General features: G+C 68.3%; 52 protein-coding genes and 1 riboswitch (2 of these 53 running past the window's edge). Of the genes, 33 read left to right on the top strand and 19 right to left on the bottom strand.

The annotated features are described in order from the left end of the window. Positions 1-721, top strand: partial view of an IclR family transcriptional regulator gene (locus KVT39_RS16635; protein ID WP_034184170.1) — the 3' portion only. The gene continues 23 nt to the left of window position 1, outside the view; 721 of the gene's 744 nt are visible here — the last part of the coding sequence; its start codon lies off the left edge, out of view; the stop codon is at positions 719-721. Positions 722-971: 250 nt separating this feature from the next. Here the strand turns inward: KVT39_RS16635 and KVT39_RS16630 are convergent, their stop codons facing one another. The 5 genes from KVT39_RS16630 to cobG form a co-directional block, all read right to left on the bottom strand. Next, on the bottom strand, positions 972-2,327 hold the full coding sequence (locus KVT39_RS16630; protein ID WP_217589648.1) for a chitinase: 1,356 nt from the start codon (positions 2,325-2,327) through the stop codon (positions 972-974). A 458-nt stretch (positions 2,328-2,785) separates the two neighbouring features. Continuing rightward, entirely contained in the window at positions 2,786-4,495 is a 1,710-nt protein-coding gene (gene cobJ / locus KVT39_RS16625) for a precorrin-3B C(17)-methyltransferase (RefSeq protein ID WP_217589646.1), read from the bottom strand. After that, positions 4,492-5,226 (bottom strand): precorrin-2 C(20)-methyltransferase, encoded by a 735-nt coding sequence (locus tag KVT39_RS16620; RefSeq protein ID WP_034184173.1) that lies wholly within the window; start codon positions 5,224-5,226, stop codon positions 4,492-4,494. Before KVT39_RS16620 ends, cobJ begins: the two co-directional genes overlap by 4 nt. After that, entirely contained in the window at positions 5,223-5,849 is a 627-nt protein-coding gene (locus KVT39_RS16615) for a precorrin-8X methylmutase (protein WP_105390176.1), read from the bottom strand. The genes KVT39_RS16620 and KVT39_RS16615 overlap by 4 nt, the downstream gene beginning before the upstream one ends. After that, positions 5,842-7,224: a precorrin-3B synthase gene (cobG, locus tag KVT39_RS16610; RefSeq protein WP_368858929.1), complete on the bottom strand. Its 1,383-nt coding sequence runs from the start codon at positions 7,222-7,224 to the stop codon at positions 5,842-5,844. The genes KVT39_RS16615 and cobG overlap by 8 nt, the downstream gene beginning before the upstream one ends. 105 nt (positions 7,225-7,329) lie before the next feature. After that, a riboswitch (cobalamin riboswitch) is annotated at positions 7,330-7,523 on the bottom strand. 202 nt (positions 7,524-7,725) lie between these two features. On the opposite strand from cobG, the gene cbiE reads away from it, so the two are divergent. The 4 genes from cbiE to cobM are packed head-to-tail and all read left to right on the top strand — an operon-like array spanning position 7,726 to position 11,558. Beyond that, complete coding sequence (gene cbiE / locus KVT39_RS16605) at positions 7,726-8,970, top strand: precorrin-6y C5,15-methyltransferase (decarboxylating) subunit CbiE (protein ID WP_217589847.1); 1,245 nt, start codon at positions 7,726-7,728, stop codon at positions 8,968-8,970. Further along, positions 8,970-10,058: a cobalt-precorrin-5B (C(1))-methyltransferase gene (locus tag KVT39_RS16600; protein ID WP_217589642.1), complete on the top strand. Its 1,089-nt coding sequence runs from the start codon at positions 8,970-8,972 to the stop codon at positions 10,056-10,058. The genes cbiE and KVT39_RS16600 overlap by 1 nt, the downstream gene beginning before the upstream one ends. Then, positions 10,055-10,786, top strand: coding sequence for a cobalt-precorrin-6A reductase (locus KVT39_RS16595; RefSeq protein WP_217589640.1), 732 nt, complete (start codon positions 10,055-10,057; stop codon positions 10,784-10,786). Before KVT39_RS16600 ends, KVT39_RS16595 begins: the two co-directional genes overlap by 4 nt. Positions 10,787-10,829: 43 nt before the next feature. Then, entirely contained in the window at positions 10,830-11,558 is a 729-nt protein-coding gene (cobM, locus tag KVT39_RS16590) for a precorrin-4 C(11)-methyltransferase (protein WP_131947052.1), read from the top strand. Positions 11,559-11,843: 285 nt separating this feature from the next. Here the strand turns inward: cobM and KVT39_RS16585 are convergent, their stop codons facing one another. Then, on the bottom strand, positions 11,844-13,022 hold the full coding sequence (locus tag KVT39_RS16585) for an MFS transporter (protein ID WP_034184180.1): 1,179 nt from the start codon (positions 13,020-13,022) through the stop codon (positions 11,844-11,846). Between the two features lie 130 nt (positions 13,023-13,152). Here KVT39_RS16585 and KVT39_RS16580 point away from each other — a divergent pair, with 130 nt between their 5' ends. Next, entirely contained in the window at positions 13,153-13,668 is a 516-nt protein-coding gene (locus tag KVT39_RS16580) for a MarR family winged helix-turn-helix transcriptional regulator (RefSeq protein WP_217589638.1), read from the top strand. 212 nt (positions 13,669-13,880) lie between these two features. Here the strand turns inward: KVT39_RS16580 and KVT39_RS16575 are convergent, their stop codons facing one another. After that, positions 13,881-14,282 carry a heme-binding protein gene (locus KVT39_RS16575; protein ID WP_034184182.1) on the bottom strand — a complete coding sequence of 134 codons (402 nt, stop codon included), beginning with the start codon at positions 14,280-14,282 and terminating at the stop codon, positions 13,881-13,883. Continuing rightward, a complete protein-coding gene (locus KVT39_RS16570) occupies positions 14,275-15,051 on the bottom strand; it encodes an SDR family oxidoreductase (protein WP_105390168.1) in 777 nt (258 codons plus the stop codon). Before KVT39_RS16570 ends, KVT39_RS16575 begins: the two co-directional genes overlap by 8 nt. A 79-nt stretch (positions 15,052-15,130) precedes the next feature. Between KVT39_RS16570 and KVT39_RS16565 the strand changes: the two genes are divergently transcribed. Beyond that, positions 15,131-16,048 (top strand): LysR family transcriptional regulator, encoded by a 918-nt coding sequence (locus KVT39_RS16565; RefSeq protein WP_217589636.1) that lies wholly within the window; start codon positions 15,131-15,133, stop codon positions 16,046-16,048. 187 nt (positions 16,049-16,235) lie between these two features. Here the strand turns inward: KVT39_RS16565 and KVT39_RS16560 are convergent, their stop codons facing one another. From KVT39_RS16560 to KVT39_RS16550, 3 genes are all read right to left on the bottom strand, one after another. Continuing rightward, positions 16,236-16,940: a glutathione S-transferase N-terminal domain-containing protein gene (locus KVT39_RS16560; RefSeq protein WP_217589634.1), complete on the bottom strand. Its 705-nt coding sequence runs from the start codon at positions 16,938-16,940 to the stop codon at positions 16,236-16,238. 206 nt (positions 16,941-17,146) lie between these two features. After that, the gene (locus KVT39_RS16555; RefSeq protein WP_217589632.1) at positions 17,147-18,271 is read right to left on the bottom strand and encodes a porin; all 1,125 of its coding nucleotides are present in this window, start codon (positions 18,269-18,271) and stop codon (positions 17,147-17,149) included. 353 nt (positions 18,272-18,624) lie between these two features. Further along, the gene (locus KVT39_RS16550; RefSeq protein WP_217589630.1) at positions 18,625-21,318 is read right to left on the bottom strand and encodes a LuxR C-terminal-related transcriptional regulator; all 2,694 of its coding nucleotides are present in this window, start codon (positions 21,316-21,318) and stop codon (positions 18,625-18,627) included. Between the two features lie 250 nt (positions 21,319-21,568). Between KVT39_RS16550 and KVT39_RS16545 the strand changes: the two genes are divergently transcribed. From KVT39_RS16545 to KVT39_RS16470, 16 genes are all read left to right on the top strand, one after another. Next, positions 21,569-22,501, top strand: a complete 933-nt coding sequence (locus KVT39_RS16545; RefSeq protein ID WP_217589628.1) for a universal stress protein — start codon at positions 21,569-21,571, stop codon at positions 22,499-22,501. 18 nt (positions 22,502-22,519) lie between these two features. After that, positions 22,520-23,500 (top strand): quinone oxidoreductase, encoded by a 981-nt coding sequence (locus KVT39_RS16540; RefSeq protein ID WP_217589626.1) that lies wholly within the window; start codon positions 22,520-22,522, stop codon positions 23,498-23,500. 10 nt (positions 23,501-23,510) lie between these two features. Next, on the top strand, positions 23,511-24,359 hold the full coding sequence (locus tag KVT39_RS16535) for a TauD/TfdA family dioxygenase (RefSeq protein WP_175749416.1): 849 nt from the start codon (positions 23,511-23,513) through the stop codon (positions 24,357-24,359). A 117-nt stretch (positions 24,360-24,476) separates the two neighbouring features. After that, positions 24,477-25,532, top strand: a complete 1,056-nt coding sequence (locus tag KVT39_RS16530; RefSeq protein ID WP_217589624.1) for a 3-keto-5-aminohexanoate cleavage protein — start codon at positions 24,477-24,479, stop codon at positions 25,530-25,532. Positions 25,533-25,688: 156 nt separating this feature from the next. After that, positions 25,689-27,014 (top strand): MFS transporter, encoded by a 1,326-nt coding sequence (locus tag KVT39_RS16525; RefSeq protein ID WP_217589622.1) that lies wholly within the window; start codon positions 25,689-25,691, stop codon positions 27,012-27,014. Between the two features lie 17 nt (positions 27,015-27,031). After that, the gene (locus tag KVT39_RS16520) at positions 27,032-27,607 is read left to right on the top strand and encodes an alpha/beta hydrolase (protein ID WP_217589620.1); all 576 of its coding nucleotides are present in this window, start codon (positions 27,032-27,034) and stop codon (positions 27,605-27,607) included. Between the two features lie 307 nt (positions 27,608-27,914). Further along, positions 27,915-29,090 carry an ABC transporter substrate-binding protein gene (locus KVT39_RS16515; protein WP_217589617.1) on the top strand — a complete coding sequence of 392 codons (1,176 nt, stop codon included), beginning with the start codon at positions 27,915-27,917 and terminating at the stop codon, positions 29,088-29,090. Between the two features lie 49 nt (positions 29,091-29,139). Further along, positions 29,140-30,219, top strand: a complete 1,080-nt coding sequence (locus tag KVT39_RS16510; protein WP_217589615.1) for an ABC transporter ATP-binding protein — start codon at positions 29,140-29,142, stop codon at positions 30,217-30,219. Positions 30,220-30,256: 37 nt separating this feature from the next. Continuing rightward, entirely contained in the window at positions 30,257-31,126 is an 870-nt protein-coding gene (locus KVT39_RS16505) for an ABC transporter permease (RefSeq protein WP_034184195.1), read from the top strand. After that, a complete protein-coding gene (locus KVT39_RS16500; protein WP_034184196.1) occupies positions 31,126-32,049 on the top strand; it encodes an ABC transporter permease in 924 nt (307 codons plus the stop codon). Before KVT39_RS16505 ends, KVT39_RS16500 begins: the two co-directional genes overlap by 1 nt. 149 nt (positions 32,050-32,198) lie before the next feature. Continuing rightward, the gene (locus KVT39_RS16495; protein ID WP_217589613.1) at positions 32,199-32,636 is read left to right on the top strand and encodes a hypothetical protein; all 438 of its coding nucleotides are present in this window, start codon (positions 32,199-32,201) and stop codon (positions 32,634-32,636) included. Further along, a complete protein-coding gene (locus tag KVT39_RS16490; protein ID WP_131948856.1) occupies positions 32,599-32,907 on the top strand; it encodes a hypothetical protein in 309 nt (102 codons plus the stop codon). The genes KVT39_RS16495 and KVT39_RS16490 overlap by 38 nt, the downstream gene beginning before the upstream one ends. A gap of 394 nt (positions 32,908-33,301) precedes the next feature. Continuing rightward, entirely contained in the window at positions 33,302-34,435 is a 1,134-nt protein-coding gene (locus tag KVT39_RS16485; RefSeq protein ID WP_063835078.1) for an ABC transporter substrate-binding protein, read from the top strand. A gap of 45 nt (positions 34,436-34,480) precedes the next feature. Continuing rightward, positions 34,481-38,173: a response regulator gene (locus KVT39_RS16480; protein ID WP_217589611.1), complete on the top strand. Its 3,693-nt coding sequence runs from the start codon at positions 34,481-34,483 to the stop codon at positions 38,171-38,173. A gap of 58 nt (positions 38,174-38,231) precedes the next feature. Next, positions 38,232-40,814, top strand: a complete 2,583-nt coding sequence (locus KVT39_RS16475; RefSeq protein WP_217589609.1) for an EAL domain-containing protein — start codon at positions 38,232-38,234, stop codon at positions 40,812-40,814. A 166-nt stretch (positions 40,815-40,980) separates the two neighbouring features. Continuing rightward, positions 40,981-41,193 carry a hypothetical protein gene (locus tag KVT39_RS16470; protein WP_006497261.1) on the top strand — a complete coding sequence of 71 codons (213 nt, stop codon included), beginning with the start codon at positions 40,981-40,983 and terminating at the stop codon, positions 41,191-41,193. Positions 41,194-41,485: 292 nt separating this feature from the next. Here KVT39_RS16470 and KVT39_RS16465 read toward each other — a convergent pair whose 3' ends face one another. Beyond that, positions 41,486-42,451 (bottom strand): D-2-hydroxyacid dehydrogenase, encoded by a 966-nt coding sequence (locus KVT39_RS16465; protein WP_217589607.1) that lies wholly within the window; start codon positions 42,449-42,451, stop codon positions 41,486-41,488. 277 nt (positions 42,452-42,728) lie between these two features. Between KVT39_RS16465 and KVT39_RS16460 the strand changes: the two genes are divergently transcribed. The 5 genes from KVT39_RS16460 to KVT39_RS16440 all read left to right on the top strand — a co-directional run bounded on the left by KVT39_RS16460 (position 42,729) and on the right by KVT39_RS16440 (position 47,378). Next, complete coding sequence (locus tag KVT39_RS16460) at positions 42,729-43,919, top strand: CaiB/BaiF CoA-transferase family protein (RefSeq protein ID WP_034184284.1); 1,191 nt, start codon at positions 42,729-42,731, stop codon at positions 43,917-43,919. A 19-nt stretch (positions 43,920-43,938) separates the two neighbouring features. Next, positions 43,939-44,901 carry a hydroxymethylglutaryl-CoA lyase gene (locus tag KVT39_RS16455; protein ID WP_217589605.1) on the top strand — a complete coding sequence of 321 codons (963 nt, stop codon included), beginning with the start codon at positions 43,939-43,941 and terminating at the stop codon, positions 44,899-44,901. A gap of 23 nt (positions 44,902-44,924) precedes the next feature. Continuing rightward, positions 44,925-45,308 carry a VOC family protein gene (locus KVT39_RS16450; RefSeq protein WP_034184203.1) on the top strand — a complete coding sequence of 128 codons (384 nt, stop codon included), beginning with the start codon at positions 44,925-44,927 and terminating at the stop codon, positions 45,306-45,308. Positions 45,309-45,561: 253 nt separating this feature from the next. Next, complete coding sequence (locus KVT39_RS16445) at positions 45,562-46,389, top strand: alpha/beta hydrolase (protein ID WP_131948850.1); 828 nt, start codon at positions 45,562-45,564, stop codon at positions 46,387-46,389. Between the two features lie 95 nt (positions 46,390-46,484). Next, positions 46,485-47,378, top strand: coding sequence for a LysR family transcriptional regulator (locus KVT39_RS16440; RefSeq protein ID WP_111017053.1), 894 nt, complete (start codon positions 46,485-46,487; stop codon positions 47,376-47,378). Between the two features lie 72 nt (positions 47,379-47,450). Here KVT39_RS16440 and KVT39_RS16435 read toward each other — a convergent pair whose 3' ends face one another. Both KVT39_RS16435 and KVT39_RS16430 read right to left on the bottom strand, forming a co-directional pair. Beyond that, on the bottom strand, positions 47,451-48,914 hold the full coding sequence (locus KVT39_RS16435; protein ID WP_217589603.1) for an MFS transporter: 1,464 nt from the start codon (positions 48,912-48,914) through the stop codon (positions 47,451-47,453). Positions 48,915-49,331: 417 nt separating this feature from the next. Beyond that, positions 49,332-50,513, bottom strand: coding sequence for an alpha/beta fold hydrolase (locus KVT39_RS16430; RefSeq protein WP_217589602.1), 1,182 nt, complete (start codon positions 50,511-50,513; stop codon positions 49,332-49,334). Here KVT39_RS16430 and KVT39_RS16425 point away from each other — a divergent pair. From KVT39_RS16425 to KVT39_RS16410, 5 genes are all read left to right on the top strand, one after another. Then, positions 50,499-51,380, top strand: coding sequence for a LysR substrate-binding domain-containing protein (locus KVT39_RS16425; protein ID WP_217589600.1), 882 nt, complete (start codon positions 50,499-50,501; stop codon positions 51,378-51,380). The two genes, KVT39_RS16430 and KVT39_RS16425, sit on opposite strands and share 15 nt — an antisense overlap. Positions 51,381-51,458: 78 nt before the next feature. Then, a complete protein-coding gene (locus KVT39_RS16420) occupies positions 51,459-52,559 on the top strand; it encodes a nitronate monooxygenase family protein (RefSeq protein WP_217589846.1) in 1,101 nt (366 codons plus the stop codon). A gap of 184 nt (positions 52,560-52,743) precedes the next feature. Next, positions 52,744-53,115, top strand: coding sequence for a GFA family protein (locus tag KVT39_RS16415; protein ID WP_175749428.1), 372 nt, complete (start codon positions 52,744-52,746; stop codon positions 53,113-53,115). Beyond that, positions 53,112-53,240: a hypothetical protein gene (locus KVT39_RS38495; RefSeq protein WP_256260697.1), complete on the top strand. Its 129-nt coding sequence runs from the start codon at positions 53,112-53,114 to the stop codon at positions 53,238-53,240. The genes KVT39_RS16415 and KVT39_RS38495 overlap by 4 nt, the downstream gene beginning before the upstream one ends. 128 nt (positions 53,241-53,368) lie before the next feature. After that, entirely contained in the window at positions 53,369-53,824 is a 456-nt protein-coding gene (locus tag KVT39_RS16410; protein WP_034184210.1) for a MarR family winged helix-turn-helix transcriptional regulator, read from the top strand. 48 nt (positions 53,825-53,872) lie between these two features. On the opposite strand, the gene KVT39_RS16405 is transcribed toward KVT39_RS16410, so the two are convergent. The 5 genes from KVT39_RS16405 to KVT39_RS16385 all read right to left on the bottom strand — a co-directional run. Continuing rightward, on the bottom strand, positions 53,873-54,589 hold the full coding sequence (locus KVT39_RS16405; protein WP_217589845.1) for a GNAT family N-acetyltransferase: 717 nt from the start codon (positions 54,587-54,589) through the stop codon (positions 53,873-53,875). 247 nt (positions 54,590-54,836) lie between these two features. Then, a complete protein-coding gene (locus tag KVT39_RS16400; RefSeq protein ID WP_034184212.1) occupies positions 54,837-55,166 on the bottom strand; it encodes a DUF4148 domain-containing protein in 330 nt (109 codons plus the stop codon). A 74-nt stretch (positions 55,167-55,240) separates the two neighbouring features. After that, entirely contained in the window at positions 55,241-55,567 is a 327-nt protein-coding gene (locus KVT39_RS16395) for a DUF4148 domain-containing protein (protein ID WP_034184285.1), read from the bottom strand. A gap of 58 nt (positions 55,568-55,625) precedes the next feature. Further along, positions 55,626-55,952: a DUF4148 domain-containing protein gene (locus tag KVT39_RS16390; RefSeq protein WP_081938600.1), complete on the bottom strand. Its 327-nt coding sequence runs from the start codon at positions 55,950-55,952 to the stop codon at positions 55,626-55,628. A 66-nt stretch (positions 55,953-56,018) separates the two neighbouring features. After that, a protein-coding gene (locus KVT39_RS16385) for an organic hydroperoxide resistance protein (RefSeq protein ID WP_034184286.1) crosses the window boundary here: on the bottom strand, positions 56,019-56,284 show its 3' portion. It continues 154 nt past the right edge of the window; the window shows 266 of its 420 coding nt (coding positions 155-420); its start codon lies beyond the right edge, outside the window; the stop codon is at positions 56,019-56,021.

Below are 56,284 nucleotides of genomic sequence, written 5' to 3'. Positions count from 1 at the left end.
CACGCTCGACCTGTTCGAGCTGTTCGCCGCCGAACGGCGGCCGCTGCCGCTGACCGAACTCGCGCGCCTGCTCAATGTGCCGGCGTCGAGCTGCCTCGCGATGGCGCGCACGCTCGTGAGCCGCGGCTACCTGTACGAAGTGCGCAAGCGCGGCGGCTACTACCCGACGCGGCGCTTGCAGACGATCGCCGCCGCGATCGACGCGACCGATCCCGTCGTCGACATCGTGCATCCGCATCTCGTCGCGCTGCGCGACGCGAGCCGCGAGACCGCCGTGCTCGGCAAGATCCAGGGCCTGTCGGTCACGTACCTCGACGTCGTCGAATCGGAGCAGGCGATCCGCTATACGCGCCAGCCGGGCGAGCTGCGCCCGCTGCACGCGAACTCAATCGGCAAGGCGATCTTCGCGGAACTCGCCGGCGATGCGCAGCAGGCGCTCGGCGCGCAGTTGCCGTTCGAGCGTTTCACCGACGCGACGATCGCGGACCTGCCGGCGCTCGTCGCGCAAACCGCGCGGTTTCGCGAACTCGGCTGGGCCGAGAACTTCGGCGAAAGCGCGCCCGAGCTGTCGGCGATCGCGGTCGCGCTGACGCTCGACGGCGACTGGTACGGGCTGTCGGTCGTCGGGCCGACCGAGCGGATCCGCCAGCATCGCGACACGCATGCGGCGCTGCTCGTCGACGCGAAGGCGCGGCTGCTGGCCGAACACGCGCGCGGGTAGGGTAGCGGCACGCGAGAGCCAGTAGCGGGCCGGCGTCTGGACTACACCGCAAAAGTCGGGCACCGATCCAAGCGTTTGGGGGGTTTTCATGAACCGCCTGGATTTCTTGGACAGTGCCGAGTGTTGGTGCTCGGTCTTTCACGAACCTTCGGCCTTAGGCCGAAGGCGAAGCATGACGAGCCGTTCCGGCATTCGATCCTGCCGCGCCGGAAACGGCTCGCCGCGCATCATGCGCCGGCGCGTTGCGCCATCACGACTTTACCCATACGCCGCCGGCACTCGGGTTGTCGCCCTGGGTCCACCATTTCGCGCAGTACTTCGCGCCCTGGTACGTCACGCACGTGCCGCCCTGGTAGGCGGTCGTGGCCGACCATACCGGCGAGCCGCCGCCGACCGGCTTCCACACGGCCGCCTGGCCGGGCACGTCACCCTGCGTCCACCATTGCGCCTGATAGGTCGTGCCCTGGTAGGTGACCGTCGCGCCGGCCGTATAGACCTGGCCGGCCGCCCAGGGCGCGCCCGGCTGCGGCGTGCCGCCGTCCGAGCCGCCGCCGTAGTTCGGGTCCTGCGTGACGCCGGCGCCCCACTTGCCGTCGAGCTTGCGGAAAATCGCCGCGAACGCGTACGGCTGCTGCGCGACGCCCGAGCAGGTCGGCGACGCATACGCGCCGTTGTTCGGGCACGGCTGGTCGCGGCCGACCGACCAGTTGCCGAAGAACCCGTAGCCGTTGTTGACCGCCGCGTTCAGCACGCTTTGCGCGTTCGCGAGCGTGAAGGTCTCGCCCTGCACGTCGTTCACGCCGATCATCGGCGTGACACCCACCATCTGCCACAGTTGCGCGCCGGTCTTCGGCTGGCCGGCGGACTTGAACGCGGTGTCGAGCTGCGAATACAGCGCCTGCGCGGCGCTGATCGCGGCCGCGCCCATGTCGATGTTCGCGGGGCCGTAGTCCATCGTCATCAGGTTCACGGCATCGAACGTCGTCTTGTTCGCGATCGCGGCGTTGACGACGTTCACGCCGTCCTGCGTGAGCCCGGTCGGCATCGTCGGCAGCGTCAGCGTGACGTGCAGCGGCTTGCCCTTCGCCGCATAGTCGGCTTGCAGTTGCGCGACGGCTTGGAAGTTGCGCGCGACCGCAGCCGTGTCCTGCTGCGATGCGCCTTCGATATCGAAGTCGATATGCGTGAGGCCGTATGTGTCGATCACCGTCTGGTAGGCGGTTTTCAGCGCGGGAACCGTCGAGCAGGCCTGCATCAGCGGCGTGCCGTTCGCGCCGCCGAACGACACGGCGACTTCGCCGCCTTTCGCGCGATAGCTCGCGATCGACGTCGACAGCGCGGTGAGCAGGCCGCCGCTCGCGCCGTTGCCGATCGGCTGCACGCCGCCCCACGACGGCGCGCAGCCGCTGCCCGCGACCACGAACGCGAGCGTGAATTGCTGGATGCCTTGCCGGACGCCGATCTGGTCGACGAGCGGCGTCGGATAGAGCGTCACGTCGACGAACGGCGCGTAGACGCCGGCGCCGTGGGACACGCTCGCGGCGGCGAGCAGACAACCCGCGGCAATCGCACGCGGGATGAAACGCTGCAACACGTTGTTGTTCATTCTGTTCTCCAAGTGGAAGAGGGATACGCTGGCCCGCGTATCGCCGCCGGACGGACGACCGGGCATGCCCGGCCGGCGGCGTGCCCATCTTGGAGGATTCGCGCCGAATAGTGAATGGTCAGGAGTTCTTTTTGTTATTTGATTTCCGATACGTAACGATCTTGCCGATTCGACACCGTTCCGTAATGCATCGGGCGGGCGATTTTCCCGATCGTTCGTGCTGATTGCATGAAGCCCGATGCGCGTCGCTAACGTCGCTTATATCGCTCACGTTGCGTTACGCCGATACAGGCTGCACCAGTGAGCGGGCCTGCGCGACGAAGCGTTCGACGCACGCCGACGCAAACAGCTCGCTCCGCGACACGATCTGCTCGGCCGAACGCGCACCGGCGAGCGGTACATTGACGACGCCTGCGCATGCCGACGTGCGCGGCGCCCGGTTCACACGCTGACCGCGTTCAGCGATACCAGCGCGGCGTATACACCCACTCGCGTCCGCCGTCGATCGCGAAACGCCGTGTGGTCGACGAGCCGACGATCACCATCGTGCGCATGTCGACCTGGTCGCTGCGCAGCGCGCCGAGCGTCGTCGTCGCGAGCGTCGCGCCCGGCCGGCCGATGTCGCGCCCGAGCACGACCACCGTATCGGCCGCACGATGCGCGCGCACGACATCGAGCGCGCGGTCGAGCTGCCACGGCCGCGCACGCGAGATCGGGTTGTAGAACGCCATCACGAGATCGGCTTGCGCTGCGTGCCGCAGGCGCGTCTCGATCACGTCCCACGGTTTCAGGTTGTCCGACAGCGAGATCGCGCAGAAGTCGTGGCCGAGCGGCGCGCCGGCCTGTGCGGCGGTCGCGAGCGATGCCGATATGCCGGGTTCCACGCGCAGGTCGACCGCGGCCCATTGCGGGTCGCGAGATTCGTCGAGCGCTTCGAGCACGGCCGCGGCCATCGCGAACACGCCGGGGTCGCCCGACGACACGACCGCGACGCGCCGGCCTTCGGCCGCGAGTTCGAACGCGTGGCGCGCGCGCTGCATTTCCTCGCGATTGTCGGTGCCGTGCACGCGCTGGTCCGCGCGGAACGGGCCGGCCATGTTCACGTAGGTCGTGTAGCCGAGGATATCGGTCGCGTCCGCGAGCGCGGCGCGCGCGGCCGGCGTGAGCCACGCGGCGCCGCCCGGGCCGAGGCCGAGCACCGTCAGGCGGCCGCGCGCACGGCCGAGCGTGGCGGGATCGACCGGATGCGACGCGACCGCGCACGCGAGGCCGTTCGACGTTGCGCGCGACGTGTGCACGACGCGCAATGCGCGGCCGAGCAGCGTGGCCGCGTCGGTTTGCGCTTCGTTGTCGACATCGACGAAGCGCAGCGGCACGCCGAGCGTTTGCGCTGCGTCCTCCAGCACTGCTTCGCCGATCGCCGACGCCGGTGCGACGATGGCCGCGAGCGCCAGCCGCGCGAGGCCTTGTGCGTCGAGCGCGGCTTCGATGCGCGCGGCGAGCGCTTCGTCCGCGTGCATGGTTTGCGCATCGACGCCGACCACCACGCTGCGCGGATGGATCACGAGTTCGTCTTGCGTGCCGCGCCATGCATCGGGCGTCACGCGGATCGCATGCGCGGCCGCGTCGTCGCGTGGCAGCGCGACATCGTCGAGCCACGGCGCCGCGCCGTCGATGCGCGTCGACGCGCCCGCGAGCAGGTCGGACACGAAGCGCTTGCCCTGCGCGAGATCGGCGAGCGCATAGCCTTCAGGCGGATTGAGCACGCATGCGCCGAAGCGCAGTTCGCCGCTCGTCGTGATCGCCGGCGCGACGCCGAGCCATTCGGCCAGTTCGCGCGCGATCACGTTGACGCCCGTCAGCCCGCCGAGCAGCGGCACGACGGCCGAGCCGTCCTCCGCTACCGTGAGCACCGGCGGCTCGACGCCCTTGTCGGCCAATGCGGGCGCGAGACAGCGAATCACGATGCCGGCCGCGCACAGCGCGACGATCGGCAGGCCGCGTGCATAGAGCTCGCGCAGGTGCGCGCCGAGTTCGTCGAATGGCTCGTCGGCATCGACGCGCGATGCGAGCCCATGCACGCGGGCGCCCGGGTAGCGTGCCTGGATGCGTCGCGCAGTGTCGAGCGCGCCGGCGCCGAGTATCACGATCGCGGGCGGAGTCGTCATCCTTGCCATTTTTCCCCCGGCACGACGAGCAGCGAGAAATACGGCGACGCCATCGGATCGACTTCGTCGAGCGGCACGATGCGCTGGCTCGCCATCGTCGCGCGTTCGACATATAGCGCGCGCTTCGCGAGACCGAGTTCGTCGAGCACGCGCCGCACCTTGTCGAAATTGCGGCCGAGCTTCATCACGACGGCCGCGTCGGCCTGCGCGAGCCGCGCGCGCAGTTCGTGCTCGGGCAGCACGCCCGACAGCACCGACAGGCTCTGGTTGCGATAGACGAGCGGCTGGCCGAGCACGGCCGTGCCGCCGAGCATCGCGCATACGCCCGGGATGACCTCGGTGTCGTAACGCGGTGCGAGGCGGTCGTGCAGGTACATGTACGAGCCGTAGAAGAACGGATCGCCTTCGCAGATCACCGCGACGTCGCGGCCCGCGTCGAGGTGCGCCGCGACGATTTCGGCGGCCGTATCGTAGAAGTCGGCGATCACCGTCTCGTAGCAGAGCGGCGGCGGCAGCGCTTCGGTCGTCACCGGATAGACGAGCGGCAGCTGCGTCTGCGTGTCGAGCAAGTGCGCTTCGACGATGCCGTAGGCATTGCCTTTCTTGCCCTTCGCGACGAAATACGCGACCACGGGCGCGGCCTGCAGCACGCGCAGCGCCTTGATCGTCATCAGTTCGGGGTCGCCGGGGCCGACGCCGACCCCGAACAGGCGTCCGCGCGCGGTCGTCATTCGACCTCCGTCGCGAGCGCGTTGACCGCGGCGGCCGCCATCGCGCTGCCGCCGCGCCGGCCGAGCAGCGCGACGTACGGCACGCCGCGGCTGTCGGCGTCGAGCATCGCCTTCGATTCGGCCGCACCGATGAAGCCGACCGGGAACCCGAGGATCAGCGCGGGGCGCGGCGCGCCGGCGTCGATCATGTCGAGCAGGTGGAACAGCGCGGTCGGTGCATTGCCGATCACGACGACGCTGCCCGCCAGATGCGGGCGCCACAGTTCGAGCGCGGCGGCCGAGCGTGTGTTGCCGAGATGGCGCGCGAGATCGGGCACCTCCGGCTCGCCGAGCGTGCAGATCACGGGATTGCCGGCCGGCAGCCGTGCGCGCGTGATGCCTTCGGCAACCATTTTCGCGTCGCACAGGATCGGCGCGCCGGCCGCGAGCGCCGTGCGGCCCGCGGTGCCGGCGCCGGCCGAGAAGCGCAGGTCGTAGACGACGTCGACCATCCCGCACGCGTGAATCACGCGCACCGCGAGTTTCTCGAGGTCGGGCGGAACGTGCGACAGGTCGGCCTCGGCGCGGATCGTCGCGAACGACTGGCGGTAGATTTCCTGCCCGTCGCGAATGTAGTCAAGCATCGGTGGTGGTGTCCTGGCTATGCCGTGCGCCCGTCAGTCGGGCCGCGGCCTGGTCAATCGTCAGATGGCGCGCGAGCGGGGCGCCGAGGCCCGCGGCGGCGTCGCGCCGGTAAAGGTCGTAGTGCGCGGGCGCGACCGCGACCAGCGTGTGCGCAGCGGGATGCGGCAGCGCGCAGTGGCGCTCGCAGCCGGTCAGGTGCACGTCGACTGGACGGCCGATGCGTGCGGCGAGCGCGAGCCCATCGCGTTTCGTGTCGGCGTGCGCTTTCGCGCAGCCCGCGCTGCCGGTGCACGCGACGAGCGTCGCGAGCGGGTCGGTCGACGCGCAGACGAGGCCGAGCGACGCGAGCGCATCGAGCGTGGCCGGTGCGCGTGCGTGCGGCACGCCGTGGATGAACACGCCTTGCCACGGCGTCATCGACAGCGTGCCGTCGCCTTCGGCTTCGGCCCATGCGGCGAGCCGTTCCAGCTGCGTCGCGTCGAGCCGCCCGAGCACGAATTGCGCGCCGACGCTGCAGCGCGCTGCATCGAGCGACGGACGCGCGCCGAAACGCAGTGCGGGATCGGAACGCGTGCGTCGCCAGCCGGCGAGCGCGGGATCGGCCGTGAGCGGGAAGGGCAGGTAGTGCTGCGCGCGGTCGAGCAACGTGCGTTCGCCGCACGTCGCGAGCAGTGCACGCATCCGCGTGACGTCGGCCGACGCGAGATCGAGGAACGCGAGCAGCAGTGCGCGGACGAGCGCGACGCTCTGGTCGGGCGACACATCGACCGAAGCACGCATGTCATCGAGTGCAACCGGAGGGCAGCCGGCCAGCCCGGCCGCGATGCGCACCGCGCCGTCGGCGCGGCGCCATGCGGCGAGCCAGATGTCGTGCGGATGATCGAGCGCCGCGACCGATTCGCCGCCGTCGAGCTGGATCGAGAATTTCGGCGACAGCTCGCCGCGGCGCGGCTCGCTCGCCAGCATATCGAGCAGCGGAATGGCGAGCGCGCGGCTGTCGACGAGCGCGGCGGGGTCATGCCCGGCGAGCGGGCTGAGCATCACGTTGCGGACGTCGTCGCTCGCGGCGAGCGCGGCCGCATCGGCGGTTGAATCCGCAGTCGATTTTGCGGCGGCATCGGCGCGCGGGCCGAGCCCCGCGTCGAGCAATGCGCGCGTCAGCGCGTCGGCGGCCGCGCCGTCGCGAATGCCGCGTAGCTGGAGATTCGCACGATTGGTCGCGTCGATCGCGCCGGAGCCGTATGCGCGCGCGGCGGCGGCGATCGCACGCATCTGGCGCGCATCGAGTCGGCCGCCCGGCAGCTTGATCCGGCACAGCCCGCCGTCGGCGGCCGCGACGACGCGCACGAGCCCCGGGCAAGCCGACGGGCGCACGACGGGCGACGCAGGAATCGAATCGGGGGCGGAACTCACGGGGTATCGGGACAGTGTCGCGCCGCGGCCAACGCATCGGTACACCCCGCCCGACGCCGACTGGCACGCACGCACTTTCTGGCCGGCAGGTCTCCTGGCTGACAGGTCGGCACCGGCTCCCGGCCTTCCCGGTCGAACCAGTGGCGTGAGGGGGAGATCGGCTCGCTGTCTACAGTTGCGGGGGCAGCCACAGCGGCGCGCACGGCGCGCCCTGTGTTCCCTCTTCGGCCCCGAAGGGCACCGGCGAACGAACGGCCGTAGGATACCCGATTTCGACCGCGGTTCGCGACTGGAAAGCCGTTCGCGCCGGGCGAAGCGGGGGACGACCCGGCGCCGGCGAGCAGGCAGATGAAACGCGGGATGGAACACGGTACCATGCCGTCTTTCGCAATGCGGACGGCTGCGCCGGCCCTTTTACGGCCGTGCGGCGACACGATGGAATCGAACGATGGGGAAGGGTGCATGACGGCGTGGCTGACGGTAGTGGGCATCGGCGACGACGGTTACGCGGGGCTCGGACGCAGCGCGCGGCGCGCGCTGCTCGACGCGACGCTCGTCGTCGGCGCGCAGCGGCATCTCGACATGCTGCCCGCGCGGCTGCCGGCCGCGCGCGAAACGTGGCCGTCGCCGTTCGACGTCGCCGGCGTGCTCGCGCGTCGCCCGTCGCCCGTCTGCGTGCTCGCGAGCGGCGACCCGATGCTGTTCGGCGTCGGCGCCACGCTCGCGCACCGGCTTTCCCCCGACGAATGGCGCGTGCTGCCCGCGCCGTCGTCGCTGTCGCTCGCGGCCGCGCGCCTCGGCTGGGCGCTGCAGGATATCGGCGCGGTATCGCTCGTCGGGCGTCCGCTCGCGACGCTCGCGCGCCATCTGCTGCCGGGCCGGCGCTTGTTCGTGCTGAGCGCCGACGGCCGCACGCCGGCCGCCGTCGCGGCCGAACTCACCGCACGCGGCTTCGGGCCGACGCGCATCAGCGTGTTCGAACATCTGGGCGGCCCGCTCGAGCGGCGTGTCGACGGCCTCGCGCAGGACTGGAACGTCGACGAAACGGCCGCGCTCAATCTCGTCGCGCTCGACTGCCAGGCCGGCCCCGACGCGCCGCGCCGCGCGCTCACGCCCGGCCTGCCCGACGATGCGTACCGCCACGACGGCCAGCTCACCAAGCGCGACCTGCGCGCGATGACGCTCGGGCGCCTTGCGCCCGCTCCCGGCGAGCTGCTGTGGGACGTCGGCGCCGGCAGCGGCTCGATCGGCATCGAATGGATGCGCGCGCATCCGTCGTGCCAGGCGATCGCGATCGAAGCGCATGCGGAGCGGCAGCGCTTCATCGAACACAACCGCGACGCGCTCGGCGTGCCGGGCCTGCAGCTCGTCGCGGGGCGCGCGCCCGACGCGCTCGCCGGGCTCGCCGCGCCCGACGCGATCTTCATCGGTGGCGGTGCGACGGCGCCCGGCGTGCTCGACGCGTGCTGGTCGTCGCTGAAGCCCGGCGGCCGGCTGGTCGCGAACGCGGTCACGCTGCAGGGCGAGATGGCGCTCGCCGCATGGCGCGATGCGCACGGCGGCACGCTCACGCGCGTGTCGCTCGCGCATGCGGAGCCGCTCGGCCGCTTCGACACATGGCGGCAGCCGTTGCCGGTCACGCTGTACGACGTGCGCAAGCCCGACGCGGCCACCACGGCCGGACCGACGAACCCGGTGGACGCGTGATGCGCGACGAAACCCCCGAACAGCACGCGCCGCTGCGCTTCGGTTATACGACCGGCAGCTGCGCGACCGCGACGTCGCTCGCCGCCGCGCGCCTGCTGCTCGCGGGCCAGGTGGACGATGCGGTCGCGATCGTGCTGCCGAAGGGGCAGCGCGTGATGATGCGGCTCGAGTTCTGCCGGATCACGGCCGACGGCGCCGAAGCCGGCACGATCAAGGATGCCGGCGACGATCCGGACGTCACGCACGGCGCGCTGATCTTCGCGCGCGTCGCACTCGCGACGGCGCCCGGCGTACGGTTTCACGCGGGGCCGGGCGTCGGCACGGTCACGCGTGCGGGGCTGACGCTGGCGGTCGGCGAACCGGCGATCAACCCGGTGCCGCGCCAGATGATGACGACGCACCTCGACGCGCTGGCAGCCGAATATGGCTACGCGGGCGGCTTCGACGTGACGATCGGCGTGGAAGGCGGCGAAGCGCTCGCGCTGAAGACGATGAACCCGCGCCTCGGTATCGTCGGCGGGCTGTCGATCCTCGGCACGACCGGCATCGTGCGGCCGTTCTCGTGCTCGGCCTATATCGCGTCGATCCACCAGGGCATCGACGTCGCGCGCGCAAACGGCATCCAGCATATCGCCGCGTGCACGGGCAATACGAGCGAGGACGCGATGCGCGCGCACTACCACCTGCCCGACATGGCGCTGGTCGAGATGGGCGATTTCGCGGGCGCGGTGCTCAAGCACTTGCGCCGCGCACCGATAGCGCGACTGTCGATGTGCGGCGGCTTCGGCAAGCTCAGCAAGCTCGCGGCCGGCCACCTCGACCTGCACAGCCGCCATTCGAGCATCGACCTGCCGTTGCTCGCGCAGTGGGCGGCCGAGGCCGGCGCGAGCGATGCGCTGCAGGCCGCGATGCGCGCCGCGAACACGAGCCAGGAAGCGTTGAAGCTGGCGCTGGCCGCGGGCGTGCCGCTCGGCGATCTCGTCTGCGCGCAGGCGCTGCGCGTCGCGCGCGATATCGTGCCGCCATCGGTCGCCGTCGAGATGTTCGCGATCGACCGGCAGGGCCGCTTCGTCGGGCAGGCGCGATGAGCGCGCGCATCCTGCTGCTCGGCGGCACCGGCGACGCGCTGAAAATCGCGCGCGCACTCGGCCCGCACCACGTGTATAGCCTGGCCGGTCTCGGCAAGGTACCCGACGACCTGCGCTGCGACGTGCGCGTCGGCGGTTTCGGCGGCGCCGCCGGATTGGCCGCGTATCTGCGCAGTGCCGGTATCCGCCTCGTGATCGACGCGACGCATCCGTATGCCGCGCAAATCAGCGCGAATGCCGCTGCCGCGACGCGCGACGCGGGCGTGCCGCTGTGGGCGCTGCGCCGCGCGCCATGGACGCCGCAACCGGGCGACGACTGGCGGATGGTCGACGACTGGGCCGGCATCGAGGCCGCGCTCGCGCCGTTCAAGCGGCCGCTGTTCACGCTCGGCCGCGAGCCTCTCGCGCATCTCGACGCGATCCCGCCGCACCAGTTCTGGCTCGTGCGTTGCCTCGACGCACATCCCGGCAACGCGCACGCGCAGATCGTCGCCGCGCGCGGGCCGTTCACGCTCGACGGCGAGCGCGCGCTGTTCGCGCTGATGGGGATCGACGTCGTCGTCAGCAAGAACAGCGGTGGTGCGGCCACCGAGGCCAAGCTCGACGTCGCGCGCGAACGCAGGCTGCCGGTCGTGATGCTGCGCCGGCCGCCGCTGCCCGACGCCGACCGCACGTTCGACTCGGCCGCCGCGCTGCTCGACGCACTCGATCCGGCCGCGCGCGCGTGACGCCGCGCGGCCGATCATCCAACGAATTGACGGAGATTTTTCGATGACGGTGTATTTCATCGGCGCGGGCCCCGGCGACCCGGAGCTGATCACGGTGAAGGGCCAGCGCCTCGTGCGCACCTGCCCGGTGATCCTGTATGCAGGCTCGCTGGTGCCGCCGGCCGTGCTCGACGGCCATCGCGCGGAGCAGGTCGTCAATACGGCCGAGCTCGACCTCGACGCGATCGTCGCGCTGCTCGCCGCCGCGCATGCGAAGGGGCAGGACGTCGCGCGCGTGCATTCGGGCGATCCGTCGCTGTACGGCGCGATCGGCGAGCAGATCCGCCGGCTGAAGACGCTCGGGATTCCGTACGAAATCGTGCCGGGCGTGACGGCCACGGCCGCGTGCGCGGCGACGCTCGGCGTCGAGCTGACGCTGCCCGGCGTTGCGCAGACGGTGATCCTCACGCGCTTCGCGGGCAAGACGACGATGCCGGAAGGCGAGGCGCTCGGCGCGCTCGCCGCGCATCGCGCGACGCTCGCGATCCATCTCGGCGTGCGCCATCTCGCGCGCATCGTCGACGAAGTGCTGCCGCATTACGGCGCCGATTGCCCGGTCGCGGTGGTCTATCGCGCGAGCTGGCCCGACGAGGAACGCGTGACCGGCACGCTCGCCGACATCGTCGGCAAGGTGCAGGGCACGCAGATCGAGCGCACCGCGCTGATCCTGATCGGGCGCGTGCTCGATGCCGAAGGGTTCGCGGATTCGACGTTGTACGCGAGCGCGGGCTGATCACGCGTGCGCCGGCCGGCGTTCGGCACGACGTTCGCGCAGGTGCGCGTCGCACGCGGATCGGCGATCGCGGACATCACGGGCATGGTGATGGCCGAACCGTGTTCGCAACCCATGCCTCATGCCGATCTGCGAGCAATTGATCGGCGCACTGGCCGACGACGTGCAGCCCGCGATCCGGGTGTGCCGGCTGTGCGACGAAGACGCGTGCGATTTGCGGCGATGCGTGCCTATCGACAGTTGCCGTCGGAGCGGGAAACGAGCGGCTGACGCGCGGCCGACCGCCTAGGCACTCGCAACACGCCGCGCGAGCCGCGGCGCAAAACCCGCCGCCAGCGCGAACAGCACGACGCACAGGCACGCCATCGCCACCCACGCGGGCGTCAGGTCCGCGAGATGCTGGCGCACGACGCCGGCCGCGAACGGGAACAACCCGGCGATCAGGTAGCCGACACCCTGCACGAACCCCGTCAGCGATGCGGCGTCCGCCGGCGTCGCCGCATGGTCGACCGTGACGATCAGCGACAGCGGAAACAGCGCACCGATTCCCGCGCCGAGCAGCAGCGCGGCCGGCAAGGCGAGCGCTTCGGGCGCGGCCAGCATCGCCAGCAACCCGACGAACAGCGACGCGATCGCCGCATGCAGCGCGGGACGGCGATCGGGCAGGCGGTCGATCGTCGCCGAGATCGTCAGCCCCGCGACGACTTCCGCGAGCGTCACGCCGCCGAGCAGGCTGCCGGCCGCCGTCGGCGACCAGCCGAGCCGCATGTAGTACGGAGGCAGCCACGCGAGCACCAGCGTGTACGCGCCCGTCGCGATCCCGAAGAACAGCGCGAGCCGCCATGCGCGCGGCGAGCGCGACGGCTGCGCAGCCGATGCCGCAGCCGGCCCGGCCGCGAGCGCATCGCCGCCGCGACCGGCCAGCGGCCACGCGAGCGCGGCCACCGCGGCCGGCAGCGCCCAGCCCGCGAGCGCGGCGAGCCAGCCCCAGCGCGCCGCGGCGAACGGCGCGACGACGCTCGCGAGCACCGCACCGCCCATGATCGACGTCGAATAGACGCCCATCGCGCCGCCGACGCGTGTCGCGAAATGCGCCTTCACGAAACCGGGCAGCAGCGCCTGCACCATCGCGATCCCGACGCCCGCGCAGCAGGCGCTCGCGAGCAGCAGCCACGCGTGCTGCGCGCCGATGCGCGACACGCAGGCCAGCCCGATCAGCGCGACGCCGAGCCATACGCCGCCCGCGATGCCCGTCACGCGCTGCAGGCGCCGCGCACTCAGCGCGCCGAGCCCCATCAGCAGGATCGGGATCGTCGTCAGCAGGCTGGCCGCGCCGTCGCCGATGCCGGTCGCGCGCTGGATCATGTCGAGCAGCGGGCCGACCGCGGCGAGCGCCGGCCGCAGGTTCAGCCCGACGAGCACGATGGCGGCGAGCCGCCATCCGGGGGAAGTGAAGCGATTCATCGACAGGCCCTCGGTATCGGTGCACGACGTCCGTCCGGGCGCTGTGCGTTTTTCATGTAAAGTATCTCGACATCAAGATAAACGCCGATTTATCTCGACGTCAAGATAACTGGTGAGCCGAGGAGGGTTAATGGATCGAGCCGCGCATGCGCTCGCGCAATGGCGCGTCGAGCGTCCGGATCTCGACGCGTCGTCGATGGTCGTGATGGGGCGGTTGCAGGAAGCCGCGCTGGTGATCGCGCGCGACCGTCTCAATCCGCTGTTTGCGCGCTACGGGATGCAGCCGGGCGAATTCGACGTGCTCGCGACGCTGCGGCGCGGCGGCGCGCCGTTCGCGCTGACGCCGACGGCGCTGTACGACGCGCTGATGATGTCGTCGGGCGGGATGACCGCACGCATCGATCGGCTGCAGAAGGCCGGCTGGGTCGAGCGCCGGCCGAACCCGGCCGACGGGCGCGGCACGCTCGTCGCGCTGACGGAAACCGGCCGCGCGCTGATCGATGAAGCGGTCGTCGCGCACATCGACAATCAGCGTGCGCTGCTGGCCGTGCTGTCGGACGCGGAACAGGCACAGTTGTCGCAATTGCTGGAGAAGCTGCTGGCGGGGCTGGGAGACGGGGCGCCGATAGGGGCAGATGGCAACTAGCGGTGCCGAATGCGTCACGCAAATGCACGCCGCGGGCAAAAACATAGTTCTTCGTGAATTTTCGTCGACGTCGCTTGCCGACCCGGATCAGTCATTCGAGTTGGCGCGATCTCAACGGCCGAACGTGCCAGCGATTGGAGAAAGCGCAATAGAAAAGAGAAGCAATACGCTCCTCTTTACACCTCAGCTCCACATCGGGACCAAGACTGCGGTTACTTCGCGGCCGCGGCCCGGGCGAGTGCCGCGTCCTGTTCCGGGGTCCCTCCAGATACGCCGACTGCCCCGATCAACGCGCCGCCGTCGTTAAAGAGCGGGAGCCCTCCGCCCATCAGCAACAGCCCACCCGTATGGATATGATCGAAATGCGGTAGCGGTTGACCAACCTGCAATGGGGCATTGAGTGCCTCGCTTGGTGCCTGGAACATGACGGAGGTGCGTGCCTTGGCGATTGCCAGCTCGTTCGATGCCAGCCATGCGCCATCCATTCTTGAGAAGGTCACCATCTGCGCGCCAGCGTCCAGGATCGCGAAGACTGCGTTCAGGCCAGCCTGCTTTGCAGCTGCTTGGCCTCGGGCCACGATTCCATGTGCGACGTCTAGCGTCAGATCAGGCATTTTGCGTCCACTCCGTCTCTTGCCATTGCTTTGCTGCATCGACTGTCGCAAACGGACGCATGGTGCGATACAGATGCTGATCGGCGGGAATGATCTCTACCATGGCATCGATCATCTCTTGCGGGTCTGCCTGGTTTACCAGGCTCTCGCTGAAATCGGGCATCGGCACCACAGCAGTGTCCGCGTTGTACCACTGCACGTAACTCTCAGCGCCGGTGTCGTTGAACCCTGTGCCGAACACGCCTGGGTTGACGGTCGCGACCTTGACGCCATAGGGCGCAAGCTCCGCCTTCATTGACCCGGCAATGCCTTCAATTGCGTGCTTCGTCGCGCAGTAGATGCCGACGAACGGGACGACCAGGATGCCGCCCATCGACGACGTCCATACAACTTTTCCCGATCGACGAGCCACCATCTTCGGCACGATGGCTTGGACCAGCTGCAAGTGCCCGAACACATTGATCTCGAAAGATTCGCGCACGCGCTGCATGGGGATGTCCACGATAGCCCCCCCTTCCATGACGCCGGCATTGAGTACCAGCACGTCAGGGTCGAATGAGCCTGCATGTGCGATATCGATGGGATCGAGCAGATTCAGCTTGATGACTTCAAGGGCAACACCTGCCTCGGCGGCATCTGCGCGCAGGCTACGAACCTGCGGCCAGGTTTCGGCGGCTGCCACTACTTTGTGGCCGAGGCGCGCAAGTTCGATGGCGGCGCCGCGACCGAAGCCGGAACTGGCGCCGGTAATGAGGATTTTCTGTGACATCGACGACTCCTTCAGGACATTGCGTTCAGTGTAGGGAGGCCGTAGCATCAAAGCAATGTCATCAATTCTTTACAGTTAGATGAACACTTCTCATCAATCGAAGGGCGGTGATCTCTTCGCTTTTGCCGTGTTTCTAGCGGTTGCAACACGACGCAGTTTTCGTGGTGCAGCGACTGAACTCAACATCACGCCGTCAGCAGTCAGCCATTCCGTCAAGGCGCTTGAACAGCGTGTGGGGGTGCGTCTGATCAATCGGACGACGCGCAGTGTTTCGCTGACAGAAGCCGGTGAACGTCTGGCCGCCAAGCTGCGCCCGGCGATTTCCGCCATTGACGAGGCGATGCGGGAGTTGAATGACCTACGCGAAACACCCAGAGGAACTGTGCGGATCAACGCCAGCGAAGGCGCAATCCGCCTGATCCTGCGGCCCATCATGGCGCGATTCTTAAAGTCGTACCCCGAGGTTCATCTGGACATTGTCACCGACGGACGGCTAAGCGATATCGTCGGAGAAGGCTTCGATGCCGGCATTCGACTGGCTGAGGCTGTGCCGCAGGATATGGTGGCCGTGCCGCTCATGGGAAGCGTGCGTTTCGCAGCCGTCGCGTCACCCAGTTATCTCGCGTTACGGGGAAGGCCCACCACACCGCAGGATCTTTACCATCACGACTGTATCCGCTTTCGTTTCGACAGCGGCAATATCTACCAGTGGGAATTTGAGCGACACGGCACCAGCGAGACCATCAACGTCAATGGCCGATTAACGCTGACGGACCAGCCACTGATGGTGGAGGCAGCGATCGACGGCATTGGCATTGCCTTCGTACCGGACCATCTAGCCGTTGATGCGTTGGCCGACGGTCGCCTTGAACGTGTCCTCGATGACTGGTGCCCACCACTTCCCGGGCTGTGCCTTTGTTACCCAGGCCATCGCCATGTCTCACTTGGCTTGCGCGCGTTGATTGACATGATAAAAATCGAAAGACTTTTGGCCTGAGACTGTTATCGATTAGATGGGGGATATGAACGGATGGTACCGGAGCGTCCGCTTATGGCCGAACACCAACGGTCTTCCCAGCGTTCCCTGGAAATTCGCAATGCCCCCACAAAGCCCGCCGCACAATGCGGCGGGCGGTTCAAGTCCGCAGACTGCGGGCCGCACGACGCGCGCCCCGCGTGGCAGCTCAGCCTCGTGCCGGGATATTGAGCCCGCGCGCGACGGCCGGACGCGCGACGAACGCGTCGAGCGCCCGCGCGACGTGCCGGAATTCGCTGAAGCCGACCAGATCGCCCGCTTCATAGAAGCCGACGAGGTTGCGCACCCACGGGAAGATCGCGATGTCGGCGATCGTGTACGTGTCGCCCATTATCCATTTGCGGTTCGCGAGATGCGCGTCGAGCACGGCGAGCAGGCGCTTCGACTCGTCGACGTAGCGGTCGCGCGGGCGCTTGTCCTCGTAGTCGCGGCCGGCGAACTTGTGGAAGAAGCCGACCTGGCCGAACATCGGCCCGATGCCGCCCATCTGGAACATCACCCACTGGATCGTCTCGTAGCGGCCGGCGAGATCCTTCGGGATCAACTGGCCGGTCTTGTCCGCGAGATAGATCAGGATCGCGCCCGATTCGAACAGCGGCAGCGGCTTGCCGTCGGGGCCGTTCGGATCGATGATCGCCGGGATCTTGTTGTTCGGGTTCAGCGACAGGAACGCGGGCGACAACTGGTCGTTCGTGTCGAAGCGCACGAGGTGCGGCTCGTACGGCAGGCCGGTTTCCTCGAGCATGATCGACACCTTGACGCCGTTCGGCGTCGGCAGCGAGTACAGCTGGAGACGGTCGGGATGCTGGGCCGGCCACTTTTGCGTGATCGGGAAGGCGGACAGGTCGGGCATGGAAGTTCGCTCGTCGACGAGGTGGGTGATCCGCGCTCCGCCTTGCCGCCGCGCTCGCGCACGATCCGCGGCGCGGCGACGGCGCCGGAGCGCGCCGAAAAACGCCCACTGTAGCCGATCCCCGGAATCGATGCAGGCGGTGGCCGGGATTCGCACCCGGGCGCCGCCTGGCCCATTCCGCGCCAGGTCGTCAGGTCGTCACGTCGTCAGAAGTTGTGCCGCAGCCCGATCATCGCGGCCGTCGTGCCGACACCCGACGCGACCGGCTGCCCGTACACGAGCATCTGGCCCATCGTGCCGCGGTTGTTCACGCGGCCGACCTGCGCATACACCATCGACCGCTTCGACAGGCTGTAGTCGGCCGCGAGCACGACCGTCGTCGAGCGGTTCTCGGAACGGTTGCGGTCCTTCAGGTAGTACACGGCGGAAGTCACCTGCAGCGCCGGCGTGAAGCGATAGCCGACGCCCGCCGACAGCATGTCGAGGTTCACCTTGTCGGCATGCGCAGGATTCCTGCCGTTGCCGTACGACGCCGACACCGAGAAATCGCGGATCGTGTATTTCGCGCCGAAGTACATGAAGCGGTTGTTGTCGACGCCGGTCGGCGCGATGCCCGGCGACGGGTTCGTGTCGTGGCCGTTGTAGTAGAGCGCGGACGCGTTCAGCCCGTAGTTCGAGTACTTGAGCACGACGGATTCGCGCGTGCCGCCCTGGAACTGCCCGGCGACGCCGCCCGGCGCGTATTCGAGCGCGATCGACGCGCCCGCGAACGTCGGCGACTGGTAGACGAGCGCATTGCTGTCGTACAGCGCGCCGATCGCGCCGTTGGTGCTGGTCCCCGGCCAGCCGGCCGCGGTGTTCAGGCCGAGCCACGCGGTCAGCACGCTGCCGAAGAACTGCGCGTTGCGCACGTCGGTGTCGGCCATCGCGTAGATCATCGGCACGATCTGGCGGCCGGCCGTGAACGTGCCGAACGGGCCCGACACGCCGAGCGACGCGACCTGGTTGAAGATCGCGACAGCCCCCGGCGTGTCGCTCAGTTGCAGCTTGCCGGTGCCGCTGTCGAACGAACCCTGCAGCTTGAAGTTGATCTTGTAGCCGCCGCCGATGTCCTCGCTGCCCTTGATGCCCCAGAAGCTCGAATAGATGCCGCCGTCCTTCATCCGGAACACCTTGCCGGTATTCGGCGCGGTCGGGCTGAACGACGCGGCCGACGTGCTCTGGTACAGCAGGCCCGTGTCGACCACGCCGTACAGCGTGACGGAGGATTGCGCGTGAGCGAGCGCCGAACAGCCGGCAAGCGCCGCGAGCGCGGCCAGTTTCGTCTTCATGAAGTCTCCAGGGTCGTATTGGACCGGACGGGATCGAGCCCGGCCGGGTGAAGCGGGGAAGCATCGGGGCAGGCGGGAGGGCGACACATGCGACGCCGGCGCGAACCGTGCGGAAAGACTACGCAACGGCGGGCGGCCGCTCCCCCCCATGCACGGGGGGCAGGGTTGCGGAGAATCGAACGGGGTTAGGGCCCGTTCACGCCAATAACGGGCTTGCGAACGTGCGTTTCAGCCCGTCCCCGAAGGGGACTTCCTTTGGGCGCGAGCAAGGAGAGAGGAAGCGCAATGGCCGCAGCTATTGCAGCGACGAACGACGCCGCAATGCGGGCGGAGCAGGTCGTTTCAGGCCCGCGTCATGGCGCGTTTTCGAGCAGCCCGAGCACCAGTGCGCGGCGCACCGCATGCTTGCGCGAGCTGGCGTCGAGCTTGCCGAACAGGTTCTTCAGGTGCCACTTCACGGTTTCCTCGCCGACGGCGAGCGCGACCGCGATTTCCTTGTTCGACAGGTTGCGCGCGAGCAGTTCGAGAATCGCGCGCTCCTTCGGCGTCAGCACGACGCTCGGCACCGCGCGCGGGCTGGCCGCGCCGCGCGGTGCGGGCGGCACGATGCGCGGCTGCGGCAGCGCGTGCCGCGCGGGGCCGTCGCCGGCGGCCGCCTCGTCGCCGACGCGGCGCGCCCAGTCGGCAACGGCCGGATGCGCGTCGGCGAGCGTGCGCGTGAGCCCGAACATGTCCGCGAGGTTCATCGCCTCGTCGAGCAGCGCGCGGCCGCCGTGCCCCGACTGTTCGAGCGCGAACGCGCTGAGCGCCATGATCTCGATGCGCTCGCGCCCCATGCTCATTTCGCGGGCCAGCACGGCCGCTTCGTCGAGCGCCGCGCACGCGTCGTCCCAGCGGCGCGCGGCGAGCGCCGCGCCCGCATGCGCGGTCGCCTGCAGCAGCACGACGGGGCGTCGCCACAGCGGCCCGTGCGACGGAAACTCGGCGGCGGCGATCGCGTCGATGCGCTCGACGAGCGCATGGCAGGTCGCCTCGCGATAGCGCGCCGCGTGAATCCGCACCTGCTCGGCGAGACTCGCGACCGACAGGCGCGGCAGCCGGCGCGCGACGCCCATCGCGTCGAGTGCTTCGAGCAGGTCGATCGCGCGGTGCTCGACGCCGCGCAGCAGCGCGATGCGCGCGGCGGTGCGATAGCCGAGCAGCACGGTGTCGGGCGTGCCCGCGTGTTCGAGCACGTCGAGCCGGTTCGCGAGCAGCGCGGCGGCCTGGTCGACGCGGTCGGCCTCGTAGGCGATCGCCGCGCACATCGCCGCGAGCATGCAGGTCAGCGGATGGCGGCGGCCGAGATCGGCTTCCGCGCGTGCCAGCGCCGGCGACAGCGCGTCGTCGGCGAGCCGGATCTGGCCTTCTCGCAGGTAGCTCAGGCCCGTGATCAGCTCGCCCCAGCGCGCGACGTAGCCGAACCCGGCCGCCGTCTCGCCGCGCGGCGCGGCCTGCTGGAAGCGGCGCGCCTGCGCCGGTTCGCCGACGATGATCGCGCGTGCCGCCAGCCGGTTCGCGTGCATCTGCGCGAGCCACGTCGCCGCCGGCGGCGTGAAGTCGGCCCACGGTTCGAACAGTTCGACGAAGCGATCGATTTCGTCGGCGTAGTACGCGGCCGCGCTGAGGATCAGCGCGCATTCGTAGCGCATCGCGGCCGGCGTGCCGGAGTCGGCCAGGATGCCCGCGATCTGCCGCTGCGCCTCGACATGGCGCTCGCCGAGCGCCAGCGCCCAAGCGACCGCAATCCGCAGCGTCGGGCGCTTGTCGAGCTCCGCGTCGGGCAGCAGCGCGAGCCAGTCGAGCACGTCGTTGATGCGGCCCTGCTTGATCGCATCCTCGAGGCAGCGCTGCGCGAGCGCATACGCGGTCTCGACCTGGCCGGCCGCATACGCGTGGCGCGCGGCTTCCTCGGTCATCCCGTGCGCGTCGAGCCACGCGGCCGCGCGCGCATGCAGCACGCTGCGCTCTGCTTCCGGGCCCGCGGCCAGGCGGTCGCGCAGCGTGTCGCGCACGAGCGGATGCAGCCGGCACCAGTCCGAATCGTCCGATGCAATGAACAGCGGCGTGTCGCGCGTGAGCCGCGCGAGCCGGTCGGGCGCGCCCGCGTCGTCGAGCAGCGCGGCGCACAGCGACGGATGCAGCCGATCGGCGACGCTCGTGCGCGTCAGGAACGCGGTGTCGTCGGCCGACAGGTTCGCGAGCAGCAGCTCGACGAGCCGGTCGCGCGTGCCGTCCACGCGCGCGGCGAGCGCGTCGACGGCCTGGCGCGGATCGGCCGAGCGCGCCATCGCGGCCATCGCGAGCTGCAGCCCGAGCGGCCAGCCGTCGACGCGTTCGAACAGCCGCGCGCACGCATCGGCGTCGACGCGCTGCGCAAAGCGCGCGCCGACCAGCTCGATCGTCTCGTCGAGCGTGAAGCGCAGCCAGTCGGCGCCCGCGAGCGTGCATTGGCCGCCGGCGAGCAGGTCGCCGGCCGCGTGATCGAGCCCGCGCCGCGCCGCGACGACCACATGCAGGTTTTGCGGCGCGTTGTGCAGCACGTAGGTCAGCGCGTCGAGGCCGGCGGCCGGCAGCCGCTCCGCGTCGTCGACGATCAGCAGCGCGTCGATCGACAGTTGCGCGACTTCGGCCAGCCACGCGGTCAGGCCGTCCAGCGCGCGCGCCGCGCCGCCCGGGATCAGGCGTCCGAAGCCGGGCCGCGCGCAGCCGGTGCGCACCGCCTGCACGAGCCCCTGCAGCAGCCGCGGCGCGTCGTCGCGCTCGTCGGCCGACAGCCACACGACCGCCCGGCCGAGCGCGAGGGTTTCGCGGCGCCATTGCGCGAGCAGCGACGTCTTGCCGTAGCCGGCCGGCGCCTGCACGAGCGTGACCGGACGACCGTCGAACGCCGGTGCGGCGAGGCTCAGCCGCGCACGGGCAAGCAACTGCGCCGGCACGCGCGGCGCGGTCGTCTTCAGGACCAGTTCGGTGGGGGGCGCGTCGGCGCGATCGGGTGGGTGGGCCATCGGGGCAGCAGTCGGAGTCCGGCGGTGCCGTGCGGGCCAGCGTCCGGGGTGGGCGTGGGGGCAAGGATCGTTCGAACCGCGTTCGCGCGTCAATCCCCCCCGCGACGAGTGGGGCCGCACCGGCGCCGCGCCGATAGCATGGGTTCCTATGCATGACGAATGACGAACGCCACGAGGAGGGCACCCATGAAGATCGTATCGACCGGCGCGCGGCGCAGCGCGCCGACCGCCGGATAAGCGGAGCGGCGCGATGTACCGCCATCTGCTCGTGACGGTCGACGGCGCGCCCGGCGGCATCGACGCGATCGGCCATGCGCTCGAACTGGCCCGTGCGGTCGGCGCGCGGGTCACGTTCGTGCTGCCCGGCACCGCGCCGGACTCGCGTTTATCCGGAGCGCGGCTGCCGGAACACGGTGCGAAAGTGGAAGCCGCCGCACGGGCGCAGGGTCTGTCCCATGCGATCGCGGGGGCCGGCCATCCGGGGGCCGGCCACCCGGCGGCCGGCGACGCATCGCCCGGCTCGCTTGCCGTCGAGCTCGGCTGCGACCTGATCGGCGTCGCGGCGCTGCCGCACGATGCCGATGCGGCAACCTGCGCGCAGCGGCAGCAGCTGCTGGCGACGAGCGGCGTGCCGGTACTCGTATGCACGTCGCAGCGCTCGCCGGCCGAGGCGCGCGTGATGGCGCGCTGCCTCGATGCGCATCGCGCGGTCGGCGTGCTGCTGGAAATGCTGATGGCGTGCGGTGAATGCGCGAACGGGCCACGGCAGCAAGCGGTCGATGCGCGCGCTGCGCTGGCATCGCTCGCAGCGCTGCAGCACGCGCGGTTCGGCACGGCCGCCGAAGCGCGGCTGTTCGCGGCATTGCGTGCCCGTGCGGAGTGCGTCGCGGCTGAACTGGACGAACTCGACCGCCAGCGGCAGCGCGACGCGCAAGCGCTCGACGCACTGGCGCGGACCGCCGAGGACGGGCTGCCGTCGGCCGAATTCGACACGGCGCTCGCGCGCTATGCACACGGCGCGTTCGAGCAGATGGGGCGGATGGAAGGCGTGATTTTCCCGGCCGCGCGGCGCTACCTGGGCGACGCCGACTGGGCCGAGCTGGACGAGCCGCAGGCGGGCGGCGCAGCCGCGACGCCGCCGGGCGCGAACGAACCCGACGATGCGCGACGCGCATCCGACTGACACCATACGGAGAACAAGATGGCACATGCAGTGCGATTCCACGAAACCGGCGGCCCCGACGTGCTGCGCTGGGAAGCAGTCGACGTCGGCGACCCGGGCCCCGGCCAGGTGCGCCTGCGGCACGAGGCGGTCGGCCTGAACTTCGCCGATACCTATTTCCGCAGCGGCCTGTATCCGGTGCCGTTGCCGTCCGGCATCGGCGTCGAGGCGGCCGGCGTGGTCGAGGCCGTCGGCCCCGGCGTGACGAACGTCGCCGCCGGCGATCGCGTGACCTACACGGGCTTCATCAACACGCTCGGCGCGTACAGCACCGAACGGTTGATCCCGGCCGCGCCGCTGACCCGGCTGCCGGACGGCATCGCGTGCGACACCGCCGCGGCGATGACGATGCGCGGGCTGACCTCCGCCTACCTGCTGCGCCGCATCCATGCGTTCGCGCCGGGCGACACGCTGCTGCTGCACGCGGCCGCCGGCGGCGTCGGGCTGATCGTGTCGCAATGGGCGAAGCTGCTCGGGCTCAAGGTGATCGGCACCGTGTCCAGCGAACACAAGGCCGACATCGCCCGCGCGCACGGCTGCGACCATACGATCGACTACAGCCGCGAGGATGTCGCGACACGCGTGCGCGAACTGACGGCCGGCGCCGGTGTCGACGTCGTGTTCGACAGCGTCGGCAAGGACACCTTCGAAGGCTCGCTCGATTCGCTGAAGCGGCGCGGGCTGATGGTATGCGTCGGCACCGCGTCGGGCCCGATCCCGCCGTTCGATCCGCAACGCCTCGCGATGAAGGGCTCGCTGTACCTGACGCGCCCGGCGCTGGCCGACTATATCGCCGACCCGGCCGAGAAGAACGACCTGGCCGGCGAACTGTTCGCGCATGTCGCGGCCGGCCGCATCCGCATCGAGATCAACCAGCGTTATGCGCTGCAGGACGCCGCGCAAGCCCACCGCGATCTCGAATCGCGCAAGACGACCGGTTCGTCGGTGTTCATCGTCTGAGGAGACGCGCATGCGAGTCGAACCCCTGACCTGCGCGATCGGCGCGGAACTGCTGGATGTGAGCCTCGCCGACGCCGTGCATGACGACGGCCTGTTCGCCGAGATCCGCGCGCAGCTGCTCCGGCATCGCGTGCTGTTCCTGCGCGACCAGGACATCACGCGCGCCGAGCACGTCGCGTTCGCGCGGCGCTTCGGCGAACTCGAGGATCACCCGGTCGCCGGCAGCGATCCCGAGCATCCGGGGCTCGTGCGGATCTACAAGTCGCCCGACCAGCCGAACGACCGCTACGAGAATGCGTGGCACAGCGATGCGAGCTGGCGCGTGGCGCCGCCGTTCGGCTGCGTGCTGCGCTGCATCGAAGGTCCGCCGGTCGGCGGCGACACGATGTGGGCGAACATGGTGCTCGCGTACGAGCGCCTGCCGGAACACGTGAAGCAGCAGATCGGCGACTTGCGCGCGCGCCACAGCATCGAGGCCAGCTTCGGCGCGGCGATGCCGATCGACAAGCGCCTCGCGCTGAAGGCGCAGTATCCGGACGCCGAGCATCCGGTCGTGCGCACGCATCCCGAAACCGGCGAGAAGGTGCTGTACGTGAATGCGTTCGCGACGCATTTCACGAACTTCCACACGCCCGAGCGCGTGCGCTTCGGGCAGGACGCGAACCCCGGCGCCGGCCAGTTGCTGCAATACCTGATCAGCCAGGCCTACATCCCCGAATACCAGGTGCGCTGGCGCTGGAAGAAAAACAGCGTCGCGATCTGGGACAACCGCAGCACCCAGCATTACGCGGTGATGGACTACCCGCCGTGCGTGCGCAAGATGGAGCGCGCGGGCATCGTCGGCGACGTGCCTTTCTGAGCGCGCCCGCACCGTAATCGATTCGCAACCCCACACAACGCGCCGGGCCCGCCGCCCGGCGCGGCGGGATACGCACGCCCGTACGCCCGAATACAACGATTTCCACTGGAGGACGACATGCAATTTCTCGACGATTCGCTGCACCCGGAAAACCAGGACAAGGTAGTCATCACGGTCGCGCCGTACGGCCCCGAATGGATGCCCGCCGATTTTCCGGAAGACATTCCGGTGACGATGGACGAGCACGTGCAGAAGGCCGTCGACTGCTACAACGCGGGTGCGACGGTGCTGCACCTGCACGTGCGCGAGCTCGACGGCAAGGGCAGCAAGCGGCTGTCGAAGTTCAACGAACTGCTCGGCCGGTTGCGCGACGCGGTGCCCGACATGATCCTGCAGGTGGGCGGCTCGATCTCGTTCGCGCCGGAAGGCGACGGCGCGGAAGCGAAATGGCTGTCCGACGACACGCGCCACATGCTCGCCGAGCTGAGCCCGAAGCCAGACCAGGTGACGGTCGCGATCAACACCGTGCAGATGAACATCACCGAGCTGATGAACCGCAAGGACATCGCCGGCACGTCGCTGAACGAAACCGCGTTGTGGGACGCGTACCGCGAGATGACCGTGCCGGCCGGCCCCGGCTGGGTCGACGAACACCTGCGCCGGCTGCAGGCGGCCGGCATCCAGCCGCATTTCCAGCTCACCGGCATGCACGCGCTCGAAACGCTCGAACGGATCATCCGCCGCGGCGTCTATCGCGGCCCGCTGAACGTCACGTGGGTCGGCATCGGCGGCGGCTTCGACGGCCCGAATCCGTACAACTTCATGGAATTCGTGCGGCGCTGCCCGGACGGCGCGTGCATCACGCTCGAATCGCTGATGAAGAACGTGCTGCCGATCAACACGATCGCGATGGCGCTGGGCCTGCATCCGCGCTGCGGGATCGAGGACACGATCATCGACCAGAAGGGCAACCGCATGACGTCGGTGCAGCAGGTCGAGCAGTGCGCGCGAATCGCGCGCGAACTCGGCCGCGACATCGCGACCGGCAAGGAAGCGAAGGCGATCTATCGGATCGGCGTGCAGTACGACGGTATCGACGAAACGCTCGCGCAGCTCGGGATGGCGCCGAACCGCCGGCCGGGCCAGGTGAGCGTGCCGCTGCGCGCGGCCTGACGCGCCGCGCATCCGGGCGGCCCGCGAGCGCCGTCCGCCGATCGATGTGGTGCGGCACCCACCCTCGCGCAGCGCGCGAGGCAAGCTCCGACGAACGGAGCGGGGCCGCGCAAGCCGCGCCGGCGCGTTGCCGCACCGGTGCCGGAGGAGACACGCATGTTGATTCATCATGTCGAGCCGTCGCTGCAGGATCTGGCGGCCACCGAGCGGCGCGCGCCTGCGTACGCGTGGCTCGTGTTCGGGCTGACCGTCGGCCTGCTGCTGTCGGACTACATGTCGCGGCAGGTGCTCAACGCGGTGTTTCCGCTGCTCAAGCACGCGTGGAACCTGTCGGACACGCAGCTCGGTTCACTGTCCGGCGTCGTCGCGCTGCTGGTCGGCCTGCTGACGTTTCCGCTGTCGGTGCTCGCCGACCGCTTCGGCCGCGTGCGCAGCATCGTGTTGATGGCCGCGTTGTGGAGCGTCGCGACGCTCGGCTGCGCGCTGTCGACCAACTACGCCGAAATGCTGGTGGCGCGCGGCCTCGTCGGGCTCGGCGAAGCCGCGTACGGCAGCGTCGGCGTCGCGCTGATCCTCAGCATCTTTCCGGCCCGCCTGCGCGCGACGCTGACCGGCGCGTTCATGGCCGGCGGCGCGTTCGGCTCCGTGTTCGGGATGGCGCTCGGCGGGCTGGTCGGCGCGCATCTCGGCTGGCGCTGGTCGTTCGGCGTGATGGCCGCGCTCGGCATCGTCTTGCTCGTCGCGTATCGCTGCGTGGTGACCGAACGGCGGCTCGCCGCGTGCCGCGTCGAGCCGTGCCGGCGCGATGCCGGGCCGCGCGACCTGCGCGGCAGCGTGCGTGCGCTGATGTCCGGGCTGTTCGCGTCGCGCTCGGTGATCTGCGCGTATCTCGGCAGCGGGCTGCACCTGTTCGTGCCGGGCGCGTTGTTCGCGTGGCTGCCGAGCTACCTGAACCGCTACTACGCGATGGCGCCCGACCGTGCCGCCGTGCTCGCGGCCGGCTTCGTGCTGCTCGCGGGCGTCGGGATGGTCGGCTGCGGCATCGTCACCGACCGCGTCGGCCGTGCCGACGGTTCGCGCAAATGGCTGACCGCGATCGCGTATTGCCTGATCACGGGCGTCTGCCTCGCGGTCGCGTTCCGGCTGCCGCCCGGCTCGCTGCAGCTCGCGCTGATTTGCGCGGGCATGCTGGTCGGCGCGGGCGCGTCCGGCGCATCGGGCGCAATGGTCGCGAACCTGACGCCGGCCGCGATCCACGCATCGGCGTTCGCGACGCTCACGCTCGCCAACAACCTGCTCGGCATGGCGCCGGGCCCGCTGCTGACGGGGTGGGTGGCCGATCGCGCCGGGCTCGTCGGCGCACTGCAATGGATTCCCGTCGTGCCGCTCGCGGCCGCCGTGCTGTTCGCGATCGGACGCGCGAGCTACGCGGCCGATCTCGCACGCGTCGAACGCGAACGGCGCGCGACACACCTTTCCTGAACCCTCCCGGAGGCTGCATGACCCTGGCGACCACGCCCACCATCCTGATCGTGCCCGGCTTGCGCGATCACGTCGAAGACCACTGGCAGACGCACCTCGAACGGCGCCTGCCGAACGCACGCTCGGTCGCGCCGCTGGAAGCCGACAAGCTGAGCCGCGCCGCGCGCGTCGCGGCGCTCGACGCGGCGCTGGCCGAGATCGACGGCCCGGTGATTCTCGTCGCGCACAGCGCGGGCGTGATGATCGTCGTGCACTGGGCACGGCAGGCCACGCGCGCGATCCACGGCGCGCTGCTCGCGGCGCCGGCCGATCTCGATACACCGATGCCGGCCGGCTATCCGGCGCCCGATGCGATCGATGCGCACGGCTGGACGCCCGTGCCGACCGCACGGCTGCCGTTCCCGAGCCTCGTCGCCGCAAGCCGCAACGATCCGCTCGCGCGCTTCGAACGCGTCGAGGCGCTGGCGGCCGGGTGGGGCAGCAGGCTCGTCGATCTTGGCGAGGTCGGGCACCTGAACCCGGCGTCCGGGTATGGGGAGTGGCGTGACGCGGAACGGCTGATCGGCGAGGTCGCGGCGCTCGGCGCCGCCTGAGTATCGATCCGCAACGCGCCGGACCCGATCCGGTTCCGGCGCGAACACCCGTCACCGTCGGGCCGCCGCGCGGCTCTGAACCGATTCCATTTCTCCGCTCACTGATATACGACGTCCTAACACAACGCGTAATCGATGCTGCGGCGTTCCACAAAAATCGGTCAGCGCACAAATCGTCAACCAGCGGAAGGTTTTTGTCAGGGAAAGTCCCGCCCCGCGCGTCATGGTTTTTTGTTGACCGACATCGTATAACGCCGTCATGATTTCCCGAAAGAAAGGTCCCATCCACCGACCGAAGCGAGGAGACATGAACACAACCACGATCGCGCGCCGTGCCCGCCGGATTGCCGTCGCGCTGGGCTTCACGCTGACGGCGGCAGGGGCCGCGCCGGCCGTTGCCGCGCCCGTGTCGCTGAACATCGTCGACGTCGCGGGCAACCTGCAGCTCACGCAGAAGGCCATCGAAGCGTTCAGGGAAAAGAACCCGAACCTCGTATCGAACGTCACGTTCACGAATGCGCCGGCGCCGCAGTTGCCGGGCAAGATCAAGGCGATGCAGGCGGCCGGGCGCTCCGACATCGACCTCGTGCTGACGGGCACCGATGCGCTGGCCGCCGGCATCGAGCAGAACCTGTGGCAGAAACTCCTGCCCGACAACGCGGCCGCGTTCCCCGGCGTGCTCGACCGATACGCGCCCGGCCCGCGCAAGATGCAGGATCTCGCGCAAGGCTTCGGCCTCGCCGTCACCTACATGCCGGCCGGCCCGCTGCTCGAATACAACCCGGCGAAGGTGAGCGACCCGCCGAAGACGCCCGACCAGCTGCTCGCATGGTGCAAGGCGCACCCGAACAAGCTGATCTACGCGCGCCCGGCGAATTCGGGCCCCGGCCGCACGTTCCTGATGGGGCTGCCGTACGTGCTCGGCGACAAGAACCCGCAGGACCCGATCAACGGCTGGGACAAGACCTGGGCGTTCCTGAAGGCGCTGAACGACTGCGTCCCGTACTACCCGGGCGGCACGTCGGCCGTGATGAAGGAGCTCGGCGAGGGCACCCGCGACATGACCGTGACCGTCACCGGCTGGGACCTCAATCCGCGCGCGCTCGGCATCGTGCCGGCCGAGTTCCGGGTCCAGGCGTTCGACAACATGACGTGGGTCAACGACGCGCACTACATGGTGATCCCGAAGGGCGTGCCGAAGGAAAAGCTCGACGTGCTGTTCAAGCTGATGAACTTCCTGCTCGAACCGGCGCAGCAGGCGATGACCTACGACGACGGCTATTTCTATCCGGGCCCGGCGGTGAAGGGCGTGACGCTCGAGATGGCGCCCGCGCACAGCCAGGAGGTGATCCGCAAGTTCGGCCGCCCCGAATACGTGAAGCTGCTCGCCGATCGCCCGCACGTGCAGCCGCTCGGCGCGCAGGCGATGGTTGCCGCGTTCCAGAAGTGGGATCGCGAGATCGGTTCGCAGAAATCGAAGTGACGCTTGAACCGGCGGGCGCCGCGGCGCCCGCGTGCATGGAGTTCGCGTAATGAAGCACAGTTTCGAACGCTTGCGGCTCGACGGCGTGTGCCGCAGCTTCACCAATGCGGAAGGCGCACAGGTCGCTGCGCTGAACGGGCTCGACCTCGAGATCCGGCGCGGCGAGTTCATCGCGCTGCTCGGCCCGTCGGGCTGCGGCAAGTCGACCGCGCTGAACTGCATCGCGGGGCTGCAGCCGCTCACGAGCGGCGGCATCTGGCTCGACGACACACGCATCGACGTGCTGCCGCCTGAACGCCGAGGCTTCGGCATGGTGTTCCAGAACTACGCGCTGTTTCCGCACATGTCGGTGCTCGACAACGTCGGCTTCGGCCTCAAGATGCGCGGCATGGCGAAGCAGGAAACGCGGCGGCGCGCGCAGCAGGCGCTCGAACTCGTGCAGCTCGTCGGCCATGAGGGCAAGCTGCCCGGGCAGCTGTCGGGCGGGCAGCAGCAGCGCGTCGCGATCGCGCGCGCGATCGTCATCGAGCCGCCGCTCGTGCTGATGGACGAGCCGCTGTCGAACCTCGACACGAAGCTGCGCATCGAGATGCGCGCGGAGATCCGCCGTATCCACACGCAGCTCGAACGCGCGACGATCTACGTGACGCACGACCAGGACGAGGCGCTGTCGATGGCCGATCGCATCGTCGTGATGAAGGAGGGCGTCGTGCAACAGGTCGCGTCGCCGAAGGACGTCTACACGCGCCCGCACAACCTGCATGTCGCGCGCTTCATGGGCTATCGCAACGTGCTGCCGTTCACGCTCGAAGGGATGGCAGGCGACTGCGTGAACGTCACGGCCGGCGGCGTGCGCCTGACGGGCGTGCCGATGGCCGGCTTCGACGCGAAGGACGTCGTGGTCGCGCTGCGCCCCGACGATATCGAGCGCGCGGACGACGCCGGCGACAACGCGTTCGATGCGACGGTCGAAACGGTCGAGTACGGCGGCCGCGATTCGCTGATCCGCGCGGTCGCGCCGTTCGGTTCGATCTGGGCGCGCGTCGCCGGCGAATTCGCGGAAGGCGAGCGGTTGCGGCTGCGCGTCGCGCCGTCGCGCACGCTCGTCTATGCGGGAGACGCGACATGAGCGGCCCGACCGCAGCGCCGTCCCGCCGGGAGGCCGCATGAGCACGCTCGCGGTCGGCACGCGGCGCGACGCGAAGGCCTGGCTCGTCACGCCCGCGCTCGGATTCATCGTCGCGCTGTTCATCTATCCGTTCGCGTACGGCCTCGTGCTGTCGTTCCAGCCGACGAACGGCGGCGGCGCGCTCGCGAACTACGTGCAGTTCTTCACCGATACCGCGATGTGGCCGACCGTGCTCGTCACGCTGAAGCTCGCGGTACCGGCCACGCTGCTCAACGTCGGCGTGTCGGTGCCCGTCGCGTTCGCGCTGCGTCGTCATTCGCCGTACCAGAAGTTCGTCACGACGCTGCTCGTGATTCCCGTCACGCTCGGCACGGTGCTCGTCGCCGACGGGATGCTCACGTACTTCGGACCGAACGGCTGGTTCCCGCAGGCGCTCCAGGGGCTGCACCTGTACACGGACGAAGTGCGCCTCACGCACAACTACTGGGGCGTGCTGCTGTCGCTGATCGTGTCGGGCTTTCCGTTCGCATTCCTGCTGATGCTGTCGTACATCAGCGGCATCGATCCGACGCTCGCGCGCGCGGCGGCGACGCTCGGCGCGAACCCGTGGCAGCAGTTCCGGCAGATCTACCTGCCGCTGCTCGTGCCGGGGCTCACGATGGCCGCGTGCCTGTCGTTCGTGCAGGCGTTCTCGGTGTTCCCGTCGGCCGTGCTGCTCGGCGCGCCGGCCGGGCCGACGCGCGTGATCTCGATCGCGGCGGCCGAGGCCGCGTTCGAGAGCTACGACTATTCGCTCGCGTCGGCGATCGCGATCGTGATGGGCTTCGTGCAGTTGCTGGTGGTCGCATCGATGCTCGGCGCGCGCCGTTTCTTCTATACGGGGCCGGTGACGGGGGGCAAGGGCTGATGGCGACCGACAATCGTGCCGCGCCGGCCTGGCCGCCGAAGCAGGGTTCGCCCGACGCACGGCCCGTCAATGCGAGGCAACCGCAAAAGATGAGAAGCAACCTCGCCGGCCGTGCGTGGAAGGCGCTCGTCTGGGGGCTGATGGCGTTCTTCCTGCTGAACGTGATGCTGCTGATCGCGACCGTCGCGGTGAACTCGGTCGCGACACGCTGGTTCGGCACGCCGCTGCCGCAGGGCTTCACGCTGCGCTGGTATGCGAAGGCGTGGCAGGACTTCCAGCTCGCGAGCGTGCTGTGGGTGACCGTAGAGGTCGTCGGCGCGGTCGTGCTGTTGTCGATCGCGCTCGGCGTGCCGGCCGCCTATGCGCTCGCGCGCGTGCAGTTTCGCGGCAAGCGCTTCGCGCTGCTGGTGTTCCTGCTGCCGCTGATGGTGCCGCCCGTCACGTACGGGATCCCGATGGCGACCGTGATGTACAAGGTCGGGCTCGCGGGCACGCTGCCGGGCGTGATCCTCGCGAACCTCGTGCCGGCGCTGCCGTTCGTGATCCTCGTGATGACGCCGTTCATCGAGCAGATCGACCCGAATCTCGAAGCCGCCGCACGCATCTTCGGCGCGAATACGTGGCGCTATTTCCGCTACGTGCTGCTGCCGCTGCTCGTGCCGGGCATGCTCGCGGCGGCGCTGCTCGTGCTGGTGCGCACGATCGGGATGTTCGAGCTGACGTTCTTCACCGCGGGCCCGAGCACGCAGACGCTCGTCGTCGCGCTGTATTACGCGGTGTTCTCGACCGGCGTGCGTGCGCCGCAGTCGATCGACGCGATGGCGATGATCTACATGGCCATCACGCTCGTGTGGGTCGTGATCGCGCTGCAGTTCGTGAGCCCGACGCAGCTCGTCAGCCGCGTGAAGCAGGAGCGGCAGTAGGCACGGTCGCGCCGTGCCGCCGCGCGTCCGTGCAATTGGTTACAAATGGATACCGCGAACGACACGCGGACGTTGCAGACTACGCGGCATACCGGCCCGGCGAACGTGTTCCCGCGCGCCACCCGACATTTGCTCGACAACGGATCTCCATGAAGTTTCAAACGCTGCTGACACTCGGCTGTGCCTCGACGCTGCTGGCCGCCTGCAACCTGCTCCACGACGGTCCCGGATCGAACGACGTCGACGCCGCGGTGCGCCGCGCACTCGAAGCGGAAAACCACGGCGGCCTGAACGCGCTGTTCGGCCAGCCGCTGCCGGTGTCGGCCGATGTCGTGTCGGCGAAGCCGGACGGCGACTGCAAGAAGCTCGGCGATCGCACGTATTCGTGCGACGTCGTCGTCACGTGGCGCAATGCCGATTACTCGCCGTCGCGCGCGAACCTGACCTTCGTGAAGGCCGCCGACGGCTCGTGGCAGACGTCGGGCGTCGACGCGGCGCTCGCGACCAGCACCGCGAAGTCGCTGATCGACCAGATCGGCAAGGCCTGGCATGGCGACGCGGCCAGCGGTGCGTCGGCACCGAAGTGACGCCGCCGCGGCGTCGTTCGCCGTCTGTTCCGGCGCGCCGCGGATTCCGGTTTTACCATCCAACGATCAGGACATCCGCGCCGGGCAGGCGAGCTTCTCCGACGTATTGCTGGTCGGGGAGGCCGGTTCCGTTTTCGAATCGGGACCGGATCGCGCCACCGCCGCGCACATTCATCGCGATTCGAATAAGCGAATTCAAGAAAAAGAATGGCGGATTAAAAATCGAATCGAAATTCTGAAAGCAAAACATAATGCAGCCTCCGTGCGATAACGTTCCCGCGCGTGAAGCGCAATGCCGTCGATAATCCGCGTTTAATCGCCCTCCGGCTTGCAGTCGCATTTGATGCAACCTATATATATGACTAATCGCCTCGTGCCGCGTCGGTAATCCGGCATGCGGCGGGCATGACCAGATCAAGAAACCGGGGGCGGAGGGGGAACCCAGCATGGGCAATAGCGTGTCTGTCGCACGAATGTGTTCGGCTACCCGGTTTCCGCATGTATTGCGCGCGCTTGCTTGTGCCGATTGCCGGCCGTTTGCGCCGATCGTTCGATCCCCGAGCCGGTGCGGCCCGGGATGGATCGCGCCTGCCGTCGGTCTTGAGCACAACTGCGCGGCCCGTCCCCACGTGCGACGCGCGACGTTGCGCCGGACCCTGACGCTGATGGCTTGCGTTGCCGCGATGATCGACGCCGGCGCCTGCTTCGCGGCGGAGCCCGGCGTGACCGACGGCGCGATCCGTCTCGGCATGGTCAACGCGCAATCGGGCAATTCGGCAGGCCTCGGGCGCGGGCTGCTGACGGGCGCGCAAGCGGTGTTCGACGACGTGAACGCGCGCGGCGGCGTGCATGGCAGGAAGATCGATCTCGTGGTCGGCGACGATCGCTACGAACCCGACAGGACCGTCGACAGCACGCTGGAGATGATCGAACGGGGCAACGTGTTCGCGCTGTTCGGCTATGTCGGCACGCCGACCACCACCGCGGTGCTGCCGATCATCCGGGAAGCCGGCATTCCGCTCGTCGGCCCGTTCACCGGTGCGATGGCGCTGCGCAAGCCGGTCGTGCCGGAGGTATTCAACATCCGCGCCAGCTATGAAGACGAGACCCGCGCGCTGGTCGACCATTTCATCACGCACGACGGCGCGAAACGGTTCGCGGTGTTCTATCAGGACGACGGCTTCGGGCTCGCGGTGCTGGCGGGCACGCGGCTGGCGCTGCAGCGCCATGGCCTGGACGTCGTCGCGACCGGCACGTTCCGCCGCGGGACCACGGCGGTCGACACGGGCCTCGCATCGTTGCTGGACGGCCAGCCGGACGTCGTCGTCATGGCCGGCCCGTATACGCCGATTGCCGCGTTCATTCGCGCGGCACGTCGCGAAGGCCTGAAGGCCCGGCTCGCATCGGTATCGTTCGTCGGCACCGACGACCTGCTGCGCCTGGTCGGCGACGAAGGGGACGGCACGCTGATCTCGCAGGTCGTGCCGCTTCCCCAGAACGACCGGGACGTGATCCGCGACTGCGCACGGCTGATCGAGCGGCGCTTTCCGGGAGAACACGCGGGCGTGGTGCACATCGAGGGCTGCATCGACGCGAAGATCATGCTGATCGGCCTCGAGCGCGCCGGCCCGTCGCCGACCCGGGCGGCGCTGAAGCAGGCGCTCGAATCGATCCGGCATCTCGACCTGGGCGGCCTGGTCGCCGATCTGGGCGCGGACAATCACCAGGCGCTGAATGCGGTGTTCCTGTCGAAAATCGCGCACGGCCGCATCACGCCCGTGGACGCACCGGCCAGATAACCCGCCGGATGGCCGCGCGCGGGCCGTCCCGATCCCGGAGGCTGCATGGACATCAAGGCCAAGCTTGTCACCGGCACCAGCCTGATGCTGCTGGGTGCGCTGGCGATTTCCGCGACCAGCCTGATCGCGGTGCACGGCATTGCGTCCGGCGTGAGCACGCTGACGACGGAATCGCTGCCGCTGCAGGTGCGCAGCAACGAACTCCAGCGCGCGTATGCGGAGCTTGCGGTGGATTTCGGCCGGCTCGAACAGGCGCTGGACGCGTCCGAGCAGGAGCGCTCGACGGCGGAGATCGAAACGCAATTGCAGCGGATTGCCGCCATCACGGCCGCCGTGCGCGCGATCGACGGGCACGGCGTCGACGCGCCGTCCACCGACCTGCGCACGATGCTGCGCTCGATGAGCGAAGGCGTCGGCCAGCGTCTGCGCGACGATGCACGGCTGGGCGCCGAGACCCGTCTGATCGAGCGCGTCCAGGCACGGGGCGACGCATTTCTGAGTACGATCCGTGCCGAAACCGAACGGCTGGACAGCCAGGCCAGCGCGGCGGTGAGCGACGCGCTGGCGGCCAACACCGCCTACAACCGGACGATTCATGCGCTCGACCAGGTTCGCATGAACGTCAAGGACATCGTCAGCGTTGCCGATCATGTCGACGCCGCGCCGAGCCGATACCGGCTCGCTCCGCTGCGGGAGCGCATGCAGGCGGCCATCGGCGGGGCGCGCAATGCGCTGGCGATCGCGGCGCCGAACCTCGAGGCCGCCACGACGCAGGACGTCGCGAATGCGCTCGGGCGCGTCGCGGCCGACATCCTCGACGGCAACGACAGTCTTGTCGCGCTGCGCGGCAGGATGTTCGTGGAGCCTTCCGTCGCGACGCGCTACCACGCGAGGGAGGACAAGATCCTGCAGTCCCTCGATGCACTGGACACGAAGCTGGCGGAAATCGCCGACCCGTTTGCGCTGCGGATCGTCAAGGCGCGACAGCGTCTCGACGAAACGATCGCGTTCCAGCGGCAAGCGACCCGGATCAGGTACCTGTCGACCGTCGTCAACGGCGGCATCAAGGAACTGGCGGCCGACCTTCGCATGGTCGCGCAAAGCAAAAGCACGGAACATCTGAAGCGTGCCGACGCCGACGCACGGGAGAATATCGGCAAGCTCGCCGCCGCCGCGGGCGCGCTGCGCGATGCGCTCGTCGCGAGCGGGCAGCGCGAGTCGAGCCGCGCGCAGGATGTGGTTCCGCTGGCCGCGGAACTGGCCGGATCCGCACGCCGCATCGTCGCGGTGCGGTCGAACATGTTGTCCAACGACGCGAGCATGCAGCGCATCATCGCGGACGTGGAGACGACCGCGAATCGCCTCGCGGCCTATACGGAACAGGAGGCCGTGCGCGTCGATCTGCAGCAGCGCAGCATCGTGTCGCAGGTCAACCGCGCGGTGACGAGCGCCATCGCGATGATCGTCGCCGTGTCGTATTTGCTCGCGATCGGCAGCCTCGTGATCAGTCATCGCCTGGGCACGTCGATCTCCCGCCCGCTGGGGAATCTGACGCGCACCATGGCCCGCATCCGCAGCGGCAGCGACCTGTCGCTGCGCATGTCCCACAAGGGCCGCGACGAAGTCGCGACGCTGATCGCCGGCTTCAATACGATGCTCGACGAAATCGAACGTCGCGACATCGACCTGCAGGCGGCAATCGCCGCGGCCGAAACCGCGAATTCGGCGAAATCGGAATTTCTCGCGAGGATGAGTCACGAGATCCGCACGCCGATGAACGGCGTGCTGGGCATGACCGAACTGCTGCAACGCACGCGCCTGACGTCGAAGCAGCGCAAGTTCGTCGACACCGTGTATCGATCCGGTCAGACGCTGCTGATCATCATCGACGACATACTCGATTTTTCGAAGATCGAGGCCGGCAAGCTGACGCTGGAGCGCATCGATTTCAACCTGCATCAATTGCTCGACGACGTCGTCGCGCTGCTGGAACCCAATGCGCGGCGCAAGGAGCTTGCGCTGGTGTTCCGCAAGGCGGATACCGTGCCGCAATGGATGCGCGGCGACCCGGTCCGGCTGCGCCAGATCCTGACGAACCTGATCGGCAATGCGATCAAGTTCACCGAGCACGGGCAGGTCGAGCTGGCCGTGTCGTATACGGACGACGGCCGCGTCGTGTTCGCGATCGCCGACAGCGGCATCGGCATCGCGCCTGACGTGGCCGAACAGTTGTTCCGGCCGTTCCAGCAGGCCGACAGCTCGACCGCGCGCAAATACGGCGGAACCGGGCTGGGGCTCGTGATTTCCCGCCAGCTGGCCGAGATGATGGGCGGCACGCTCACGCTCGAATCGACGCCCGGCAAGGGCTCGGTGTTCACCGTGACCGCGCGGCTCGAGCCGGTGTCGGGCGTGGTCGACGTCGCGGCGGGCGCAAGGTCGTCGCTGGCGGGATTGAAGGTGCTGATCGTGGACGACAGCGAGACCGATCGCAGCGTGCTCGTCGAACATGCGATCGAATGGCAGCTGTGCGTCGCGACGGCCATCGGCGGCGACGATGCGCTGTCGCAGTTGCGGGCGGCCGTCGCCGACGGGGCGCCGTTCGATCTGGCCATCGTCGACGTGCGGATGCCGGGCATGGACGGCATCTCGCTCGTGCAGCACATCCGCCACGACGCGTCGCTGCGTGCGCTCAGGATCGTCACGCTGACCGCGTTCGAGATGATGGACAGCATCCAGGTCGCGCGCGAACTCGACATCGACGCCCGGCTGACGAAGCCGCTCCATGGCGCGGAGCTTTACACGGCCATCGCGTCGGCGATGCGTATGAGGCCGCCGCCGCTGCCGTTGGCCGCGCCGGTGTCCGACGAAGCCGGGCCGGACGCGGCGCCGCCGCCCGACGCCGGATCGGCGCGCGTGCTGCTGGTCGAGGACAACGTGGTCAACCAGCAGATCGCGCTGGCGATGCTGGAGGACACCGGCTATCGGGTGGCCGTGGCCGAAGACGGCCGGCGGGCGCTGAAGATGCTGGCCGACGACGCGTTCGACGTGGTCCTGATGGATTGCCAGATGCCGGTGCTGGACGGCTTCGAAGCGACGCGGCTGCTGCGCCGGCACGAAGCGGAAGCCGGCGCACCGCGTCTGCCGGTCATTGCGTTGACGGCCAATGCGCTCAGCGGCGACCGCGAGCGCTGCCTGGCCGCCGGCATGGACGACTACCTGGGAAAACCGTTCCGTCGCGATGCGCTGCTGCAGATGCTCGCGCGCCATGCTCGCAGCGCGGCGTCCGGGCCGGCCATCGCGAGCGGCGACGCGGGAACCCGGGCGGGTGTCGAAGCGGGCACCGAAGCGGGCGCGGCAGCCATCGCCGATCCGGACGGCGACGCGAACGTGATCGACCGCAAGGCGCTCGACGCATTGCGCGCGCTCCAGCGGCCGGGCCGCCCCGATATCCTGACCCGCATCATCGATCAGTTCATGCTGGATGCGCCGCGGCTGATCCGCGACATGCGCGCGGCCGTCGAAGCGGGCGATGCCGATGCGCTGAGGCTGGCCGCCCATACGCTGAAATCGAGCAGTGCGAACGTCGGCGCGCACGTGCTGTCGGCCCGCTGCAAGGCGATCGAGCAACTGGCGCGCGCCGCCGACGTCGCCGCGGCAGCCGGCCTCGTCGCCGGCACGGACGCCGAATTCGGGCACGCGCTGGCCGCATTGACGGCGGAACGCATGGTGGAGGATTGAGCGGCCGCCGGACGATCGCGGTGGCGATCGCGGCCGGCCGAAAAACAGGAGAACGGACGTGAACGAGGAAAATGCCGATGCGCCGGTGATTCTGATCGTCGATGACGATGCGATGACGCGCCTGCTGGTCGTGGAGACCCTCGAACCGGAGGGTTTTCGCGTCGAGGAAGCGACCGGGCCGCAGGAGGGCATCGACGCGTTCCTGCGTCATCGTCCCGCCGTGGTGCTGCTCGACGTCGAGATGCCCGGCGGCGACGGCTTCGCGTGCTGCCGCCGGCTGCGCGCGCTGCCGGAAGGCCGCCGCGTGCCGATCGTGATGCTCACGGGCAACGACGACGATGCATCGATCGCCAGTGCCTTCGACGCCGGCGCGACCGATTTCGTCTCCAAGCCGATGCGCTGGAAACTGCTCGGCTACCGGATCCGCTACCTGCTGCGCGCCGCCGCGACGCTCGAAAAGCTCGCGACCACCGAGATCAGCCTGACGCATGCACAGGCGCTCGCGCATCTGGGCAACTGGGAGTATCAGGCCGGCCGGACCGACGGCAGCTGGTCGCCGGAGCTGTTCCGGATCCTCGGGCTCGACCCCGAACGCACGCCGCCGACCTTCGATCGGCTGCTGCAAGCCGTTCCGGTCGACGAGCAGCCGCTTTTGATCCAGTCGTTCACGAGCCTGCGCACCGAGGGCGCCCCGTTCTCGCTCGAGCACCGGCTGATTCACCCGGACGGCAGCGAGCGCCACGTGCTGCACCAGGCGGAGGCGGGGCGCGACCTGAACCACGCGATCATCCTGCGCGGCATCGTGCAGGACATCACCGAGCGCAAGATGCAGCAGGGGCGCATCGAATACCTCGCCAACCACGATGCGCTGACCGGCCTGCCCAATCGCAACCTGCTGAGCGACCGCATGGAGCAGGCGATGTCGCATGCGCGGCGCACCGGACACCTGATCGCGGTGATGGTGCTCGACCTGGACCGCTTCAAGCACATCAACGACACCTTCGGCCATTCGGTCGGCGACGGCCTGCTGCGGGCCGTCTCGGCCCGGCTCAAGGCGTCCGTGCGGGACGGCGACACGGTCGCGCGGCTCGGCGGCGACGAGTTCGTCGTGATGCTGGTCAACCTGTCGAGCGCAACGGATGCGGACGCGGTCGCACGCAAGGTCCTGAACACCTTCGGCGCGCCGTTCATGCTCGACGGACACGACCTGCACGTGACGACGAGCATCGGCGTCAGCGTCTGCCCGACCGACGGCGCCGACGCGGAGACGCTGCTGAAGACGGCCGACGCCGCGCTGTATTGCGCGAAGGAGCGCGGGCGAAACGGCTACAGCTTCTACACGCATGAGCTGGGCGCCCGCGTGGAAGAACAGGCCGAACTCGAAAATGCGCTGCACGAGGCCGTCGCGAACGGCGAACTGGAGCTGTACTACCAGCCGAAGGTCGATCTGAAGACCGGCCAGATCAGCGGCGTCGAGGCGCTGATTCGCTGGCGCCGCCCCGGCATCGGCGTGATTCCGCCCGACCGCTTCATCCCGATCGCCGAGGAAACCGGGCTGATTCTGCCGATCGGCGAATGGGTGTTGCGCACGGCCTGCGCGCAGGCCGTTGCGTGGTGTCAGGACGGGCATCCGCCGCTACGGATCGCCGTCAACCTGTCGGCGCGCCAGTTCCGGCAGCAGAACATGGCCGACGTGGTGCACAGGGCGCTGCGGGATACCGGCCTGGAACCGGCCTGGCTCGAACTCGAACTGACCGAAAGCGTGCTGATGCAGGACCGCAATGCGATCGCGCACACGCTGCGCGAACTGAAGGCGCTCGGCGTCGTGCTGTCGCTGGACGACTTCGGCACCGGCTATTCCAGCCTGTCCTACCTGAAGGACCTGCCCATCGATGTCGTGAAGATCGACAAGTCGTTCCTGAGCGACGTCACCACGAGCGCGGAAGGCGCGTCGCTGACGCGCTCGATCATCGCGATGGCGGAGTCGCTGCACATGGAGACGGTGGCCGAGGGCGTGGAGACGGAAGCGCAGCTTTCGTTCCTGAACCGGCACCGCTGCCATGCGATGCAGGGCTATTACTTCAGCCATCCGGTCACCGGTGCGGAAATCGCCGACATGCTCTGCGCCGGCTCGGAGCTTCCCGAGCATTGCCGGCAGCGCGAGCTGCTGCACCGGACGCTGCTGCTGGTCGACCACGACCCGGCCGTCCTGCAGACGCTCAGGCAGGCGCTGGGCCGCGACGGCTACGAGGTGCTCGGCACGACCGATCCCGCCGAAGCGCTCGACCTGCTCGCGCAACATCGCGTCGGCGTGATCGTGTCGGACTTCCGCATGCCGAGCCTGTCCGGGATCGACCTGTTGCAGCGCGTCAAGGCGCTTTATCCGGACATCGTGCGGATCCTGCTGTCAGGCTATGGCGAAGGGCAGTCGATCGCCGCCACGCCCGGCGACGGATCGGTCCAGAAGCTGCTGATCAAACCGTGGGACGTCGCGCTGCTGCGTCAGCACATCGCCGAATCGTTCAAGCGATTCGAGCGCAGCACGTTGCACAACCGGATCGGCGTCGACGCCGCCCGCATCGGCATGCGCCCGTCTTCCGTCAGGCCCGTCGAAGCGGCCGACCCTCGCGATCGCGCGTGAGCGACGCTGCGACGGTCGCGCGTCCGGCCGGGTGCCCGGGCGCGAACGGGCGGGCGAAACGACGACAAAAAGGGGAAGGATTGCGGCGATCCCCGGCATGCGGCTGGCGATATAGGGAAAACCCTTATCTCAAGGTATAATCGCTGGCTGAGAGAAAGGTCGAACCATGCCAGAACGTTTCCAAACCCTTGAAAAGTTTGTGTTTTCCCTCGTCGTAATGTCCGCGGTCGTGTGCTCGGCATTCCTCGCGTACGAGCGTCACCCCGAGATCAAGATCGCGCTGCACGAAGGCGAAGCGCTGATGCGCGAGAGCGCCAAGTATTCGGTCATCTGCTCGCCGTCCAAGGTCGATCCTTGCGTCGAGATGTCCGCTTACTGAAATTTGCGTCGGGGTCGGCGCGCCGAGCGGTGCGCGGCAGCCGAAACGGACGCTTTTCATGATTCGTCCCGTTCGGTTTCAGACTGGCCCTACAGCGTTGGCGGTCTGGATTCCTTGAAGTAGCACCCGTCAGGAATTTCAGAAACCGGCCGCAAGACAGGGCGGATGCACGAACCCGTCACGTGCCGAGTCGCTGGCGTAAGCAGCCCCTCATTCAGTCGGCCCCGCTTCGAGCAATCGAGCGGGGCCGTTCTGTTTGCGCGCGTGAATCGATGTGCCGCTGCGGCACGAATCACACGACATGCCGCGGCTCGCCGCCCGCAAACGCGGCGACGTTGTCGACGAGTTGATCGGCCAGCGCCTGCATCGCCTCGTCGCTCGCCCATGCGACGTGCGGCGTCAGGATGAACGCCGGATGCGACAGGATCGCGTGGAACGGATGCACGGCCGGCAGCGGCTCCTGCGTGACCACGTCGAACCCGGCGCCCGCGATCTGCCCCGACTGCAATGCATCGACGAGCGCGCTTTCGTCCACGAGGCCGCCGCGTGCGGTATTGATCAGCAGCGGCCGGCGCGCCATCCGCGCGAACGCGGCCGCATCGATCAGGTGCCGCGTCGCGGGCGTGAGCGGGCAGTGCAGCGTGATCACGTCGCTGTCGCTCAGCAGCGTGTCGAGCGGCGCGTAGCCGTCGCCGGCAGCATCGCCGTGCGCCGCGAACAGCACGCGCATGTCGAGCGCACGCGCGATGCCGGCCACCGCGCGCCCGAGCACGCCGTCGCCGACGATCCCGAGCGTCGAGCCGGCCAGGTCGCGGATCGGATGATCGAAGAAGCAGAACTGCCCGCTGTCGAGCCAACGCCCGGCGCGCACCGCGTCGCGGTAAGCCACGAGGCTGCGGCGCAGCGCGAAGATCAGCGCGAACGTATGCTCGGGCACCGTACGGACCGCATACCCGCGTATGTTGCTCACGACGATCCCGCGTGCCGCGCACGCGTCGAGATCGACGATGTCGGTGCCGGTCGCGGCGATCGCGATCATTCGCACGCGCCGCGCACCGGCGAGTGTCGCCGCGTCGAGCCGCACCTTGTTGGTCACGACGATGTCCGCGTCGGCAATGCGCGGCGCGATTTCGTGCGCGCTCGTCCGGTCGAACGCATGCAACACGTGCGGAAACGGGAACGGCTTCAGCACGGTTTGCGGCGACAGCGTCGCGCGGTCGAGAAACACGATCTTCGCGGGTGAGGAAATGGAAAACATGGCGGGTCTCGCTGACGGTGACGGGGTGACAGGCGCCCGGCGGGCGCGGAACGGGATCGATTCTGCCGGCGGCGCGCGCGGCGTCGTTTGACCGTTGTGCGAGCGTGCTTTCCTGCACGGAAAGGCCGGCGCACCGCGCATGAGGTCGGACGCGGCCATCGCCCCGGCATGCGCCTTTCCGTTTCGGAAAGGCTGGTTGAGCATCGATCGATTTTCGCGGTGCGCGAACGCCGTCATGATCGCCGTCATCGACAACACGATTTCATCGGAGACAGTCATGACACGCCCCCTGGACGGCATCCGCGTGCTGGAACTCGGCCAACTGATCGCCGGGCCGTTCGCGGGCCGGATGCTCGCCGAATTCGGCGCGGACGTGATCAAGATCGAGCCGCCCGGCCTCGGCGACCCGCTGCGCAAATGGCGGCTGCTGCACGACGGCACGTCGGTCTGGTGGGCCGCGCAGTCGCGCAACAAGACCTCGCTCACGCTCGACCTGCGCACGCCCGAAGGGCAGGACGTCGTGCGCAGGCTCGTCGCCGAGACCGACGTGCTGATCGAGAACTTCCGGCCCGGCACGCTCGAAGGCTGGGGGCTCGGCTGGGACGCGCTGTCCGCGATCAATCCGGGGCTCGTGATGCTGCGCGTGTCGGGCTTCGGGCAAACGGGCCCGTACCGCGACCGCCCCGGCTTCGGCGTGATCGCCGAAGCGATGGGCGGCCTGCGGCACCTGACCGGCGAGCCCGGCCGCACGCCGGTGCGCGTCGGCATCTCGCTCGGCGATTCGCTGTCGGCGCTGCATGGCGTGATCGGCGTGCTGCTTGCGCTGCGGCATCGCGAACAGCAGGGCGGCAACGGGCAGGTCGTCGACGTCGCGCTGTACGAATCGGTGTTCAACATGATGGAAAGCCTGCTGCCCGAATACTCGGCGTTCGGCACGGTGCGCGAGGCGGCCGGCAGCAGCCTGCCCGGCATCGCGCCGACCAACGCGTACCGCTGCCGTGACGGCCGGTACGCGCTGATCGCCGGCAACGGCGACAGCATCTTCCGTCGGCTGATGGAGCTGATCGGGCGGCCCGATCTCGGCAACGATCCCGCGCTCGCGCACAACGACGGCCGCGTCGTGCAGGTCGAACGCATCGACGCGGCGATCGGCGCGTGGAGCGCACGCCACGACCTCGACGACGTGCTGGCCGCGCTGAACGACGCGCGCATCCCGTCCGGGCGCATCTACGACGTCGCGGACATCGCGGCCGATCCGCATTACCGCGCGCGCGACATGATCGTCGACGCCGCGCTGCCCGACGGCACGCCCGTGCAGGTGCCGGGCATCGTGCCGAAACTCGGCGCGACGCCCGGGCGCATCGAACGCGCGGCGCCCGCGCTCGGCGCGGATACCGATGCGGTACTCGAATCGATCGGCATCGATGCCGCGACGCGCGGCGACTGGCGCACGCGCGGCGTGATCTGAACCGGCAACAGGAGACGACATGGGCACTCGAAGCAAACGGCTCTACATCCACGAAGTCGCGACGCGCGACGGTTTCCAGAACGAAGCGGCGTTCGTCGACACCGACGACAAGATCGCGCTCGTCGATGCATTGAGCGCATGCGGCTACGCGAAGATCGAAGTCACGTCGTTCACGTCGCCGAAGGCGATCCCCGCATTGCGCGACGCGGAGGCCGTGATGCACGGCATCGTGCGCGCGCCGGGCGTCGTCTATACGGTGCTCGTGCCGAACGTGCGCGGCGCCGAGCGCGCGCTGTCGTGCGGCGTCGACGAAGTGAACCTCGTGATGTCGATGAGCGAGAGCCACAACCGCGCGAACCTGCGGATGACGCGCGAGCAGTCGTTCGCGCAGCTGCGCGACGTGATCGACGCGGTGCGCGGCACGGGTGTCGCGATCAACGTGTCGCTGTCGACCGCGATGGGCTGCCCGATGGAAGGCGACGTGCCGGCCGAAACGGTGCTCGCGTGGATGCAGCGCTTCGCGGATCTCGGCGTGCACGGCTTCACGCTGTGCGACACGACCGGCATGGCGTTTCCGTCGCAGGTGCGCGATTTGTCCGGGCGTGCACGCGAGCGCTTCGGCGCGCTGCAGCTCACGCTGCATTTCCACAACACGCGCGGGATGGCGCTCGCGAATACGCTCGCGGCGCTCGACGCGGGCATCGACCGCTTCGACGCGTCGCTCGGCGGGCTCGGCGGCTGCCCGTACGCGCCGGGCGCGACCGGCAACGCGTGCACCGAGGAACTCGTGCACATGCTCGAACTGGACGGCTACGATACCGGCATCGACCTCGCGGCCGTCCTCGCTGCGTCGGCACGGCTGCCCGCGTTGATCGGGCATGACGTGCCGAGCCAGATCCTGAAGGCCGGGCGCCGCTCGGATCTTCATCCGCCACCGCACGCCGACGCCGGCGACATGCCCGCGCAGCGCGCATTCTCATGAACCGGAAAACAGGAGCGAATCCCATGGCGCTGATCGATCACCTCGACCATCTCGTGCTGACCTGCGTCGATCCCGACAGGACGAAGCATTTCTACACGGAGGTACTGCAGATGCAGCTCGAAACCTTCGGCGCCGGCCGGCTCGCGTTCCGCTTCGGCAACCAGAAGATCAACCTGCACGTGCGCGGCGCGGAGTTCGAACCGAAAGCGCATGTGCCGGTGCCCGGCGCGCTCGACCTGTGCTTCATCGCGTCGGTGCCGCTCGACGACGTGATCGCGCACCTGAAGCGCGTCGAATGGCCGATCGTCGAAGGGCCCGTCGAACGCACGGGTGCGACGCAGAAGATTCGTTCGGTCTACGTGCGCGACCCCGACCTGAACCTGATCGAGATCTCCGAGTTGATCTGACCGGCGGCGGCCGGCCTGTCGCGCCGCTTCGGCGCATCGATCAGTCCGGTCGCGAAAGCACCGGCACGATGCGCGCGGCGTCGCAGTCTTTCGCCGAAAGCGGACAGGCCCGCGCCGCACCCGCCGATTCCGGATAGCCGCACCCGGCCGCGCTGCGGATAATGGTAAGAACGCGTCGGTCCGGCCGACGCCTTCGCAGCGGGCATGACGAACCTGCCCCGCACCTCCGCAACCTGCCCCGGACACTCCCCGAATGACGATCCTCTATCGCGGCATGGACCGCGCGGCGCTCGACGCCGCCTACCTGAACACGAAGGCTGTTCCCGATTTCCCGGCATTGCTCGCGTCGTGCCAGGCGCGTAGCGCGGCGCTGTACGACGCGACACCCGGCCGCCGCGACCTGCGTTACGGCGCGCAACCTGCGCAGCGCTTCGACTGGCTGCCGTGCGGGCAGCCCGACGCGCCGCTGTTCGTGTTCATTCATGGCGGCTACTGGCAACACTGCACGAAGGAGGATTTCGCGTACGCGGCGAGCGGCCCGCTCGCACGCGGCTTCGACGTCGTGCTCGCCGAATACACGCTCGCGCCGGTCGCGACGATGACCGACATCGTCGGCGAGATCGGCGCGCTGCTCGATCATCTTGCGAACGATCCCGACGGCCTCGGCACCGCGCGGCGGCCGATCCACCTGAGCGGCCATTCGGCGGGCGGCCACCTGACTGCCGTGCATCGCGCGCATCCGGCCGTCGTTTCAGCGCTCGCGATCAGCCCGCTCGTCGATCTCGAACCGATCTCGCTATGCTGCCTGAACGACAAGCTGCAGCTCACCGCGCAAGAGGTCGACGCGTACAGCCCGCTGCGTCACATCGGGCCCGGCGCGCCGACGGTCGTCGCGGTCGGCGACGCCGAACTGCCCGAGCTCATCCGGCAAGCGCATGAATATGCGTCGGCGTGCGAAGCGGCCGGAGAACGGGTCGCGCGCACCTGGTTGCCCGGCATGCAGCACTTCGCGGTGCTCGACGATCTCGCGAAGCCGGACGGCGCGATGCTCGCCGCGTTGCAGGCGCTCGCGCCGCGCTAGCCGCGCGATATCGCGCGCGCACGGCCGGGCGTATGATCGGCGTCAGGCCGCCGCGACGATGGCGCGCGCCGTACGGCCTTCCCAGGATCCACGACATGGTGAACCCGCTTCATTTCGATCTGCAGTCGCTGCGCGTGTTCGCGCTCGTCGCCGAACACGGCAGCCTGACGAAGGCGGCCGAACACGGCCAGCTCACGCTGTCCGCGGTCAGCAAGCGCATCGCAGAACTCGAAAGCGTGACCGGCAGCGCACTGTTCATCCGGCATGCGCGCGGCGTCGAGCTGACGCCCGCGGGCCGTGCGCTGCTCGACCATGCGGCGAAGGTGATCGAGCAGGTCAACCGGATGGCGCACGAGATGAGCGACTACGTCGCCGGCGTGCGCGGCCATATCCACGTGTGGACCAATACGTCCGCGATCGTCCAGTTCCTGCCCGCCGATCTCGCCGCGTTCCTCACCGACAACCCGGGCATCAAGGTGAGTCTCGAGGAGCGGCTGAGCCACGAGATCGTCGATGCGCTCGGGTCCGGCAAGGCCGATCTCGGCGTGTTCGCCGACAACGTGCCGGCGCCCGGCATCGAACGGCGGCTGTACCGGCGCGACGAGCTCGTGCTGCTCGTGCCGCGCGCGCATCGCTTCGCCGCACGCGACAGCATCCGCTTCGCGGATACGCTCGACGAGGATTACGTCGGCCTGAGCGACGGCAGTTCGCTGCTCGCGCGCATGACCGATGCCGCGTTCGCGGCCGAGCGCTCGCTGAAAGTGCGGATCCAGGTATCGAATTTCGACGGCGTGAGCCGGATGATCGAGGCCGGGCTCGGCATCGGCGTGCTGCCGCGCGATGCGGTGACCGGCGAGCGCGCCGCGCGGCTCGGTGTCGTGAAGCTCGACGACGCGTGGGCGACGCGCACGCTGTGGGTCGGCGTGAAGGCCGGCACCGTGCTGACCACCGACATCGCGAAGCTGTTCGATTTCATGTCGGCGCGCTGACTGCACCGAAACGGCGACGCACGGGGCACGCGTGCGTGCGCCCCGTGGCGGTCGCCGTATTACACCACTGGATTACACCGGATTGATTTCGTCCTGGCTGCGCCGTGTGGTCAGCGGCCCGAGCACGCGCAGCGTGATGGCGACGATGCCGAGCGCGACCGAGATCACGCCGAACATCGCGCCCGCGCCGTAGCTGCCGAGCACCGGCAGCAACACGAACGGCAGCGCGCCGCTGACGATGCGCGACAGCGAGTATGTGCTGCCGATTGCCGTCGAGCGCACGCGTGCCGGGAAAATCTCGGCCTGGTACACGTGATACGCGTTGCTGAACACGTTCGACGCGCAGGTCGTCAGCAATCCGAAGCCGACGATCAGCGCGGTATTGCCCGAGTACGCGAAGCACAGCCCGAATACGGCGATCGACAGGATCGACGCGATCACGAGCGTGCGGCGTTCGATCCAGTTGAGCAGCGGAATCGACAGCAGCGAGCCGATCGGATAACCGACGAACGACAGCGCGATGAACAGCGTGCTGTCCGTCACGTCGAAGCCGCGGCTTTTCACGACCGTGCCGGCCAGCGTGCCGAAGCCGTAATAGCCGAAGCCCTGGAACAGGTGAAAGATCGCGAGCATCAGGTAGCGCGCGCCGTAGGGCTCGCGACGCAGCAGCGCGAGGCGCTCGCCGAGCCCGAGCGGCCGTTGCGGCTCGGCCGATTCCGCGAAGTGCTCGGGCACGCGCACGCCGGTGCCTTCCGCAAAGCGCCGCAGCGCCGCGTGCGCGTCGGCGGTGCGGCCTTGCGCGAGCAGCCAGCGCGGGCTCTCCGGCAGACGGTGCTGGACGAGCAGCACGTACACGGCGCCGAGGCTGCCAATCGCGAGGATGATGCGCCAGCCGGCGACGCCGGCCACATGCAGCGGGTTCAGCCACAGCGCGAGGAAGCCGACGAGCGGCACCGCGACATAGGAAGTCGTATAGGCCCACGCGGCGAGCCGCCCGCGCTTTTCCTTCGGCAGGATTTCGGACAGGAAGCTGTCGGCGACCGGATAGATCGCGCCGACGCCGATGCCGGTCAGGAAGCGGCACGCGACGAGCATGTCGGCATTCACCGAGAACGCGCCGACCAGCGAGAACGCGCTGTACCACACGAGCGTCAGCAGGAACGCCTTGCGCCGGCCGATGCGGTCGGCGAGGCTGCCGAGGCACATCGCGCCGACGAACATCCCGATGAATGCCGATGCCAGCAGCAGCTTGAAATCGGTGCTCTGCCGGCTCAACCCGTATTCGTTCTGCAACGCCGAGCCGATCGTGCTGACGAGGAAGATCTCGTACATGTCGAAGAACAGTCCGATGCCGATCACCCACACGACGAACCGGTGCAATGCACCGACCGGCAGGTCGTCCATGAAATCGCCGAGCGTGACGCGGCGCGCGGGGAGGGCCGCCGCATCGGCGCCGACGCCGGCGGAAGCGGCCGGCGGCCGTGCGGACGCGGGGCCGCCCGCGTTGCCGCCCAGATCGAGGGATTGGCTGTTCATCGTGTCTCCTGATTATCGATATGCCGTGGCGCGCGGCCCGGCCGTTCGCGGCCGGCATGATGCGTCCGGCCGCACGATAGGGCGGCACGCACCGCAACGCCCATGAAAGGGCCGGCTGCGCGGGCTGCACCGATCGTCCGACACATGGTGGGCGAATCGGCGGCACGCGATAATTGCGGATGTTTCAAGCATCCTTTCCTGCGCAGAAAGGGTACGAACGTGCGGCGGGCGGCATTCGAGGGAAAGGCCGGTGCGGCCTGCGCGGCGCGCGGTTGCGCACCGGATCAGGTTCGCTCCGGTGCAACCGGGCGGGCCGGGAAAACCATGAGACGCATTGCGCGGTTGCTAACGGACGATTCCGGCCGCTGCGGCGGTTCAAGGCGGAGACGCCGCAAAAACGCGTATGACGCCACTTCGTCAAGAACATCCGATAGCGCCATCCTGACGCATCTTCGCCATGGGCTCTGTAAAGGCGAGTACAGTTCGGAGAAATTTTTCCCTGTCCGGTCCCGGCTGGAGATTGGCATAATGGGAGGCTCCGGCGAGCTCGATAAATTGAGCTGACGCCGCATTGATCAGATGTGCCAATAATGTTTGGGCATCGGCAGATCGCGACCAAAAATCATTTCCTGATCGCAGAATCAAGACATGAGAGCGAATAAATGAAGCGTCGAAAATCTGTCGGCCGTTAACCATCAACAAGGTGTCGGCAAATGGTCCGGTGGGATACCTAAAGCTCGCGGGTGTACGCGTATCTGCAGTTGGATCCCCTTCCATGGCCAGTGCAACATAGCGCGTGAGAAAAGCTGGATCGATCCCATCGTTGCGCCAGCGGCCGGCGAGTGCATCGGCGGTCGACAACTGGTATGCGCCGTAGTGCTTGCGATTCAGCTCCGCCGGATGCTGTGGATCGCCAAATTCCGCCTGCAGGCTCCATCCACCCGGCGGACCGCCGTATGCACCGTTGTAGTAAACCAGGTACGTGATGCTGTCGGGATAAAGGGATGCATAGTGTCCAAGCCATTGAGACCCGGTCGCCCAGCCCATCGCTGCCAGGCGCGTCTCGCCCGGATTTCGGCGTTTGATGTCCTTTACCACAGCGGCAATATCGCGCACCGCTTCGTTGGACCGGACTGCAGGCGGGGCGGCGAACTGTCCGCCTTTCAATTCCGCAGGAAAATCTGATCTCCCGAACCCGCGTACATCCATCAGATACAGGTGATGTCCCGCTTTTGCGAGTTCCTCCGCCGTTGACGAGCTGGGCGCATTGACGTCCCAACTCGCTAATACACCCGGCCGGCCGCCGTTGACCAGGAGCATCGGGCCGCGATCCGAACATGCCCGAGTATCACGAATTTCTCGTACGAAAATGTGCAGGCCATCTTCGCCCGGAATCGTGTAGTCCCGACGAATGATCTCCGCATACGTCTGGTGTGACGACAGGGCAGACAGACTGAGCAGCGTAGCGAGGGCAATTCGAGAGTGGCGCACGGACGTTTCCAGGTAAAGGGAGTCAGCTCCATTGTCTGGCCAGATTAGTAATGCATCCATGCTGCTGGTGAGGTTTTTTGATATCGTGGTGATATGGAACTTCGTCATCTGCGCCACTTTCTTGCTGTCGCGGCAGAGTTGCACATGGGGCGTGCCGCCCAGAGCCTCGGAATGGCACAACCACCGCTCAGCCAATCGATCGCGCGCCTCGAAAAGGAGCTCGGAGTTCCGCTCTTCGTCCGGGCTCATCGGCGTTTGAGCCTGACCGCGGCCGGTATGGCTTTTCGTGAGGAAGCCCAAGCGTCGGTCCATCATGCAGAATGCGCAGCCGCCTTTGCGCGATCGGCATCGCTCGGAGAAGCTGGGGTGATCCGGATCGGCTTCGATTCGGCCGCGCTCTATCAGCACTTACCGCAGCGATTGCTGGCCTTGAAGGCACAATATCCAGCGATCCACCCTGATCTGAAGGAACTCTCGACTAATGATCAGCTCGAGGCCTTGGCAGGCGGGGTTATTGATATCGGATTCGCCCATCCGCCATTCAGCACCAGGAACGCCCTGGTAGTTCACGATTTCCCCGCTGAAATCAGCATGGCCGTTCTGTTCGACGACGGCGCGACCGGCGATATCACGTTAACGGAAATTGCCGAACAGGGGTTGATTCTCTTTCCCGCTCGACAGGGCCCCGTACTTCACGCTCAGATTCTGGAAGTATTTGCCACGGCGGGACTCGAAGTCAGAATCGCTGCCGAAGCCAACCGTGCTTTAACCATGTTGTCGCTCGTCTCGGCGAAACTCGGCGCGACAATTCTGCCGGCTTCGACAAAGCGACTTCAGTTCACTGGTGTGCGGTTTGCGCATATTTGCGATGCAGCGATGCCGAAATGGCCGCTGTCCATGGTGACGAGACGCGACCAGACTTCTCGTCTGGTCAGAAAAGTATGGCAACTGTTCGTGGAAGCACAAGGTAAATAGGATTGGACCATCGGCGAATGGCAGAACGATCCCTTAACGTACGTAAAAATCCGCTTCTTGAGCGCACCCCTGACCGACATGAATCACCCGACCGATAACCGGACGCTGTTGCGCACGCTCGGCATTCGCACACCGATCGTCCAGGCGCCAATGGCCGGCGTCAGCACGCCGGCGCTGGCCGCCGCCGTGTCGAACGCGGGCGGGCTCGGCTCGCTCGGCGTCGGCGCGACGAACGCCGACGGCGCGCGCAAGATGATCCGCGACACGCGCGCGCTCACCGACCGGCCGTTCAACATCAACGTGTTCTGCCATCGTCCGGCCCGCGCCGACGCGGCCGTCGAACGCGCGTGGCTCGACTGGCTCGCGCCGGCGTTCCGCGCATACGGTGCAACGCCGCCCGCATCGCTGTCGGAGATCTATACGAGCTTCGTCGCGGACGACGCAATGCAGGCGATGCTCGCCGAAGAAAAGCCGGCCGTCGTCAGCTTCCATTTCGGGCTGCCGTCCGCGGACGTGATCGCCGCGCTGAAGCGCGCGGACATCACGCTGTTCGCGACCGCGACGAATCTCGACGAAGCGCGGCAGATCGCCGCCGCCGGCATCGACGCGATCGTCGCGCAGGGCATTGAAGCCGGCGGGCACCGCGGCGTGTTCGATTCGAGCGCCCACGACGACCGCCTCGGCACGTTCGCGCTGACGCGCCTGATCGTGCGCGAATGCGCGCTGCCCGTGATCGCCGCCGGCGGCATCATGGACGGCGAAGGCATCGCCGCCGCGCTGGCGCTCGGCGCGCAGGCCGCGCAGCTCGGCACCGCGTTCGTCGCCTGCCCGGAGACGTCGATCGACGACGGTTATCGCCGCGCGATCCTCGGCGACGCGGCGCGCCGCACGACGTTTACGTCCGCGATCTCGGGCCGGCTCGCGCGCGGTATCGTGAACCGCCTGACCGCGCTCGGCGACGACCCGCACGCGCCGGCCACGCCCGCGTATCCGATCGCGTACGACGCGGGCAAGGCGCTGCATGCGGCCGCGAAGGCGCAGGGCGAATTCGGCTACGGCGCGCAGTGGGCCGGGCAGGCGGCGCCGCTCGTCCGCTCGCTGCCGGCCGCCGAGCTGTTCGCCGCGCTCGAGCGCGAAACGCGGGCCGCGATCGAGCGCCTGCAGCACGCGCTGGACTGATCGCGCTCGGCCGGCAAGCCGCGCGCAAGTGCCAGCGATCATGCCGCGGATCGCCGCGCCGAACGTGCGCCGCCCACCGCCGATTTGCAATGCTCTGTATCTGCGCGAACCGCGGATACAGAGCGATACAAAGCAGGTTCGGGCGTCCGCTATAAAGCAGGCATGACCTCTTCGAGAGCACATCATGTCTGCAACCTGGTTCAAAGGGTCCTGCCATTGCGGGGCCGTCAAATTCGAAGTGAAAGCGGCCATTGCGCCGGCGGTTCGCTGCAACTGCAGCCTGTGCCGTCGCCGCGGCGCGCTGATGAGCCCGATGTTTCCCGCTGACCACCTGAAGATCGTCGAAGGCGAGGGCGCACTGACGTGCTACAGCTTCAACACGCACACGGCCCGCCACTATTTCTGCAGCCATTGCGGCATCTATCCGTTCCATCAGACACGCATGGACCCCGCATGCTGGCGCGTCAATCTCGGCTGCCTCGACGGCGTCGATCCGTATGCGCTCGACGCAACCGTCGCAAACGGCGCGAGCCTGTCGGTCGTGGAGGACGCATGAAACGCTGGCTGATGATCCTGCTGTTTGCCGCAGGCGGGCTCGCGACCGAAATCGCGCATCCGGTGCAATGCTCGCTGCTGTCGGAAAGCCGGTTGCAATCCGGCAAGCGCCGCAGGCAGGACTGACGGCGGCGATCCGGCCGCGTTGCACCATCCCGTCGCTTCATCGACACCGATTTATCATGCTTCCGATAAGATCGCACGCGATATATAATGCGTCTATCTGCGGCCGTTCGCGTCGCTGGAGGAAGTTCATGAAACCGACCGAAGCACCATCGCCCGCCGCGCCGAAGCTGTCCGAGTTCCTGTGTTTTGCGATCTACTCGGCGAACCTCGCGTTCGGCAAGGCGTACAAGCCGATCCTCGACGAGCTCGGCCTCACCTATACGCAATACATCACGATCATTGCGCTGTGGGAGCAGGACAACCAGACGGTCGGCCAGCTCGGCGAGAAGCTGTTCCTCGAATCCAATACGCTGACGCCGATCCTGAAGAAGCTCGAGGCGATGGGTTACCTGGAGCGGCACCGCGATCCGTCGGACGAACGCCAGGTGCTCGTCAGCCTGACGAAGAGCGGTCGGCGCGTGCGCGAGAAGGGGCTCGACATGAACCTGGTCGAAGCCACCGGGTTGAAGCCGGACGAATTCGCGAAGGTGCAGAAGGCGATCGTCACGCTGCGCGGCAACCTGATCCGGTCGACCGAAGACTAAACACACTGGCAACGAGCGGCCGACGCGCGTATCGCGTCGGCCGCTTCGTCATGCGTGTTCGTCGCCCAGCACCAGCAGGTTCATTTCGCGACGGACGACAAAACCAAGCGCGAGATAGCGTTCGATCGCGACCTCGTTTGACGTGAGGACGTGCAGGAACGGTGTTTCCGCGCGCGCACCGATCGCCGCAATCAACGACCGGATCAACCGTGCCGCAAGCCCTTGCCGCCGAAACGCGGCATCCACGCAGACGGCGCTGATCTCGGTATACCCGTCGACCTGCATCCGCTCGCCGGCCATCGCCGCCAGCCGGCCTTCGCTGCGTACGCCGATATAGTCGCCAAGCTCGATCGTGCGCGGGCCGAACGGGCCGGGCTGCGCGGCCGTGGTCAGCGCGAGCATGTCCGGCACGTCGGCTTCGGCGAGCGCAACATGCTCCGATGCATGCGCCGGATCGGGTGTCCGTTGCCAGATCATTTGAAGCAACGTCGCGCGCCGGAGCACCGACAATCCCGTCGGCGGCGGAATCTCGTCCGGCGTGACCAGCGTCGCCGGCCCGTGCGCGGCGATCAGTTCGCGCAACGCGTCGAACGATGCCGGGCTCGCGTCGGCGATCGCGGCGAACGGCGCAATGGCCGCGGGAAACCGCAGCGCGCGGTCGCTGCCGAGCGCAAAGCGGCGCTGTTTTCCCGTGAGCGCGTTCCAGACGACATGGTCGAGCGGGTGTGCGCCGCCTGTCGTGTTTCCGGTCGTGGCTTCCGGCATCGGCTGCTCCTCGATTGAAGATTTCGTGCCGCACAGAATAGACCGGATCGGCCGGGCAGGTAGCCCCGCAACGACGTGGGTCGCGTCATTGGCCTGACGCGCGTGCGCTGGCCTTCTTCGTTCTCGACGAATCCATAACCGGAAGACGTCGATGCAAATCAGGGCGCCCCAAATAGAAAAGCGCACGCGATTACATCGCATGCGCCTTATGTGGCGGACGTGGACGGCCGATTCCGTCGTGCAATGCTCAATGACCGAAATAGATCGAGCGCTCGGCCGTGCGAACCGCGCTGCGGCTGCCGGACTGCGTCGCGCCATCCGCGTCGTTGCCGTAACCGGACGCCATCGTATCGGCTGCGGCTACCCCGTTATCGCGAATCCGGCTCAGCGCCGCCTGGAGATTGTCCGGGTAGTTCGGATCGTTGGGGCGGTTCGGCAGGTAGCCGGCCTGCTGCAACGCGGCCAGTTCCGCACGCACCTGCGCACGCGTCACGGTACTTTCGCTGGCATTCGCCGGCGCGACGACGGCGGCCGACACGGCAACGAGGAGGGCGGCAATCAGTTGGGTTTTCATCATTTACCTCGACAAGAAAAAAGGAATTCAGCGGTTGCGCGCCGCACGCCGGCAACCGGCGCCGTTCGCGGTTTCGTTCAATGACCGAAGTAGATCGAGCGCTCGGCGATGCGCGTCGCGGGCCGGCTGCCCGACTGCGTGGCGGCGACGGCTTCGCGGCCGTAACCGGATGCCGATGCATCGGCCGTCACGGCGTCGTTTGCGTGAACGCGTGTCAGTGCGGCCTGCAGGTCGTCCGGATAGTGCGGATCGTTCGCGCGTCCCGGCCGATAGCCGGCTTGTTCGAGCTGCACGAGTTCGGCACGCACCTGTGCGCGGGACACGACGGCTTCATCGGCAAACGCCGGGGCGGCAACGGCGGCCGAAACGGCCACGAGAACGGCAGCGATCAGTTGGGTTTTCATCATTCACCTCGGAACAGGAATAAAAAGAATTCAGGGGTCACGTACTGGCGCACGGCGCTCAATGACCGAAATACACCGAGCGTTCGGCCACGCTGACCGCATGCCGGCGGCCCGATTGCGCCGCGGCATCGCCGTTGCTGCCGTAGCCGGATGCCTGCTCGTTGGCCGCGACGGCATCGGCCGCATGGATCTGCGTCAGCGCGGCCTGCAGATCGTTCGGATAGGTTGCGTCGGTGGCGCGATTCAGCGGATAACCGGCCGTTTGAAGCTGCGCGAGTTCGGCACGTACCTGCGCACGCGTCACGGCGGTTTCGTTTGCAAACGCCGGTGCGGCAACAGCGGCCGAAACGGCGACGAGAAGGGCGGAGATCAATCGGGTATTCATCATTTGCCTCTATGGGAAAAGAGTCGGGAGTTCGGCAGGGCGGCGCTCGGCCGCCCGATGCCGCATTCACGCAATACGGATTTCGACGTCGATGTTGCCGCGCGTCGCCTTCGAATACGGGCAGGTCTGGTGCGCGGCATCGACGATGCGCTGCGCGACCTCGCGGTCGAGCCCCGGCACGCTCACGTTCAGCCGGGCCTGCAGGAAGTACGCGTTGCCGGCCGTGCCGAGATCCACTTCGGCGTCGACGGCGAGATCGGCCGGCAGCGTCACCTTCGAGGCGCGCGCCGCAAGCTGCATCGCACCGATGAAGCAGGCCGACCAGCCGGCCG

The organism is Burkholderia sp. GbtcB21, assembly GCF_019091065.1.
In the GTDB taxonomy this organism is placed as follows: domain Bacteria; phylum Pseudomonadota; class Gammaproteobacteria; order Burkholderiales; family Burkholderiaceae; genus Burkholderia; species Burkholderia pyrrocinia_C.
The sequence above is the reverse complement of the archived record's forward strand: the minus strand, read 5'-3'. Positions and strand labels throughout refer to the sequence as shown.

What these genes read in the sequence shown, in the direction of transcription:
- KVT39_RS16630 (WP_217589648.1), bottom strand. Translation starts at nt 2,327, where the DNA reads ATGAACAACAACGTGTTGCAGCGTTTCATCCCGCGTGCGATTGCCGCG.
- cobJ (WP_217589646.1), bottom strand. Translation starts at nt 4,495, where the DNA reads ATGACGACTCCGCCCGCGATCGTGATACTCGGCGCCGGCGCGCTCGAC.
- KVT39_RS16620 (WP_034184173.1), bottom strand. Translation starts at nt 5,226, where the DNA reads ATGACGACCGCGCGCGGACGCCTGTTCGGGGTCGGCGTCGGCCCCGGC.
- KVT39_RS16615 (WP_105390176.1), bottom strand. Translation starts at nt 5,849, where the DNA reads ATGCTTGACTACATTCGCGACGGGCAGGAAATCTACCGCCAGTCGTTC.
- cbiE (WP_217589847.1), top strand. Translation starts at nt 7,726, where the DNA reads ATGACGGCGTGGCTGACGGTAGTGGGCATCGGCGACGACGGTTACGCG.
- KVT39_RS16600 (WP_217589642.1), top strand. Translation starts at nt 8,970, where the DNA reads ATGCGCGACGAAACCCCCGAACAGCACGCGCCGCTGCGCTTCGGTTAT.
- KVT39_RS16595 (WP_217589640.1), top strand. Translation starts at nt 10,055, where the DNA reads ATGAGCGCGCGCATCCTGCTGCTCGGCGGCACCGGCGACGCGCTGAAA.
- cobM (WP_131947052.1), top strand. Translation starts at nt 10,830, where the DNA reads ATGACGGTGTATTTCATCGGCGCGGGCCCCGGCGACCCGGAGCTGATC.
- KVT39_RS16585 (WP_034184180.1), bottom strand. Translation starts at nt 13,022, where the DNA reads ATGAATCGCTTCACTTCCCCCGGATGGCGGCTCGCCGCCATCGTGCTC.
- KVT39_RS16580 (WP_217589638.1), top strand. Translation starts at nt 13,153, where the DNA reads ATGGATCGAGCCGCGCATGCGCTCGCGCAATGGCGCGTCGAGCGTCCG.
- KVT39_RS16575 (WP_034184182.1), bottom strand. Translation starts at nt 14,282, where the DNA reads ATGCCTGATCTGACGCTAGACGTCGCACATGGAATCGTGGCCCGAGGC.
- KVT39_RS16570 (WP_105390168.1), bottom strand. Translation starts at nt 15,051, where the DNA reads ATGTCACAGAAAATCCTCATTACCGGCGCCAGTTCCGGCTTCGGTCGC.
- KVT39_RS16565 (WP_217589636.1), top strand. Translation starts at nt 15,131, where the DNA reads ATGAACACTTCTCATCAATCGAAGGGCGGTGATCTCTTCGCTTTTGCC.
- KVT39_RS16560 (WP_217589634.1), bottom strand. Translation starts at nt 16,940, where the DNA reads ATGCCCGACCTGTCCGCCTTCCCGATCACGCAAAAGTGGCCGGCCCAG.
- KVT39_RS16555 (WP_217589632.1), bottom strand. Translation starts at nt 18,271, where the DNA reads ATGAAGACGAAACTGGCCGCGCTCGCGGCGCTTGCCGGCTGTTCGGCG.
- KVT39_RS16550 (WP_217589630.1), bottom strand. Translation starts at nt 21,318, where the DNA reads ATGGCCCACCCACCCGATCGCGCCGACGCGCCCCCCACCGAACTGGTC.
- KVT39_RS16545 (WP_217589628.1), top strand. Translation starts at nt 21,569, where the DNA reads ATGTACCGCCATCTGCTCGTGACGGTCGACGGCGCGCCCGGCGGCATC.
- KVT39_RS16540 (WP_217589626.1), top strand. Translation starts at nt 22,520, where the DNA reads ATGGCACATGCAGTGCGATTCCACGAAACCGGCGGCCCCGACGTGCTG.
- KVT39_RS16535 (WP_175749416.1), top strand. Translation starts at nt 23,511, where the DNA reads ATGCGAGTCGAACCCCTGACCTGCGCGATCGGCGCGGAACTGCTGGAT.
- KVT39_RS16530 (WP_217589624.1), top strand. Translation starts at nt 24,477, where the DNA reads ATGCAATTTCTCGACGATTCGCTGCACCCGGAAAACCAGGACAAGGTA.
- KVT39_RS16525 (WP_217589622.1), top strand. Translation starts at nt 25,689, where the DNA reads ATGTTGATTCATCATGTCGAGCCGTCGCTGCAGGATCTGGCGGCCACC.
- KVT39_RS16520 (WP_217589620.1), top strand. Translation starts at nt 27,032, where the DNA reads ATGACCCTGGCGACCACGCCCACCATCCTGATCGTGCCCGGCTTGCGC.
- KVT39_RS16515 (WP_217589617.1), top strand. Translation starts at nt 27,915, where the DNA reads ATGAACACAACCACGATCGCGCGCCGTGCCCGCCGGATTGCCGTCGCG.
- KVT39_RS16510 (WP_217589615.1), top strand. Translation starts at nt 29,140, where the DNA reads ATGAAGCACAGTTTCGAACGCTTGCGGCTCGACGGCGTGTGCCGCAGC.
- KVT39_RS16505 (WP_034184195.1), top strand. Translation starts at nt 30,257, where the DNA reads ATGAGCACGCTCGCGGTCGGCACGCGGCGCGACGCGAAGGCCTGGCTC.
- KVT39_RS16500 (WP_034184196.1), top strand. Translation starts at nt 31,126, where the DNA reads ATGGCGACCGACAATCGTGCCGCGCCGGCCTGGCCGCCGAAGCAGGGT.
- KVT39_RS16495 (WP_217589613.1), top strand. Translation starts at nt 32,199, where the DNA reads ATGAAGTTTCAAACGCTGCTGACACTCGGCTGTGCCTCGACGCTGCTG.
- KVT39_RS16490 (WP_131948856.1), top strand. Translation starts at nt 32,599, where the DNA reads ATGGCGACGCGGCCAGCGGTGCGTCGGCACCGAAGTGACGCCGCCGCG.
- KVT39_RS16485 (WP_063835078.1), top strand. Translation starts at nt 33,302, where the DNA reads ATGGCTTGCGTTGCCGCGATGATCGACGCCGGCGCCTGCTTCGCGGCG.
- KVT39_RS16480 (WP_217589611.1), top strand. Translation starts at nt 34,481, where the DNA reads ATGGACATCAAGGCCAAGCTTGTCACCGGCACCAGCCTGATGCTGCTG.
- KVT39_RS16470 (WP_006497261.1), top strand. Translation starts at nt 40,981, where the DNA reads ATGCCAGAACGTTTCCAAACCCTTGAAAAGTTTGTGTTTTCCCTCGTC.
- KVT39_RS16465 (WP_217589607.1), bottom strand. Translation starts at nt 42,451, where the DNA reads ATGTTTTCCATTTCCTCACCCGCGAAGATCGTGTTTCTCGACCGCGCG.
- KVT39_RS16460 (WP_034184284.1), top strand. Translation starts at nt 42,729, where the DNA reads ATGACACGCCCCCTGGACGGCATCCGCGTGCTGGAACTCGGCCAACTG.
- KVT39_RS16455 (WP_217589605.1), top strand. Translation starts at nt 43,939, where the DNA reads ATGGGCACTCGAAGCAAACGGCTCTACATCCACGAAGTCGCGACGCGC.
- KVT39_RS16450 (WP_034184203.1), top strand. Translation starts at nt 44,925, where the DNA reads ATGGCGCTGATCGATCACCTCGACCATCTCGTGCTGACCTGCGTCGAT.
- KVT39_RS16445 (WP_131948850.1), top strand. Translation starts at nt 45,562, where the DNA reads ATGACGATCCTCTATCGCGGCATGGACCGCGCGGCGCTCGACGCCGCC.
- KVT39_RS16440 (WP_111017053.1), top strand. Translation starts at nt 46,485, where the DNA reads ATGGTGAACCCGCTTCATTTCGATCTGCAGTCGCTGCGCGTGTTCGCG.
- KVT39_RS16435 (WP_217589603.1), bottom strand. Translation starts at nt 48,914, where the DNA reads ATGAACAGCCAATCCCTCGATCTGGGCGGCAACGCGGGCGGCCCCGCG.
- KVT39_RS16425 (WP_217589600.1), top strand. Translation starts at nt 50,499, where the DNA reads ATGGAACTTCGTCATCTGCGCCACTTTCTTGCTGTCGCGGCAGAGTTG.
- KVT39_RS16430 (WP_217589602.1), bottom strand. Translation starts at nt 50,513, where the DNA reads ATGACGAAGTTCCATATCACCACGATATCAAAAAACCTCACCAGCAGC.
- KVT39_RS16420 (WP_217589846.1), top strand. Translation starts at nt 51,459, where the DNA reads ATGAATCACCCGACCGATAACCGGACGCTGTTGCGCACGCTCGGCATT.
- KVT39_RS16415 (WP_175749428.1), top strand. Translation starts at nt 52,744, where the DNA reads ATGTCTGCAACCTGGTTCAAAGGGTCCTGCCATTGCGGGGCCGTCAAA.
- KVT39_RS38495 (WP_256260697.1), top strand. Translation starts at nt 53,112, where the DNA reads ATGAAACGCTGGCTGATGATCCTGCTGTTTGCCGCAGGCGGGCTCGCG.
- KVT39_RS16410 (WP_034184210.1), top strand. Translation starts at nt 53,369, where the DNA reads ATGAAACCGACCGAAGCACCATCGCCCGCCGCGCCGAAGCTGTCCGAG.
- KVT39_RS16405 (WP_217589845.1), bottom strand. Translation starts at nt 54,589, where the DNA reads ATGCCGGAAGCCACGACCGGAAACACGACAGGCGGCGCACACCCGCTC.
- KVT39_RS16400 (WP_034184212.1), bottom strand. Translation starts at nt 55,166, where the DNA reads ATGATGAAAACCCAACTGATTGCCGCCCTCCTCGTTGCCGTGTCGGCC.
- KVT39_RS16395 (WP_034184285.1), bottom strand. Translation starts at nt 55,567, where the DNA reads ATGAAAACCCAACTGATCGCTGCCGTTCTCGTGGCCGTTTCGGCCGCC.
- KVT39_RS16390 (WP_081938600.1), bottom strand. Translation starts at nt 55,952, where the DNA reads ATGAATACCCGATTGATCTCCGCCCTTCTCGTCGCCGTTTCGGCCGCT.